The 57,671-nt window shown below is 38.4% G+C and carries 49 protein-coding genes, 2 tRNA genes, 3 rRNA genes and 1 pseudogene (2 of these 55 only partly in view); 38 read left to right on the top strand and 17 right to left on the bottom strand.

Annotated elements, in window-relative coordinates; all coding sequences use genetic code 11:
• Nucleotides 1-709, top strand: partial view of a serine hydrolase domain-containing protein gene (locus ACZ5QH_RS13080; protein WP_303577720.1) — the 3' portion only. It extends 557 nt beyond the left edge of the window; only the last 709 of its 1,266 coding nucleotides appear in the window; its start codon lies off the left edge, out of view; the stop codon is at nucleotides 707-709.
• Nucleotides 710-825: 116 nt separating this feature from the next.
• Here the strand turns inward: ACZ5QH_RS13080 and ACZ5QH_RS13075 are convergent, their stop codons facing one another.
• Nucleotides 826-1,413 (bottom strand): TetR family transcriptional regulator, encoded by a 588-nt coding sequence (locus ACZ5QH_RS13075; RefSeq protein ID WP_303577719.1) that lies wholly within the window; start codon nucleotides 1,411-1,413, stop codon nucleotides 826-828.
• 114 nt (nucleotides 1,414-1,527) lie between these two features.
• On the opposite strand from ACZ5QH_RS13075, the gene ACZ5QH_RS13070 reads away from it, so the two are divergent.
• From ACZ5QH_RS13070 to ACZ5QH_RS13050, 5 genes are all read left to right on the top strand, one after another.
• Nucleotides 1,528-3,015, top strand: a complete 1,488-nt coding sequence (locus ACZ5QH_RS13070; RefSeq protein ID WP_303577718.1) for a SmvA family efflux MFS transporter — start codon at nucleotides 1,528-1,530, stop codon at nucleotides 3,013-3,015.
• Between the two features lie 325 nt (nucleotides 3,016-3,340).
• Nucleotides 3,341-5,560: a DNA polymerase III subunit gamma/tau gene (gene dnaX, locus ACZ5QH_RS13065; RefSeq protein ID WP_303577717.1), complete on the top strand. Its 2,220-nt coding sequence runs from the start codon at nucleotides 3,341-3,343 to the stop codon at nucleotides 5,558-5,560.
• A 525-nt stretch (nucleotides 5,561-6,085) separates the two neighbouring features.
• On the top strand, nucleotides 6,086-6,799 hold the full coding sequence (locus ACZ5QH_RS13060) for a hypothetical protein (protein WP_303577716.1): 714 nt from the start codon (nucleotides 6,086-6,088) through the stop codon (nucleotides 6,797-6,799).
• Between the two features lie 58 nt (nucleotides 6,800-6,857).
• Nucleotides 6,858-9,605: a magnesium-translocating P-type ATPase gene (mgtA, locus tag ACZ5QH_RS13055; RefSeq protein ID WP_303577715.1), complete on the top strand. Its 2,748-nt coding sequence runs from the start codon at nucleotides 6,858-6,860 to the stop codon at nucleotides 9,603-9,605.
• A gap of 12 nt (nucleotides 9,606-9,617) precedes the next feature.
• Nucleotides 9,618-10,337, top strand: coding sequence for an MgtC/SapB family protein (locus ACZ5QH_RS13050; protein ID WP_004719550.1), 720 nt, complete (start codon nucleotides 9,618-9,620; stop codon nucleotides 10,335-10,337).
• Nucleotides 10,338-10,685: 348 nt separating this feature from the next.
• Here the strand turns inward: ACZ5QH_RS13050 and ACZ5QH_RS13045 are convergent, their stop codons facing one another.
• The 3 genes from ACZ5QH_RS13045 to ACZ5QH_RS13035 form a co-directional block, all read right to left on the bottom strand.
• Nucleotides 10,686-11,117 carry an acyl-CoA thioesterase gene (locus tag ACZ5QH_RS13045; protein WP_303577714.1) on the bottom strand — a complete coding sequence of 144 codons (432 nt, stop codon included), beginning with the start codon at nucleotides 11,115-11,117 and terminating at the stop codon, nucleotides 10,686-10,688.
• A 227-nt stretch (nucleotides 11,118-11,344) separates the two neighbouring features.
• Nucleotides 11,345-12,151, bottom strand: a complete 807-nt coding sequence (locus ACZ5QH_RS13040; protein WP_004822265.1) for an OmpW/AlkL family protein — start codon at nucleotides 12,149-12,151, stop codon at nucleotides 11,345-11,347.
• A 629-nt stretch (nucleotides 12,152-12,780) separates the two neighbouring features.
• Nucleotides 12,781-13,935, bottom strand: coding sequence for an iron-containing alcohol dehydrogenase (locus tag ACZ5QH_RS13035; protein WP_004822263.1), 1,155 nt, complete (start codon nucleotides 13,933-13,935; stop codon nucleotides 12,781-12,783).
• Between the two features lie 120 nt (nucleotides 13,936-14,055).
• Between ACZ5QH_RS13035 and ACZ5QH_RS13030 the strand changes: the two genes are divergently transcribed.
• The 12 genes from ACZ5QH_RS13030 to ACZ5QH_RS12975 all read left to right on the top strand — a co-directional run bounded on the left by ACZ5QH_RS13030 (nucleotide 14,056) and on the right by ACZ5QH_RS12975 (nucleotide 26,870).
• Nucleotides 14,056-14,559, top strand: coding sequence for a low molecular weight protein-tyrosine-phosphatase (locus ACZ5QH_RS13030; protein WP_004822261.1), 504 nt, complete (start codon nucleotides 14,056-14,058; stop codon nucleotides 14,557-14,559).
• 40 nt (nucleotides 14,560-14,599) lie between these two features.
• Nucleotides 14,600-15,628, top strand: a complete 1,029-nt coding sequence (murB, locus tag ACZ5QH_RS13025; protein ID WP_303577713.1) for a UDP-N-acetylmuramate dehydrogenase — start codon at nucleotides 14,600-14,602, stop codon at nucleotides 15,626-15,628.
• A gap of 13 nt (nucleotides 15,629-15,641) precedes the next feature.
• Nucleotides 15,642-16,790, top strand: coding sequence for a YdcF family protein (locus ACZ5QH_RS13020; RefSeq protein ID WP_303577712.1), 1,149 nt, complete (start codon nucleotides 15,642-15,644; stop codon nucleotides 16,788-16,790).
• Nucleotides 16,790-17,821 (top strand): alpha/beta hydrolase, encoded by a 1,032-nt coding sequence (locus tag ACZ5QH_RS13015; RefSeq protein WP_004719563.1) that lies wholly within the window; start codon nucleotides 16,790-16,792, stop codon nucleotides 17,819-17,821. The genes ACZ5QH_RS13020 and ACZ5QH_RS13015 overlap by 1 nt, the downstream gene beginning before the upstream one ends.
• Before the next feature lie 410 nt (nucleotides 17,822-18,231).
• Nucleotides 18,232-19,771 (top strand): 16S ribosomal RNA (locus ACZ5QH_RS13010).
• A gap of 59 nt (nucleotides 19,772-19,830) precedes the next feature.
• A tRNA-Ile gene (locus ACZ5QH_RS13005) sits at nucleotides 19,831-19,907 on the top strand.
• A gap of 44 nt (nucleotides 19,908-19,951) precedes the next feature.
• Nucleotides 19,952-20,027: transfer RNA gene (locus ACZ5QH_RS13000), tRNA-Ala, on the top strand.
• A gap of 337 nt (nucleotides 20,028-20,364) precedes the next feature.
• Nucleotides 20,365-23,255, top strand: a 23S ribosomal RNA gene (locus tag ACZ5QH_RS12995).
• A 202-nt stretch (nucleotides 23,256-23,457) separates the two neighbouring features.
• Nucleotides 23,458-23,572, top strand: a 5S ribosomal RNA gene (gene rrf, locus ACZ5QH_RS12990).
• Together the 16S, 23S and 5S rRNA genes with 2 tRNA genes alongside form the textbook arrangement of a ribosomal RNA operon.
• Nucleotides 23,573-23,952: 380 nt before the next feature.
• Nucleotides 23,953-24,345: a putative signal transducing protein gene (locus ACZ5QH_RS12985; protein WP_303576803.1), complete on the top strand. Its 393-nt coding sequence runs from the start codon at nucleotides 23,953-23,955 to the stop codon at nucleotides 24,343-24,345.
• Between the two features lie 466 nt (nucleotides 24,346-24,811).
• On the top strand, nucleotides 24,812-26,011 hold the full coding sequence (locus ACZ5QH_RS12980) for a hypothetical protein (protein ID WP_303576804.1): 1,200 nt from the start codon (nucleotides 24,812-24,814) through the stop codon (nucleotides 26,009-26,011).
• A 295-nt stretch (nucleotides 26,012-26,306) separates the two neighbouring features.
• Nucleotides 26,307-26,870 carry a DUF4256 domain-containing protein gene (locus ACZ5QH_RS12975; protein ID WP_303576805.1) on the top strand — a complete coding sequence of 188 codons (564 nt, stop codon included), beginning with the start codon at nucleotides 26,307-26,309 and terminating at the stop codon, nucleotides 26,868-26,870.
• 341 nt (nucleotides 26,871-27,211) lie between these two features.
• On the opposite strand, the gene ACZ5QH_RS12970 is transcribed toward ACZ5QH_RS12975, so the two are convergent.
• The 5 genes from ACZ5QH_RS12970 to ACZ5QH_RS12950 form a co-directional block, all read right to left on the bottom strand.
• Entirely contained in the window at nucleotides 27,212-28,318 is a 1,107-nt protein-coding gene (locus ACZ5QH_RS12970) for a porin (RefSeq protein ID WP_004822251.1), read from the bottom strand.
• Between the two features lie 221 nt (nucleotides 28,319-28,539).
• Nucleotides 28,540-28,956, bottom strand: coding sequence for an HIT family protein (locus tag ACZ5QH_RS12965; protein WP_004719575.1), 417 nt, complete (start codon nucleotides 28,954-28,956; stop codon nucleotides 28,540-28,542).
• Nucleotides 28,957-28,984: 28 nt separating this feature from the next.
• Nucleotides 28,985-29,251, bottom strand: coding sequence for a YARHG domain-containing protein (locus ACZ5QH_RS12960; RefSeq protein ID WP_004719576.1), 267 nt, complete (start codon nucleotides 29,249-29,251; stop codon nucleotides 28,985-28,987).
• 81 nt (nucleotides 29,252-29,332) lie between these two features.
• Nucleotides 29,333-30,205, bottom strand: coding sequence for an NAD(P)-dependent oxidoreductase (locus ACZ5QH_RS12955; protein ID WP_303576806.1), 873 nt, complete (start codon nucleotides 30,203-30,205; stop codon nucleotides 29,333-29,335).
• Nucleotides 30,206-30,214: 9 nt separating this feature from the next.
• Complete coding sequence (locus ACZ5QH_RS12950) at nucleotides 30,215-31,306, bottom strand: alpha/beta fold hydrolase (RefSeq protein ID WP_303576807.1); 1,092 nt, start codon at nucleotides 31,304-31,306, stop codon at nucleotides 30,215-30,217.
• A gap of 141 nt (nucleotides 31,307-31,447) precedes the next feature.
• On the opposite strand from ACZ5QH_RS12950, the gene ACZ5QH_RS12945 reads away from it, so the two are divergent.
• The 9 genes from ACZ5QH_RS12945 (at nucleotide 31,448) to trpB (ending at nucleotide 39,417) form a co-directional block, all read left to right on the top strand.
• Nucleotides 31,448-32,635, top strand: a complete 1,188-nt coding sequence (locus ACZ5QH_RS12945; protein ID WP_004822243.1) for an O-succinylhomoserine sulfhydrylase — start codon at nucleotides 31,448-31,450, stop codon at nucleotides 32,633-32,635.
• Between the two features lie 112 nt (nucleotides 32,636-32,747).
• On the top strand, nucleotides 32,748-33,077 hold the full coding sequence (locus ACZ5QH_RS12940; RefSeq protein WP_004719585.1) for a YbaB/EbfC family nucleoid-associated protein: 330 nt from the start codon (nucleotides 32,748-32,750) through the stop codon (nucleotides 33,075-33,077).
• Between the two features lie 10 nt (nucleotides 33,078-33,087).
• Nucleotides 33,088-33,684, top strand: a complete 597-nt coding sequence (recR, locus tag ACZ5QH_RS12935) for a recombination mediator RecR (protein WP_004719588.1) — start codon at nucleotides 33,088-33,090, stop codon at nucleotides 33,682-33,684.
• Between the two features lie 347 nt (nucleotides 33,685-34,031).
• The gene (locus ACZ5QH_RS12930; RefSeq protein WP_016539239.1) at nucleotides 34,032-35,174 is read left to right on the top strand and encodes a ribonuclease D; all 1,143 of its coding nucleotides are present in this window, start codon (nucleotides 34,032-34,034) and stop codon (nucleotides 35,172-35,174) included.
• 184 nt (nucleotides 35,175-35,358) lie between these two features.
• Entirely contained in the window at nucleotides 35,359-35,664 is a 306-nt protein-coding gene (locus ACZ5QH_RS12925; RefSeq protein WP_004822235.1) for a YcgL domain-containing protein, read from the top strand.
• Nucleotides 35,657-36,070: a hypothetical protein gene (locus ACZ5QH_RS12920; RefSeq protein WP_016539240.1), complete on the top strand. Its 414-nt coding sequence runs from the start codon at nucleotides 35,657-35,659 to the stop codon at nucleotides 36,068-36,070. Before ACZ5QH_RS12925 ends, ACZ5QH_RS12920 begins: the two co-directional genes overlap by 8 nt.
• Before the next feature lie 20 nt (nucleotides 36,071-36,090).
• On the top strand, nucleotides 36,091-36,942 hold the full coding sequence (locus tag ACZ5QH_RS12915) for an AAA family ATPase (protein ID WP_303576808.1): 852 nt from the start codon (nucleotides 36,091-36,093) through the stop codon (nucleotides 36,940-36,942).
• Between the two features lie 15 nt (nucleotides 36,943-36,957).
• On the top strand, nucleotides 36,958-38,145 hold the full coding sequence (locus tag ACZ5QH_RS12910) for a vWA domain-containing protein (RefSeq protein WP_004822231.1): 1,188 nt from the start codon (nucleotides 36,958-36,960) through the stop codon (nucleotides 38,143-38,145).
• Nucleotides 38,146-38,208: 63 nt separating this feature from the next.
• Nucleotides 38,209-39,417, top strand: coding sequence for a tryptophan synthase subunit beta (trpB, locus tag ACZ5QH_RS12905; protein WP_303576809.1), 1,209 nt, complete (start codon nucleotides 38,209-38,211; stop codon nucleotides 39,415-39,417).
• Nucleotides 39,418-39,675: 258 nt separating this feature from the next.
• Here the strand turns inward: trpB and ACZ5QH_RS12900 are convergent, their stop codons facing one another.
• The 3 genes from ACZ5QH_RS12900 to ACZ5QH_RS12890 form a co-directional block, all read right to left on the bottom strand.
• Entirely contained in the window at nucleotides 39,676-40,107 is a 432-nt protein-coding gene (locus tag ACZ5QH_RS12900) for a CBS domain-containing protein (protein WP_004822228.1), read from the bottom strand.
• Nucleotides 40,108-40,253: 146 nt separating this feature from the next.
• Nucleotides 40,254-40,631, bottom strand: a complete 378-nt coding sequence (locus tag ACZ5QH_RS12895; RefSeq protein WP_004719606.1) for a DUF2750 domain-containing protein — start codon at nucleotides 40,629-40,631, stop codon at nucleotides 40,254-40,256.
• A gap of 179 nt (nucleotides 40,632-40,810) precedes the next feature.
• On the bottom strand, nucleotides 40,811-41,044 hold the full coding sequence (locus ACZ5QH_RS12890; protein WP_004719607.1) for a hypothetical protein: 234 nt from the start codon (nucleotides 41,042-41,044) through the stop codon (nucleotides 40,811-40,813).
• A gap of 222 nt (nucleotides 41,045-41,266) precedes the next feature.
• On the opposite strand from ACZ5QH_RS12890, the gene ACZ5QH_RS12885 reads away from it, so the two are divergent.
• On the top strand, nucleotides 41,267-41,626 hold the full coding sequence (locus ACZ5QH_RS12885) for a hypothetical protein (RefSeq protein ID WP_004822225.1): 360 nt from the start codon (nucleotides 41,267-41,269) through the stop codon (nucleotides 41,624-41,626).
• Between the two features lie 245 nt (nucleotides 41,627-41,871).
• Complete coding sequence (locus ACZ5QH_RS12880) at nucleotides 41,872-42,198, top strand: hypothetical protein (protein ID WP_004822224.1); 327 nt, start codon at nucleotides 41,872-41,874, stop codon at nucleotides 42,196-42,198.
• Between the two features lie 10 nt (nucleotides 42,199-42,208).
• On the opposite strand, the gene ACZ5QH_RS12875 is transcribed toward ACZ5QH_RS12880, so the two are convergent.
• A complete protein-coding gene (locus ACZ5QH_RS12875) occupies nucleotides 42,209-43,819 on the bottom strand; it encodes a M16 family metallopeptidase (RefSeq protein WP_303576810.1) in 1,611 nt (536 codons plus the stop codon).
• A 13-nt stretch (nucleotides 43,820-43,832) separates the two neighbouring features.
• On the bottom strand, nucleotides 43,833-45,227 hold the full coding sequence (locus ACZ5QH_RS12870; protein WP_303576811.1) for a M16 family metallopeptidase: 1,395 nt from the start codon (nucleotides 45,225-45,227) through the stop codon (nucleotides 43,833-43,835).
• A 176-nt stretch (nucleotides 45,228-45,403) separates the two neighbouring features.
• On the opposite strand from ACZ5QH_RS12870, the gene ftsY reads away from it, so the two are divergent.
• The 7 genes and pseudogenes from ftsY to ACZ5QH_RS12835 all read left to right on the top strand — a co-directional run bounded on the left by ftsY (nucleotide 45,404) and on the right by ACZ5QH_RS12835 (nucleotide 52,997).
• On the top strand, nucleotides 45,404-46,510 hold the full coding sequence (ftsY, locus tag ACZ5QH_RS12865; protein ID WP_004719613.1) for a signal recognition particle-docking protein FtsY: 1,107 nt from the start codon (nucleotides 45,404-45,406) through the stop codon (nucleotides 46,508-46,510).
• A gap of 379 nt (nucleotides 46,511-46,889) precedes the next feature.
• Nucleotides 46,890-47,210, top strand: a pseudogene (locus ACZ5QH_RS12860) (type II toxin-antitoxin system RelE/ParE family toxin).
• Nucleotides 47,203-47,475: a NadS family protein gene (nadS, locus tag ACZ5QH_RS12855; RefSeq protein ID WP_096734348.1), complete on the top strand. Its 273-nt coding sequence runs from the start codon at nucleotides 47,203-47,205 to the stop codon at nucleotides 47,473-47,475. The pseudogene ACZ5QH_RS12860 and the gene nadS overlap by 8 nt, the downstream one beginning before the upstream one ends.
• A 495-nt stretch (nucleotides 47,476-47,970) precedes the next feature.
• Nucleotides 47,971-48,564 carry a nitroreductase family protein gene (locus ACZ5QH_RS12850; RefSeq protein WP_004719619.1) on the top strand — a complete coding sequence of 198 codons (594 nt, stop codon included), beginning with the start codon at nucleotides 47,971-47,973 and terminating at the stop codon, nucleotides 48,562-48,564.
• Between the two features lie 639 nt (nucleotides 48,565-49,203).
• On the top strand, nucleotides 49,204-51,366 hold the full coding sequence (locus ACZ5QH_RS12845) for a malate synthase G (protein WP_004719622.1): 2,163 nt from the start codon (nucleotides 49,204-49,206) through the stop codon (nucleotides 51,364-51,366).
• Nucleotides 51,367-51,556: 190 nt separating this feature from the next.
• Nucleotides 51,557-52,177, top strand: coding sequence for a 2OG-Fe(II) oxygenase (locus tag ACZ5QH_RS12840; RefSeq protein WP_303576812.1), 621 nt, complete (start codon nucleotides 51,557-51,559; stop codon nucleotides 52,175-52,177).
• A 148-nt stretch (nucleotides 52,178-52,325) separates the two neighbouring features.
• On the top strand, nucleotides 52,326-52,997 hold the full coding sequence (locus ACZ5QH_RS12835) for an SOS response-associated peptidase (protein ID WP_244012843.1): 672 nt from the start codon (nucleotides 52,326-52,328) through the stop codon (nucleotides 52,995-52,997).
• A 3-nt stretch (nucleotides 52,998-53,000) separates the two neighbouring features.
• Here the strand turns inward: ACZ5QH_RS12835 and ACZ5QH_RS12830 are convergent, their stop codons facing one another.
• Complete coding sequence (locus ACZ5QH_RS12830; RefSeq protein ID WP_004822209.1) at nucleotides 53,001-53,465, bottom strand: MarR family winged helix-turn-helix transcriptional regulator; 465 nt, start codon at nucleotides 53,463-53,465, stop codon at nucleotides 53,001-53,003.
• Between the two features lie 964 nt (nucleotides 53,466-54,429).
• On the opposite strand from ACZ5QH_RS12830, the gene ACZ5QH_RS12825 reads away from it, so the two are divergent.
• Nucleotides 54,430-55,968 carry a TerC family protein gene (locus ACZ5QH_RS12825; RefSeq protein WP_004822208.1) on the top strand — a complete coding sequence of 513 codons (1,539 nt, stop codon included), beginning with the start codon at nucleotides 54,430-54,432 and terminating at the stop codon, nucleotides 55,966-55,968.
• A gap of 130 nt (nucleotides 55,969-56,098) precedes the next feature.
• Here the strand turns inward: ACZ5QH_RS12825 and ACZ5QH_RS12820 are convergent, their stop codons facing one another.
• Nucleotides 56,099-56,956, bottom strand: a complete 858-nt coding sequence (locus ACZ5QH_RS12820; RefSeq protein WP_303576813.1) for an alpha/beta hydrolase family protein — start codon at nucleotides 56,954-56,956, stop codon at nucleotides 56,099-56,101.
• 126 nt (nucleotides 56,957-57,082) lie between these two features.
• Here ACZ5QH_RS12820 and ACZ5QH_RS12815 point away from each other — a divergent pair, with 126 nt between their 5' ends.
• Entirely contained in the window at nucleotides 57,083-57,541 is a 459-nt protein-coding gene (locus ACZ5QH_RS12815; RefSeq protein ID WP_303576814.1) for a hypothetical protein, read from the top strand.
• 53 nt (nucleotides 57,542-57,594) lie between these two features.
• On the opposite strand, the gene ACZ5QH_RS12810 is transcribed toward ACZ5QH_RS12815, so the two are convergent.
• On the bottom strand, nucleotides 57,595-57,671 hold the end of the coding sequence (locus ACZ5QH_RS12810) for a hypothetical protein (RefSeq protein WP_004719635.1). Its footprint extends 160 nt past the window's final position; the window shows 77 of its 237 coding nt (coding positions 161-237); its start codon lies beyond the right edge, outside the window — the gene reads right to left on this strand; its stop codon occupies nucleotides 57,595-57,597.

The raw sequence follows: 57,671 nt of genomic DNA, 5'->3' as shown, positions 1-57,671 counted from the left end.
ACAATCTTTAACACAGTTAATGCAGAAGTATTTGGTTGAACCCCTACAACTTGATGGTGCCTATTTTGGTGTGCCTGAATCTGAGCTAAATCGTGTGGCGCGTTTAATTCAAAAAGCAGCACCTGTACAAAAAACAGAAACAAAATCCAGTAAGAGCAAAGCCAAGAAGCATCATAAAACGTCTTTTTCCGATAAATTGGTTGAATTAACCGGACAAAATCCGCAAGATTTTTTAGATGCTATGGTACCGAAAGGGATGCGTGATTTTAGTTTCTTTAGTGACCAAGGGCTTCAAGCAATTATTCCAGCGGCCAATGGTGTATTTAGCGCCAATAGTCTTGCAAAAGTTTATGCCATGATGGCAAATAAAGGGGTTTGGGAAGGAAAAGTTTTCATTCGTCCTGAAATATTTGCTGAATTAAGTCAAATTCAATCGATTAAACGAGATCGCGTGATGCCAATTCCTATGAAATGGCGTTTAGGCTACCACCGTGTGATTAGTATGGGTAAACGTGCCAAGCAAGGCTTTGGTCACATTGGATATAACGGTTCTGGGGCGTGGTGTGACCCGCAACGAGGGCTTAGTTTTGCCTATACCCATAATTTTGCCATTGGTTCAATCACCGGTGATTATCGTCTTTGGGGACTGACCCAAGAAACATTGCGTTGCTCCGACGGTTTACTTAAGGGAAGTAAAGGCTGGTTCTAAATATTAAGATCAAAGCGATTGAAATTTTATAGTAGATCAGATGGCTGAGTCTTATTTTGCAAAAGAATTAAAAATAAGGACTTTAAACAGCGGTATATAGATTTATCAATATTTTCTTAGGCAAATAACTCCATTTTTAGGATGGTTTCGACATGATGTTTAAACGAGTGTTGGTCTAAACCTTTTAAGCCAAGTTGATAGATTCCTTCTAAACCACAAACAAAAGCAATCAGCCGCCAAGCAATGTCTTGGCTGCTGCTGGCTGTAGCAATTTTAAATTCTTGTTGGTTGACGCCATGTTCAATCGCAGTAACCAAGGCTACATGCCATTGTTCCATCGTAATATTATAAGCTTTTTTAATTTCAGGATCTTGATCGATTAAAATCTCAGCTTCATTCCAAAGTCGTAAATAGGGTTGCGTTAGTTCAATATTTTCAAAGCCTAGCAAGAGAGATAAACGCTCAAAACTACTGTCGGTTTTAATTTGATCTTCTACTTCATTGAGTTGATCCATCAATTCAATAAAAACTTCTGCCTTTAAATGCGAACTTGATTCAAAGTGATGATGTACTTGTCCTGTTGAAACTTGTGCTTCTGCGGCAATACGGCGCACAGTTAATCCATTCAATCCATCTTGTAGTGCAACACGCTTTGCTGCATCCAAAATCATAGTACGACGTTGTTCTCGGTTTAAATAGTTCATCACTTTTAATACAACAAAATTTACAAAACAAATATTAAACAAAGTTGGACGTTTGTTCAAGTCTGGTTATAATAACTAAACTTGAACAAGTGTCCAACTTTAATTAGGTGTGTTATGTACCGCAATTGGGTGATTTTGGCAATCATCGTTTTAATTTATTTACCGGTTTCAATTGATGCAACGGTTTTGCATGTTGCCATCCCAACATTGAGTGCTGCCTTATCACTATCCAGTAATGAAATGCTCTGGGTGATAGATATCTATTCACTGATCATGGCAGGCTTGATTTTACCCATGGGGGCATTGGGGGATCGTATTGGTTTTAAACGGCTGATGCTGATTGGTGCTGGTATTTTTGGTGTGGCTTCTCTCCTGGCTGCTTTTGCGAGTTCAGCCTATATGTTGATTGCTGCCCGAGCATTTCTTGGTGTAGGCGCTGCCATGATTTTACCTGCAACCTTGGCAGGTGTTCGTAATACCTTTTTAGATGAAAAACAACGTAATTATGCTTTAGGTATTTGGGGAACTGTCGGTGGTGGTGGAGCCGCTTTTGGTCCACTTTTGGGTGGCTTTATTCTGGAACATTTTTCATGGGGAACCGTGTTTCTGATTAATGTGCCAATTATTATTTTGGTCTTGGTATTGACCACATGGCTGGTGCCAAAGCAAGCAGTACAAACCAAACAACCTTTAAATCTATTACAAGCGCTCATTTTGGTCACTGCAATCTTAATGCTGATTTATTCGATTAAGACCTCTATCTATGCGTTTAGCCTAGGCATGATTTTGATTTTTGTGCTTGGATTGGGGTTGTTGGTGGGATTTATCCGCCATCAATTGAAAACAACCCAACCGATGATCGATTTTAGTCTGTTTAAGAATCCTGTGATCTCAACCAGTATTGTGATGGCAATGGTGGCAATGATTGCATTAGTTGGTTTTGAGCTACTGCTTTCACAAGAATTACAGTTTGTGTATGGATATAGCCCATTGGAAGCAGGTTTGTTTATTTTACCCTTTATGATTGCAATTAGTATTGGTGGACCCTTTACCAGTATTTTAATGAATCACTATGGTTTGAGACCTGTAGCAACTGTAGGGATGCTGATGTGTGCCTTATGTTTCTTTGGTTTGGCCATGACCAATTTTTACATCGATTATATTCAAGCTTGGGTGTGGATGGTGCTGATGGGGATCAGTGTTGAAATCGCATTATTATCTTCCACGGCAGCTATTATGTCTGCTGTACCTCCACAAAAAGCAACGGCTGCTGGTGCAATCGAAGGCATGGCGTATGAGTTAGGTGCAGGTCTTGGGATTGCGATTTTTGGACTGTTGTTGTCTATATTTTATGCGAATTCGATTATCTTGCCTGATCATTTACCGTTGAATATCGCAGCTCAAGCAAGTTCTTCTATTGGTGAGGCATTATTGCTGAGTAAACAATTAGAACCTGCATTGATGCAACAGGTAAAACAAGCTGCTTTTGAAGCGTTTATTCATTCGCATAGTAAAGTCTTGGGTATTTCGGGTCTGATGTTCCTAGTTTTATCTGTATTTGTTTGGCGTGCTTTACCAGCAAAGAAACAGATCGCTGTCTAGAATATTGCGCATAATTTAAATTATGCGCTTGTTTTTACATTTAGATTTTAAAGTGTGAAAAAATGAGTTTGATGTACCGATTGAAAAACTTTAGCAAGCCCAAATTGTGATTTAATCAACACTGCCACGGCAGTGTTTTTTAAAGTAAAATAGCTACTGTTTGTTTTTAAATCTATTTAAGAGATAGATAAACTTTATGTTGTAGAGCACAGTGTCAAATTAGAAGAAATTGATCGAATTATCTCTAATAAAAAATAACTCTACAGTTCTTCATTCACTAATCAGCAAAAAAACAGTATCCTTAGACCTGTAACTAGGAGCTTCCATGTATCAGGTACTTGCACGTAAATATCGCCCACGTAACTTTAATGAATTGGTCGGACAGAATCACGTTTCACGTGCACTGACCAGTGCTTTAGATCGTGGACGTTTACACCATGCCTATTTATTTACTGGAACGCGTGGGGTAGGGAAAACCACAATTGCTCGAATTTTAGCGAAATGTTTAAATTGTGAAACAGGGGTAACCTCTACACCTTGTGAAGTTTGTGCAACCTGTAAGGCGGTAAATGAAGGGCGCTTTATTGACCTTATTGAAATCGATGCGGCATCACGGACAAAAGTCGAAGATACACGCGAGTTACTGGACAATGTGCCTTATGCACCGACCCAAGGGCGATTTAAGGTATATTTGATCGATGAGGTACATATGCTTTCGACGCATTCATTTAATGCGTTATTGAAAACATTGGAAGAACCGCCTGAACATGTAAAATTTTTATTTGCGACAACTGATCCACAAAAATTACCAATTACGGTGATTTCACGTTGCTTGCAATTTACATTACGTCCATTGGCTGTAGATGAAATTACCCATCACCTTACAGATATTTTAAATAAAGAAGAAATTTCATCAGAGCAAGATGCGATTTGGCAAATTGCTGAATCTGCCCAAGGTTCATTACGTGATGCATTGTCTTTAACTGACCAAGCAATTGCCTATGGTCAAGGTGCAATTCATCATCAAGATGTCAAAGAAATGCTGGGTTTGATTGATAGAACCATCATTTATGATTTGATCTTGGCAATTCATCAAAACCAAAATGCACGTGTCAGCCAATTATTACTACAATTTAGGCAACAGGCTTTAGATGTTTCATTGGTTTTAGATCAGTTTATTTCGACTTTGCATGAGTTGGCAATGTTGCAATATTTGCCTGATTTAAGTCTAAAATACAGTGCTGAAATTAATCAAAAAATTATGCAGTTATCAAAAATTGTCTCTGCACAAGATTTACAGCTTTATTATCAAATTGCCAGTAAAGGTAGAGCGGAGCTACAACTTGCAGTAACACAAGAGCAAGGCTTTGAAATGACAGTATTGCGTTTACTGGCATTTAGACCGATGCAAAGCAATGAAATTGTAGTCTCTCAAGCTCAACAACCACAAAACAATCAGAATATCGATCAAGTTGCTATTTCACAGCAACCGCATCAAGCATCTGTTCAAACGGGGCTTGTGCAACAAGCACAAATTCAGCAAGAGCCAGCTCATCAACAGCAGGCTCAGCAAGTGCCTGTTGAAAAAAACAGTGAACAACAAAATGCTACTTTGAATGTGAGTTCACAACCAGAAACTGACGCGCCATTAGCGGAGACACAGCAAGCGCAGGTTGAGGCCAATTCGCAGCGTGTAGTGAGTGATTTAGATCCAGCTTTTGACCAAGTTGAAGATCAGCAAACTCAACAGCAAAGTGTTGACCATGAACCGAGCAGTGATGACTATTTAGATGACTTTGCTGAGGAAGTACAACAAAGCGCTGTGGTTGAAGCAACGGCTCATAATAATCAAGGTATTGAAGCACAGCAGCCAACTGTTCAAGAGAAAATTGACGTAGAAAATGCAGAACCAAGTTTAACCTTGTTTGGTGCTGAGTTGAGTCAACCGAAAAATACCATGTCTCCGTCTAGCCCAAATCAAGATGTATTCTTTTTAGCACCTGAAAATCAGGATCAAAATGTTGAAATTGATTTGGTTGAGCCTATTCATTCTCAAACAGATACTCCAGCTCAAGTTTCTAATATTATCCCTGAAATAGAACACGGATCTTGTTCTGAGGAACAAACGCCGCAACAGATACTTGCCTTAAAATTACAGGTCTTAGAAGGTGAGTGGACGGTTGATAAATGGGAGTATTGGTTTAGAAATAGCTCACTTTCTCCAGCTGTTCAAGAACTTGCACAGCATGGGTTAATGACAGGGGATGTGAATGGTCAATCTATTTTTCAAATTTCACAAAAATATGAAAAATTATTGAACCAAGCACAACATGATCTTGAGGCGAAATTAAAACAGCAGTGGCCGAGTACTTTGTTTACGGTGCAATATGGTGAAGTTGAGTCGACTACACCTTATATGATGCAAAACGAGCGTAAGCTTCGAGCTTATGATCGTGCCAGTGAAATGCTTCAAGAAGAGCCTTTGGTCAAAAGCTTAATTGAAGCATTGGATGGAAAGTTGGAAAATATTCAGCTCAAAGCCTAATTTTAAAAAACATCTAGATTAAATAACGTTTTAAACAAGCTCAATTTCACTGGAATTGGGCTTGTTTTTATTCCACTGTATTTTGCCGAAATTTATGCATTATTCACAATCCTTTTCTACCTGTGCCAAGGTAAATCATTTTAAAATCTCATCAGGTTCTCAATTTATATAAGAATTTTAATTCCAATTATGATGATCAATCTGGCATTTATAGACGTTGTTATGCTGAAAATCACTTGTTTTAAATATTTTTATGGTTATAATTGCGGCAACTTTAATTAGCGGAGACCCTAAGTGGCAAATTGTTCATCGAGGCGCTGTAGTTTATATACAGCCATTATTCGTATCTGAGCAAGAGAGCACTGCCTTTAGGAGAGCTGTCTTGCAATGAGACAGTTATAATCTGATTTTAAACTACATCCCCATTTTGACGTGAAACAGCTCAATTTTGACTTTAATCAGTTCAATTTTGGCTTGTTTTTGTGCGCACTTAGATTCATACCGCCTCAGCAATGAGGATTACGGATGGTAATCAATCAACTTTGTATGATAGAAACAGTACTGATTACGGGCTGCTTTTTATTACTTATTATTCATAAATCAGCATATGCTGATCCTGTATTAATTACAGATGATGCAACTGTTGCTGATCTGTATACTTGCCATTTTGAAAGTAATATAAACTTTTATAAACATCAGGAGGTTAATTCCAGTTTTTCTCCAGTATGTGGTATCGCCAAAAATTTGGAATTAAGTTTTCAGCTGGATGATCATGTTCAAAATAAGAATCGTCATGATGTGATATCAGGTCAATTCAAACGTAATTTGAAAGCAGTGGAGTCGAATAGTTGGGGCGCTGCCGCATCCTTAACAATAAGCCGAAATATGTATGGTGATGACCACTCTAGTTGGAAAGTGAATCTCCCCGTAACTTATTTATTACTGGATGATCGGTTATTTTTAAATGGCAACATCTCCTATGAACATCAGGGCAATACTCAGTATGTTTTAGCTGCAATTTCAAGCAATTATTGGATCAATGCTAAAACTTCGCTCAGTGCAGAAATCTTTAATCAAGATCATCAGTCTGTATTTTTTCAAACCGCATTTGGTTATGAGTTGATTCAAGATTTTGTCAGGGTCCAAGTGGCTTATGCAGATCGATTTGACCACCATCATGATCGCTGGTTTAGGCTGGGAGCTGAGTTTCTCACCAATTTTAAGCTCATAAAAAAATGATCTAATTCAATTCCTGTTCAATAGGAAGAAGTCTTTATTGCCAAAAAAGGAGAACATTATGCTTCATAATCTATGGCAACGTTTATTTTCTAATTTCATCAAAAAATATCATATTCAACACTTATTTGAACGTCATCGCTCATTTAAAGAATTACATCAAGCCAGTTATGCCAGTGAAATTAGTAAAAAGCTTTCACAAAGTTTGATCAATGCTGCCTATGTAGCTTCAGAGCAATTGCTCAATCATTTAAATACAACAGAGCAAGGCTTGTCAGCAAAGCAGGTTGAACAACGACAAGAACAATTTGGATTAAATGAGCTTGCGCATGAAAAACCACTGCCGTGGTGGAAGCATCTTTGGTATGCCTATCGCAATCCATTTAATATTTTACTTACCATTTTGGCTTTGGTGGCTTTCTTTACCGACGATATAGAAGGCACAATTATTATTACAACCATGGTTGTACTTTCTACGGTGTTGCGCTATTGGCAAGAGTTTAAGTCAAATAAAGCAGCCGCTGCATTAAAAGCAATGGTAAGTAATACGGCTACTGTGATTCGTCAAGTAGATTGGGATGCCCCAGACCTTGAAACCCTGCAATACGAACTAGATCAAGGATCTCAACAGGTTGAACTTGCGATCCAAGATTTGGTCCCTGGTGACATCATTTTATTGTCTGCTGGAGATATGATCCCTGCGGATTGTCGAATTATCTTTGCAAAAGATCTATTTGTTTCACAAGCGTCGATGACAGGTGAATCTATTCCTGTAGAAAAGTTTGCTGATCAAAAAGATCACACCCTGCAAAATGCATTGGAACTGGAAAATATTGTTTTTATGGGAACCAATATTGTGTCTGGTTCTGCAAAAGCGGTGGTGGTGAATACTGGGACACAAACCTATTTTGGGGCATTGGCACACCGAGTATCCCATGTAGATCGTGCAACGACCTCATTTCAAATGGGGGTAAATAAAGTCAGTTGGTTATTGATTCGATTTATGTTGATCATGGCGCCAGTTGTATTATTTATCAATGGCTTTACTAAAGGCGATTGGAGTGAAGCATTGCTGTTTGCTTTATCTGTTGCTGTGGGTTTAACACCTGAAATGTTACCGATGATCGTGACCTCAACATTGGCTAAAGGTGCAGTATTTTTATCTCGTAAAAAAGTTATCGTTAAACGTTTAGATGCGATTCAAAATTTTGGCGCAATGGATGTTTTATGCACAGATAAAACAGGTACCTTGACTGAGGATAAAATTTGTTTATCACAACACGTCGATGTAAATGGTAAGACATCACAACGTGTACTGGTACAGGCTTACTTAAATAGCTATTACCAAAGAGGGCTGAAAAATTTACTGGATGCTGCAATCTTGGACCATGCTGCACAAGACTTACAGGATCTAAATTTTAAATTTAAGAAGCTTGATGAAGTGCCGTTTGATTTTGTGCGTCGACGTATGTCAGTAGTGGTCCGCACCTTACAGGGTAACGCACGCATCATCACTAAAGGTGCGGCAGAGGAAATGCTAAAAGTCTGTTCCCATGTAGAGATAAATGACAAAATTGAGCTATTAACACCAGACCATCTTGAGGCTATTCAAGAAAAAATACGCCAATTTAATCTTGAAGGTTTACGTGTTATTGCCATCGCGTATCGAGATTTTAGTGGTAGATCAGATGACTTTTCTGTCGCAGATGAAAGTAATTTGATTTTAACTGGATATCTGACTTTCTTGGATCCTCCTAAAAAATCCGCTGCACCTGCTTTAGCTCAATTGGCAGCGCATGGCGTCAATGTCAAAGTGCTTACAGGTGATAATGAGTTTGTTACTCAAAAGGTCTGTAAGGAACTTGGGTTGGACTGTGAACATGTTCTTTTAGGTGGGCATGTTGAGAACATGACTGATGAAGAACTAAAATTTGCCGTTGAATATACACAGGTATTTGCCAAATTAAGTCCTGTTCACAAAGAACGTATTGTGATGCAGCTGAAAGAGAATGGGCATGTGGTTGGATTCCTAGGCGATGGAATCAATGATGCGGCTGCGATACGCAGTGCTGATATTGGAATTTCGGTTGATACCGCAGTGGATATTGCCAAAGAGTCAGCAGATTTAATTTTACTTGAAAAAAGTTTAATGGTACTTGAAGAAGGCGTGCTAGAGGGACGACGTACATTTGCCAATATGCTGAAATATATCAAAATGACGGCAAGTTCAAATTTTGGTAATGTTTTTTCGGTATTAGTAGCAAGTGCTTTTATTCCGTTTTTACCCATGCTACCGATTCATTTGCTGGTACAGAACTTACTTTATGATGTATCACAAATCGCCATTCCATTTGACAATGTTGATGATGAGTTGATCGAAAAACCGCAAAGCTGGAAACCAAATGAAATTGGCCGTTTTATGATTTTCTTTGGGCCACTCAGTTCGATCTTTGACATTTTGACCTTTGCTCTGATGTGGTTTGTATTTCATGCAAATTCACCAGAACAGCAAACCTTGTTTCAGTCAGGTTGGTTTGTCGTCGGATTATTAACACAAACGATTATTGTGCATATGATTCGTACAGAAAAAATACCATTTATTCAAAGTCGTGCGGCAATGCCTTTGATGGTCATGACTTTGGTCATTGTGGCTGCTGGTATTTTCTTACCAATGGGGCCTTTTGCTGAGTACTTAAAATTACAAGCTTTACCATTAACTTATTTCTTATTTTTACCTTTCATCTTGCTTGGCTACATGCTGGTTGTGCAACTGATGAAAAAAATTTACATCCGTCGTTACGGGTGGTAATGGAGAACTCCAATGCAACTCCAATTCATGCAACATCTAGAATTAGCGAATATGCTAGATACCTTGATTAGTTTACTTGGCGCTTTTATTTTAGGGGGATTGATCGGGTTTGAGCGACAGTATAGACAGCGTACAGCAGGTTTAAGAACCAATGTATTAGTCGCACTTGGCGCTGCTATATTTGTTGATATTGCCAATAACTTAACAGGTGCTGATGGTTCAGTACGGGTGATTGCTTATGTGGTTTCTGGCATTGGATTTCTTGGCGCAGGGGTAATCATGCGCCAAGAAGGGAATATTCAAGGACTCAATACTGCTGCAACCTTGTGGTGTTCTGCTGCTGTCGGTGCTGCGGCCGGTTGTGACCGTTTGGTGGAAGCAATATTAGCGACGATATTTATTTTGGCAGCCAATACTTTATTACGCCCTATTGGGCATATTATCGACCGTAAACCTTTAAATGTTGATTCGGAAATGCAACATGAAATTTATGTGGTTTGTCAAAAAGAGCACAGTAAATATGTCATGGATGAGCTGAATAAAGCTTTAAAGCGTTATCATTTTCCTGCTAAAGATTTTGATGTAGAACCGTTTGGTGAGCAAGATGTGGAAATTAAGGCGATTTTGATTGCGAATTCTGTTGAGGAAAAAGAAATTCAGCCGATTATTGAAATGTTAAATCAAATGCCTGAAGTGAGTCAGGCTTTTTGGGATCAAAATACCTTGGCTTAAAATGATGTTTATTTTTAGGGTGTCGGAGCTAAATAGTCTTAAGTGTCAATTTTTTAGGCTTAAACTATATAACGTGAGTTCGACTTAACTATATCTTTAACTTATTGAAAAGCAATGATCTTGACGGAGTCTTGCTGAACTGTCATTCAATTTCAGGATCAGCCTGCGGCTCGCCCTACTTTTGTTTCGGCAAAAGTAGGCAAAACCATTGTCATCCGCAAAACTCGTCAACGACCAGAAACGCATTCAATGAATCGCAGAAACAATACTTTATGAATGAAGTCCTGCCTCAGACAGTTGCGGATGACGTTTCCGCGTATCATATTTCATCAAAAACTTATATCGAACTCAGTTTGTATAGTCTTGCAAAGCATCTCGCATTTTTTGTGGAATCGGGGTGCTTTTCTTTGTCTCACGCTCAACAAATACATGCACAAATTGACCTTGTGCTGAAGCTTGAGTTTTACCTTGTTTGAAAATAGCCAGATCATAGCTCAGTGATGAATTACCAATTTTTGCGATGGCGACCCCAACCTCAATAATTTCTGGATAGGTGAGTTCTTCGAGAAAATGACATGAAGAATTTACCACCAAGCCAATGATGGGTGAATGGTGTATATCAAAGTCTGTTTTTTGGATCAGGAGCGCATTTGCCGCAGTGTCAAAATAACTATAATAAGTCACATTATTCACATGACCATAAATATCGTTGTCTGCCCAACGTGTTTGGATAGGGAAGATAAAGGAATATTGGGTACGTAATTTTATTTCTGGTTTCATTTGGATTATTCATTCAAATAGGTAAAAAATTAACAGCGCTTTTTTGTGATCAATCACCAAGTCAATGCTTTTCAAGATTTTATAAACAAGTAACTTTATAGATGAATTTTGCACTTGTTTACAAGTGTTTTAGTTAAACATTTATAATCAAGTGTATGCAATAAAAAAGCTCATTAAGTCTAACCTAATGAGCTTTTGCAATTTAGAACTGATTCAGTCTAAATTGATTAGAAACGATAACCAAGACCTAAATAAGTCACGATTGGTTTAATCTCAATGCTGCTTTGGCCTGAAATTAAAGTAGTTTGTCCAGCTGGCGTTGTACCATTAACATTTAATTTTGCTTTTGTTGTTAAATGCGCATATGAAACAGAAGCAGTTGCATACCAATTTTTGTTGATATTGAAATCTGCGCCAAGGATTGCAACAGGTGCAAACGCGTCATCAACTTTAACTTTACCTAGTTCTGGATTGTATCGACCAAGTAAAGGATTGGCTTTTAATGCATCATTGATTGCTGAATCAGTCTCAACATTTGAGAAATGAGCATACATCAAGCCTGCACCTACATAAGGACGGATCTTGTTGTTGATTGAACCAAAGTGATAACGACCAGAAAGCGTTGGTGTATAAGCATCTGTTGTTGCAGCTTTATCAAATTTATTTAGATCAACGACAGTAACACCATGAACTTTAATGCTACCTTTACCAGCAAGCTCCATTTCAGGAGGAGCGCCTAAAGTTAATTCAAGCGAAACATTGTCATTGACAAAATAATCAAGCATTAAGCCTGCTGTATCCGCATTTTGTACTTCAAAGCCTGCATCTGGGTTATTGGCTTGTATATTCGCCAATGGACCTAAATAAGGACTATTACCAGTTTTACCATTTACGCCTTGTCCTTTACTTTGAGGCATAACATGTAACCAACCAGCAGAAACACCAAAAGTTTTACCATCTGAAGTTGCTGCGTGAGAAACGTTGCTTAATCCAAATGCTGCTAATGGCAGAATTGCTAATGTAAGTTTTTTCATAGAATCATTTTCCAATACTAGTTGTCTTAATTTTCCGATTAAGATCTGTCGCGATTTTAGAGTAATTATTTTAAAAATTAAATAAAAATTAAATAAAAACTAATTACTAGCTAGTCATAAAATAAACGTTTAATGGGTTAATGGTTTGATAATTAATCATTTTTAAATAAAATCTTTAAAAAAACTTTAAGTTCGATTGATTAAAAAATATAACAAAACGAGGCAATAAGATGGTTTTTTTCATATTTTGAGAATAATCAAGTTTAATTTTAATGCTGTATTTTTACAAGATTATAAATTTTGTTCAAAATTTAGGTCGATTTGATCTGATGCAGGCCGCATATTTCAAACACAAATTATAGGTCATATGATAGATATTTTGATACTTTTAAATAAAACACTCAGCGAGTATGTCTCAATTGTACTCCATGTTTATTCAAGATTATTCATAAATTAAAAAATGATCATGTGGTGTGAGTCATATTGGTATTGAAAGTGCCTTCTCCTACTGGAGGAAGGCTAGGATGAGGGCGCTTTTATATTGATTTATGCTTTTAAAAAGGACCTATGAAAGAAGTCTATTTAAAAGTGCATTCAATAAATCAATGCATGATCAATGTTGATAAATTTTAATAAATCGCCTGATAAATTTTTAATGCATCTGCGTGGAGTAGAGGCCTTGGATTATTTTGTAAAAGACGGGTTTGTAGCATTGCATCGGATGCCAATCTATCGAGTTGCTGCTCGTGTACATTTAAATCGCGCAATTTCAAAGTCAAACCACTGTGATCTAAGTGTCTCTGCATATGATCAATAAATAAGTCACATAAGCCTTCTGTACTGCCTTTACTATAAGGATCAAGCCATTGCATTAACTCTGCATAAAGTGCTTTTGCATCAGGCGCATTGAATTTTAACACCTCCAATAAAACTAAAGCATTAGTATGTCCATGTGATAAATGAAAATGACCACCTAAGGGGTATGCTAAAGCGTGTACAGCACCTACAGGAGCGTTGGCAAAAGCCTGCCCTGCAAGCATAGAGCCAACCAGCATATTTTGACGAGCTGCTAAATTTGTACCATCCGCCAAGACCAATTTTAAATTTTTATTTAAAAGTTTAAGGGCTTGTTTAGCAAGCATGTCTGCATAAAAATTCTTTTTAATTTTAGAGGTATAGGCTTCAATGGCATGCACCATCGCATCTATGCCTGTTGCTGCTGTGATATGTGCAGGTAGGCCTGAGGTAAATGTTGCATCTAGAATTGCCACATCGGCATATAAAATGGGGGAAACGATACCTGTTTTGGTAGTTTCACCTGTAGTGACAATTGAAATGGGGGTGACTTCAGAGCCTGTGCCCGCTGTGGTTGGAATAAGAATTAAAGGAAGGCGAGGGCCTTTGACATTATTGACTCCATAGATTTCCTGAATACTTTGTGATTGCTTTGGATTTGCCAAAATCGCGATGAGTTTAGCAACATCCATAGAGCTACCACCACCAAAGCCAATCACCACATCTACTTGATTGTCTTTGGCGAATTGAACTGCCGATAAAACAATCTGCTCTGCTGGGTCTGCCTGTACATCGGCATAAATTTCATAGTCTAAATTGCATTGCGCTAAAATTTTTAATAGCGGCAAATGCAGTGCGTGTTGAATCATGCCTGCATCTGTCACGATTAATGCTTTGTGGTATTGATTGCCTAATACTGTGCTGAGTTCTTGGATTGATCCTAAACCTGAAATAATATTGGCTACAGTTTGGAATTGAAAATGACTCATATGTATTATCCTTAATCTATCATCACAAATTAAACATTATTGTTTTAAGGTTCTATAGGATTCGCCTGCTAAATAACTTAACATAAGACTTTATAAAAGGAATGATCATTTGAGGTTGTTATGTCATCCAAAATGCCATACAAAGTTTTATGTGTGTGCTTAGGAAATATTTGTCGCTCACCCACAGCAGAGGTGGTTTTACGACACTATTGTGATGAAAAACGATTAAATGTAGTTGTGGATTCCGCTGGAACGAGCAATTATCATCCAAATAAATCTCCCGATAGTCGCAGTCAAAAACATGCAATAAAAAGAGGTTATGATCTTTCTGGATTACGTGCTAGACAATTAAAAATACAAGACTTTTTAGAGTTTGATTTGATTCTTGCCATGGATCATCAGAATTTTGCGGATATACAGCATGTGTATAACCAAGCCAGCAGCCAATTTGGTCTTGCTCAAATCAAAGCTAAAATTGCTTTAATGAGTGAGCACGATCGCGTTTATCCACAACAGGCGCTTCCAGATCCTTATTATGGTGAAGCTGATGGATTTGAACGTGTACTTGATCAGTGTGAATCAAGCAGTTTGGCTTGGGTACATGTGTTTCAACAACAGTTTTAATGCAAGTGATTGAAATATTTTTAGGAAATAAATTTAAGTTATGAATATTGAATCACAGGTTCAGCTCAAACCCTTTAATACATTGAGTTTGAACTCGATTGCATCACATTATGTCAAAATACAATCTATCGTAGATCTTCAACAAGCGTTGCAATTTTCTAAAGCACACGATTTAAACGTTTTACTGCTTTCAGGGGGTAGCAATATGATGCTGCCTGAGCATATTCATGCGCTTGTAGTTGCTATAGATATACAAGGTATTGAATTTTTAAGTGAAGATGCCGAAAGTAAAACAATCAAAGTGGGTGCAGGGCAAGTTTGGCATGACTTTGTATTGTGGACGACAACGCAACAGCTTTACGGTTTACAGAACTTGGCTTTGATTCCGGGCTTAGTCGGCGCATCGCCTGTGCAAAATATTGGCGCGTATGGTGTTGAAGTCGGTGAATTTATTCAATCTGTAGAAGTCTACGATCGTCAATCAGCACAGACACTGTCTATTCAAGCACAAGATTGCCATTTTTCTTATCGATACAGTATTTTTAAAGATGACCCAGATCGTTATGTGATTACCCATGTGATTTTTAAATTGCTTAAACAAGCTGATTTAAAAGTAAATTATGGGGATTTAAAAGATGCAATGATGGATGATATGAGTGCTGAAAACTTACAAAAGCAAGTGATTCATATTCGTCAAAGTAAACTCCCAGATCCAAAAGAATATCCAAACGTGGGAAGTTTCTTTAAAAATCCGATTATTAAGCAACAAGAGTTTTCACAATTAATTGCAAAATTCCCTAATATTCCACATTATCCTCAAGCAGGGAATCACGTTAAAATTGCAGCGGGTTGGTTGATTGATCAATCAGGTTGGAAAGGTAAACAGCTTAATCAGGTGGGAATGTTTCATAAACAAGCTTTGGTATTGGTGAATTATGCCGATGCAACATTGACAGATGTACGCGCAACATATCAGGCAGTACAAAAAGATGTTTTTGAGAAGTTTGGTGTGCACTTAGAGCCTGAACCTGTGCTTTATAATGAACTAGGGTTAATCGAAAACCATTAAATTGAGTAAATATATGGTCAAACCGCATTGGATGGTCAGATTTCTACGAATAATTGCCATATTATTTGTATTATTCGGCTGTTTGGTCGTTTTTTGGTACACGCCATTTTATTCGACAATGATGGTTAAAATCCTGAATAGCATTGTTCCAGTTGAAGTGAATCAGGTGGCAGCAAAGAGCCAACAAAATGCTGCACTTTCGGAGGCTGAAAACTTAGAACCTGGTTCTGACTTATGGATTGCTCGACAAGCCTATCTTAAGCTGATGGATGAAGCGATTAAGAGTAAAAATGCTCAGGATTTAATGCTACTCCAGTTACGATATAAAGCCTTGCAAGAAAAAATTGCTGAAGATAAAAAAAATGATGATGAAGAACAAAACAAACCGGTAATTCCATTGGTGTCTGAACATGCTGCATCAGAGGTTGTTGAGAATCAATCGAACGAAGTGGTTAAAAACTTATTGGATTTAAATAGTGAAGACAATAAGGCTTTAATGGATGAATATTTAAAATTCTTAAAAAAACATAAAATTGATGAAAAATTACTTCAAGAAAATTCACACACATTGGCAAATGAATTGTCCAGTTCACAAGTACAAGAAGATCTTGAAAGTTTGCCTACCAAAACCAGTGAACAACCGAAGCCAATCAGTCAACCTTATGCAATTGTAGTCTTGGGCGGTGGTTTAACTTTAGATAAAAATCAAAAAGACATTATTGTGAATGACTATACCAAACTAAGACTTGAAACAACCTTAGCCTTAGAAGAGAAAGTTAAACTTCCTATTGTGCTGAGTGGTGTAGAAGCACCCTATATGCAAAAATGGTTATCTGAGCGCGGTGTTCAAGCAAAACTATTAGAAAATAGAAGCATGAACACCTGTGAAAATACACGCTTCAGCTCATTGCTTTTACAGAAGAAAGGTGGTGCACCTACAGTCTTATTAATTACCGATCGTTACCATATGCCGAGAACGCGTCGTTTATTTGCATTAAATGGGATCGAAACAATTCCTGTCAATGCACCCATGCCAACTCAATTAACAGCATGGCAGCCTAGCAAACAAAATTATGATCATAGTCGTAGAGCCAATTATGAAACTTTAGCAACAATCCGAGATATGTTGTTTGGTTCGAGTGGCTGTAGAGAGGTGCCTTAATGGCAGATATTCCATTTTTAAATCCAACAATTCTAAAGCAACTTGACTTACCTATTCCAAGTCGAGATACAACACCACAACTATTAGAAGCCTTAAACTTAAATCGTGAATATATTCCAAATAAAGAAATAAAATCTTATCAACGTCTTTATGGTTTTGATCAACTGGACTGTGTTCAATGGCAAGGTTTTATTGATATGCCGTTGTTTAAACTCCATGTGCAAGTATTTAAGCCCAATATAGATAAAATAAAAGGTACTGTGTGTTTGTTGCATGGCTATTTAGAACATAGTGGTATTTACCAACCGATTGTGAAAGAAATCCTTGAACAAGGATTTAGTGTGATTACTTATGATTTGCCAGGGCATGGGCTGAGTAATGGTTCTCCTGCAAATATTCAAAATTTTGACCATTACCAACAAGTGTTACATGCGGTCTATCAATATGTAAAAAATGCAGAACAGCTTCCTAAGCCGTGGTTGGGAGTAGGGCAAAGTACAGGTGGTGCAATTTGGATGCATCATTTACTTGAGTATGCACAAAAACGTGAAAATCCAATTGTGGATCGGGTGTTACTGCTTTCACCATTGGTCCGACCTGCAAAAACAGCGTGGTGGCATAATTCTATTGGTCTAGGAATTATTCGCAGAATTAAAAGAGAAGTCCCTCGTCACTTTAAAAGAAATAATCACAATCCTGAGTTTTTAAGATTTGTACGCCTTAAAGACCCGTTACAACCTCGAATGATGGGAATGGATTGGATTTTGGCAATGTCAAAGTGGATGCTGGAAATGGAAGCCTATCCAAAGTGCCGCATTCCGGTTTGGTTGGCACAAGGTGCACAAGACCAAACTGTAGACTGGAAATATAATATTGATTTTGTACGTCGACAATTTAGATTACAGACCTTATTGATTCTTGAAGAAGGCTCGCATCAATTGATTAATGAACGTGCTGATATACGTGCAGCATTAACAGGATTAATTCCTGCGTTTCTACATGCACAATCTTCTGGTGATTATTTTGAATAGATATAGGTTGCTTTTAAGCTGAATTTCTCAAAAATGCCTAAAAAATAGGTGATTTATGCGGTTTTTTGAATATTTAGATTAAAAAATAATCACACGATGCATTTTGTTGAAAATAGGGCTTGCGCTGGTTTAAAATCTGTATAGAATACGCAGCATCCCGACGCGATACAGCAAACGAACTTAGCTTAGAGGGTTAAGTTGTTAAATGTTTATTGCGTCTTATTTATCACTGACGAAGTGATAAATTAATCATTAAGAGAATATGAAGAACAACTTGTGTGGATTTTTACTGATTGATTGATCGAAATATTATCATTGATTGATTGGTTTAAATTACTCGAAGTTTATTTGAGAGAATTTGTCAGTACATTGATGAGCCAGAATTGTGACCTTAAGTCACTAATGATTTTTAACTGAAGAGTTTGATCATGGCTCAGATTGAACGCTGGCGGCAGGCTTAACACATGCAAGTCGAGCGGGGGGAGATTGCTTCGGTAATTGACCTAGCGGCGGACGGGTGAGTAATACTTAGGAATCTGCCTATTAATGGGGGACAACATCTCGAAAGGGATGCTAATACCGCATACGCCCTACGGGGGAAAGCAGGGGATCACTTGTGACCTTGCGTTAATAGATGAGCCTAAGTCGGATTAGCTAGTTGGTGGGGTAAAGGCCTACCAAGGCGACGATCTGTAGCGGGTCTGAGAGGATGATCCGCCACACTGGGACTGAGACACGGCCCAGACTCCTACGGGAGGCAGCAGTGGGGAATATTGGACAATGGGGGGAACCCTGATCCAGCCATGCCGCGTGTGTGAAGAAGGCCTTATGGTTGTAAAGCACTTTAAGCGAGGAGGAGGCTCTTCTAGTTAATACCTAGGATGAGTGGACGTTACTCGCAGAATAAGCACCGGCTAACTCTGTGCCAGCAGCCGCGGTAATACAGAGGGTGCGAGCGTTAATCGGATTTACTGGGCGTAAAGCGTGCGTAGGCGGCTTTTTAAGTCGGATGTGAAATCCCCGAGCTTAACTTGGGAATTGCATTCGATACTGGGAAGCTAGAGTATGGGAGAGGATGGTAGAATTCCAGGTGTAGCGGTGAAATGCGTAGAGATCTGGAGGAATACCGATGGCGAAGGCAGCCATCTGGCCTAATACTGACGCTGAGGTACGAAAGCATGGGGAGCAAACAGGATTAGATACCCTGGTAGTCCATGCCGTAAACGATGTCTACTAGCCGTTGGGGCCTTTGAGGCTTTAGTGGCGCAGCTAACGCGATAAGTAGACCGCCTGGGGAGTACGGTCGCAAGACTAAAACTCAAATGAATTGACGGGGGCCCGCACAAGCGGTGGAGCATGTGGTTTAATTCGATGCAACGCGAAGAACCTTACCTGGTCTTGACATAGTAAGAACTTTCCAGAGATGGATTGGTGCCTTCGGGAACTTACATACAGGTGCTGCATGGCTGTCGTCAGCTCGTGTCGTGAGATGTTGGGTTAAGTCCCGCAACGAGCGCAACCCTTTTCCTTATTTGCCAGCACTTCGGGTGGGAACTTTAAGGATACTGCCAGTGACAAACTGGAGGAAGGCGGGGACGACGTCAAGTCATCATGGCCCTTACGACCAGGGCTACACACGTGCTACAATGGTCGGTACAAAGGGTTGCTACCTAGCGATAGGATGCTAATCTCAAAAAGCCGATCGTAGTCCGGATTGGAGTCTGCAACTCGACTCCATGAAGTCGGAATCGCTAGTAATCGCGGATCAGAATGCCGCGGTGAATACGTTCCCGGGCCTTGTACACACCGCCCGTCACACCATGGGAGTTTGTTGCACCAGAAGTAGGTAGTCTAACCGTAAGGAGGACGCTTACCACGGTGTGGCCGATGACTGGGGTGAAGTCGTAACAAGGTAGCCGTAGGGGAACCTGCGGCTGGATCACCTCCTTAACGAAAGATTGACGATTGGTAAGAATCCACAACAAGTTGTTCTTCATTGATGTATCTGAGGGTCTGTAGCTCAGTTGGTTAGAGCACACGCTTGATAAGCGTGGGGTCACAAGTTCAAGTCTTGTCAGACCCACCAAGTCTACTGAACACAGAAGAGCAGATATATTAAGATCTTAAGCTGGGGACTTAGCTTAGTTGGTAGAGCGCCTGCTTTGCACGCAGGAGGTCAACGGTTCGACTCCGTTAGTCTCCACCACTAATTAAAGACTAAGTGATTACAGAACTTAGTAAGCCGATAGCTTATTAAGTTCTGTGATTTATCACAGTTAACTACTCGCTGACGAGGCGGTAGTGAATCATTAACAGAATATATTTGAGTTGAAATAATTGTTTAAACTCGTTTTAGTTGATGTTAGCAAGTAATTGTTAATGTTGAGTGAAATGAGCACTAGCGATAAAACTGAATCAAGCGTTTTGGTATATGAATTAAATTGAAGCTGTATGGTGATTAAGTTCACAGGCAACAAATAGAAGTGATTAAGTTCACATTGTTGATCCTCCTTGTAGGGATTAACGACTGTTTGGGGTTGTATAGTCAAGTAATTAAGTGCATGTGGTGGATGCCTTGGCAGTCAGAGGCGATGAAAGACGTAATAGCCTGCGATAAGCTTCGGGGAGGCGGCAAATATCCTGTGATCCGGAGATTTCTGAATGGGGAAACCCACTTACCATAAGGTAGGTATCGCATGATGAATACATAGTCATGCGAGGCGAACGAGGGGAAGTGAAACATCTCAGTACCCTTAGGAAAAGAAATCAATTGAGATTCCCTCAGTAGCGGCGAGCGAACGGGGATCAGCCCATTAAGTTATATGTGTTTTAGCGGAAAGCTCTGGGAAGTGCTACCGTAGAGGGTGATAGTCCCGTACACGAAAGGGCACATATAATGATGACGAGTAGGGCGAGGCACGTGAAACCTTGTCTGAATATGGGGGGACCATCCTCCAAGGCTAAATACTCCTGACTGACCGATAGTGAACCAGTACCGTGAGGGAAAGGCGAAAAGAACCCCTGTGAGGGGAGTGAAATAGATCCTGAAACCGCATGCATACAAGCAGTGGGAGCCAACTTGTTTGGTGACTGCGTACCTTTTGTATAATGGGTCAGCGACTTATATTCAGTAGCAAGGTTAACCGTATAGGGGAGCCGTAGAGAAATCGAGTCTTAATAGGGCGTTTAGTTGCTGGGTATAGACCCGAAACCGGGTGATCTATCCATGAGCAGGTTGAAGGTTGGGTAACACTAACTGGAGGACCGAACCCACTGTCGTTGAAAAGCCAGGGGATGACTTGTGGATAGGGGTGAAAGGCTAATCAAACTCGGTGATAGCTGGTTCTCCCCGAAAGCTATTTAGGTAGCGCCTCGGACGAATACCATAGGGGGTAGAGCACTGTTTCGGCTAGGGGGTCATCCCGACTTACCAAACCGATGCAAACTCCGAATACCTATGAGTACTATCCGGGAGACAGACTGCGGGTGCTAACGTCCGTAGTCAAGAGGAAAACAATCCAGACCGCCAGCTAAGGCCCCCAAATTATAGTTAAGTGGGAAACGATGTGGGAAGGCATAGACAGCTAGGAGGTTGGCTTAGAAGCAGCCACCCTTTAAAGAAAGCGTAATAGCTCACTAGTCGAGTCGGCCTGCGCGGAAGATGTAACGGGGCTAAAACTATATGCCGAAGCTGCGGATGTATACTATGTATACGTGGTAGGGGAGCGTTCTGTAAGCCGATGAAGGTGTATTGAGAAGTATGCTGGAGGTATCAGAAGTGCGAATGCTGACGTGAGTAACGACAAAACGGGTGAAAAACCCGTTCGCTGAAAGACCAAGGGTTCCAGTCCAACGTTAATCGGGGCTGGGTGAGTCGACCCCTAAGGCGAGGCCGAGAGGCGTAGTCGATGGGAAATTGGTTAATATTCCAATACTTCTGTGTAATGCGATGAGAGGACGGAGAAAGTTAAGTCAGCCTGGCGTTGGTTGTCCAGGTGAAAGGCAGTAGGCATGCATCTTAGGCAAATCCGGGGTGCTCTATGCTGAGAGCTGATAGCAAGCTAGTTTACTAGCGAAGTGGCTGATACTATGCTTCCAGGAAAAGTCTCTAAGCTTCAGTTACACAGGAATCGTACCCTAAACCGACACAGGTGGTCAGGTCGAGTAGACCAAAGCGCTTGAGAGAACTCTGCTGAAGGAACTAGGCAAAATGGTACCGTAACTTCGGGAGAAGGTACGCTGCTGACGGTGATAGGACTTGCTCCTTGAGCTATTGGCAGCCACAGAAACCAGGCCCCTGCAACTGTTTATTAAAAACATAGCACTCTGCAAACACGAAAGTGGACGTATAGGGTGTGATGCCTGCCCGGTGCTGGAAGGTTAATTGATGGGGTTAGCGTAAGCGAAGCTCTTGATCGAAGCCCCAGTAAACGGCGGCCGTAACTATAACGGTCCTAAGGTAGCGAAATTCCTTGTCGGGTAAGTTCCGACCTGCACGAATGGCATAATGATGGGGGCGCTGTCTCCAGCAGAGGCTCAGTGAAATCGAAATCGCCGTGAAGATGCGGTGTACCCGCGGCTAGACGGAAAGACCCCGTGAACCTTTACTGCAGCTTGACATTGAACTTTGATCTTACTTGTGTAGGATAGGTGGGAGGCTTTGAAGTAGTGACGCCAGTTGCTATGGAGCCATCCTTGAAATACCACCCTGGTAATATTGAGGTTCTAACTCTGTCCCGTTATCCGGGACGAGGACCATGTCTGGTGGGTAGTTTGACTGGGGCGGTCTCCTCCTAAAGAGTAACGGAGGAGTACGAAGGTGCGCTCAGCGTGGTCGGAAATCACGCGTAGAGTATAAAGGCAAAAGCGCGCTTAACTGCGAGACCCACAAGTCGAGCAGGTACGAAAGTAGGTCTTAGTGATCCGGTGGTTCTGTATGGAAGGGCCATCGCTCAACGGATAAAAGGTACTCTGGGGATAACAGGCTGATACCGCCCAAGAGTTCATATCGACGGCGGTGTTTGGCACCTCGATGTCGGCTCATCTCATCCTGGGGCTGAAGCAGGTCCCAAGGGTATGGCTGTTCGCCATTTAAAGAGGTACGCGAGCTGGGTTTAGAACGTCGTGAGACAGTTCGGTCCCTATCTACCGTGGGCGTTGGAAATTTGAGAGGATCTGCTCCTAGTACGAGAGGACCAGAGTGGACGAACCTCTGGTGTACCGGTTGTGACGCCAGTCGCATCGCCGGGTAGCTATGTTCGGAAGGGATAACCGCTGAAAGCATCTAAGCGGGAAGCCTACCTCAAGATAAGATTTCCCTAGGACTTTATGTCCTCTAAAGAGCCGTTGAAGACTACGACGTTGATAGGTTGGATGTGGAAGTGCGGTGACGCATGAAGCTGACCAATACTAATTGCTCGTGAGGCTTGACTATACAACACCCAAGCAGTTGTATATGAAGCATCATTTGATTCATAAAAGATCAAACATACTTGATTTAGTTGTAAAGCTAGTTAAACTATTCAACTCAAATGTTCTGTTTGAGCGAGGGTAAGCAAAGCAACGCTTTGCCCGAGCGCAAGATTTGGTACGAAGTAAGGCATTTAAATAAGACCCGAACAAGTCCATAACAGTTTGCTGGCGACAATAGCAAGAGTGAACCACCTGATCCCTTCCCGAACTCAGAAGTGAAACCTCTTAGCGCTGATGGTAGTGTGGGGTTACCCATGTGAGAGTAAGTCATCGCCAGCTTTTAAATCTAAAACACCCCGATCTCTAGCGAGAGCGGGGTGTTTTTTTATGCGCGGAGAAAAATAATAAATAGTAAGAAAAAGATGTAAATTTTGCTGTTTTACTTCCTCATCAAAATATAGCAAAGTAGGATAGAGTTAAGACTAACTATAGTTATTGGTTGCTTAGGCAGAATAGAAAGAAGAATGACATTTAACGGAAATAGATAAAACGCACTGCTTTAAAACCTAACTATACTTCAACGTATTTCCTTATTCTTATGAAATTTTCTTTCCTTCGTCATAACTTGAAAAATGGAAGCATCAATTGAATAAATTTATGCAATATACAGTTAAATGAATTGAGCTTAAAATCCATTTTTATTTCTGTTAGGTGTTCTTATGCAATGGGTGGTCGCTGAAACATATTCATTTCCTTACGAGGCTCAGATTGCCAAAACGCAATTAGAAGCAGCAGAAATTCCAGCACGTATTGAAAATGAACATACTATTAATATGGATTGGCTTTACTCTAATGCTTTGGGTGGTGTGCGACTGTTAGTTCCTGAAAGCTATGCAGAGGAGGCTAAAGCATTACTTGCCCAAGATTTTAGCCAAGAATTAGAACAACAGTTTGGAGCAAGTGAAAGTTGCCCTCATTGTGGTAGTCGTGATATACAGCCATATACCGAAGGAAAACGTCCCGCTTATTTGGTTTTTCTATTGCTTGGTTTTCCGCTCTTTTTTTATAAAAATGGAACGAAGTGTAGACAGTGCCAACATTTTTTGAGTTAGTGCTCTATTGGAAAATCGGCAAGATATTTTAAATAAGCAAACTTTAGATCAAATAAATTACTTACTAGAAAATATCGTAAAATTTGATCAATAAAAGCAAAACATCATTCAAAAGGATTTTGAAGTTGAAGGGATAGTCAAAGACTATATGGATTTTCATATTAAAGAATTAGGTTATGATTGCTTAGAAAAAATTGGGATTTCTAATCCATCCACTGATTGTGGTCAAAATAGATCATCAAGGTCATTTAGATCATTTAGATCATTTAGATCATTTAAGTATCTAAGTTGGGAAAGTTGAAATATAGAGCTAAATCTAACATGTTCATATTTTGCTAAAATGAAACAAAAACTAAGCTTTAAGCTTGATATATTCTGTGTTGAGTTTATATGCTTATTTGTACAAGTATAAGTAATTAATATTTGCTGAAAGCTGAATCGTACAATTTACAAATAATGGATGGACATGGATAGAAATACTCCCATTTATGTTTCTTTAACAGGTACAAATAGCCATCAGATAAAAATTCCTGCTGGGCAAGGAAGCTTCTCAATTGGTCGAATCGGCATGGACAAGAAAAAGTTTGATGTTCTTGTTGAAGAAAATGCTGTAATCAATTGGGATGCTTTTAATACTTTTTATACGCCAAATGGTCAACAAAATGTGCATTTGCATCCTTATGGAGATTGGCCAAGATTTTTTTATTATTGGGGAAATGATCAGGGGTTTATTGAATGGTCGAAGAAAAGAGTGATAGAAGATTTTTCTTGGCGACCTACGCAAGCGATTTGTCTAGATTTAAGTCATGCTCAAATTCATAACTTTTCAATCAAAGCAGATCAATATCCAATCACATTAGTTTTAAATCATGCTGATGATGAAAATAAGAAGGGGTTATATTCGCTTCATTTGGCTGGTCATATTGAGCAATTTGAAATTATTACCACAGCAGCATATCCCCATTTGAGAATAGAACCAACGACAAACAAAGATCCAATGGTATCGGCATACCATCTTCCTGTTATGAAAAATTTAACGGCAATAACTTCGTTAGATTTAACTGTTAAACCTTTAGGTCAAGCTTTTGATTGTGAAAGCTTATTACAGTTTCCTAATTTAAAAAATCTAAACTTAACTGGGAATATAACCAATACAGCAAGTTTAAAGCAACTTCAGCAACTTGAATGTATTGGAATACGCTATGCTGTAAATTTGGAAGGCTTTCCAGCTTTAAAGACTTGGGAAAACTTAAGGTCCTTCATTGGATGGAATATTGATGAAAAAACAGGGAAAAGGTTAAATGCTGAATTAAAGCATTTAGTTAAAGAAAAACAATTGGATTATTCGTCGGTGTCTAAACTGAGGAGTTCAATATGGTTTACCATTGAATATGGAATTCCATTTGAAAACTGGGAAAGCAATAATGCAAAAATTGCGATCAAAGCATATAAATCTGCTTTAAAAGAAATCTCCAAGGCGAAGACAAAGCAAGATGTGAAAGGGGCAATTATTGAACTTGTTGAGATAATTAATACATTGCCCAATATTGAAACTGTTGAAAGGGAAGATACTGGTCTTGCTGTACTGCAACTGGTTGAAGCTTCAACATTCGATATAGATCAACAAACAATGAATACTTGGTTTGATGAAATACGAGATTTTTAAAATATTTTGTTGTTAAGTAAAAAACGGCAAGATTTCTTACCATTTTTTAAAATTAAGATTAGAAGCTATATCCCGTAACTCACGATCGCCACGACTATTTTTCTGTCGTTGCAAAAATATATTCAGCTTTTAGTTGGATCGGTGTGGAAGAAGTTACGTATGCAGAGAACTCCATTGAATTATCAGTGCTACACTGTTTAATCAATCCACTTCAGTATGCCTAAAAAGCAGATTTGGTTGCACTTAGTGGATAATGCTATGCTAGTCGAGGCTTAAAATTAGGCAGTAAAATAAAATGATAAAACAGCAAGAAAAACTCAGTCCATTGCAAGTTGAAAACCTATTTAAAACCTTAGCACAGCGTTTTCAGCAGCATACAGAACGACATGCACAAATGAGCTGGGATTTTGTCCAAAGACAACTTTTGCTTTGTCCTGAAAAGTTATGGGCTTTACAACAAATGGAAATGACTGGCGGTGAGCCTGATGTGGTTGTTTTACCGAACTCAGAAGGTGTGTATTTTTTTGATTGTGCAGTTGAGTCGCCAAAAGGACGGCGTAGTCTGTGTTATGACCGAGAGGCATTACTCAGTCGCAAGGATCATCCTCCTGAAGATACGGTGATCGACTGGGTAAATAAGCATGCCTTAGCACTAATGACTGAACAACAGTATTATGCTCTACAGCAAATATTCAATTTTGACTTAAAAACATCCAGCTGGGTCGAAACTCCAACGATATTACGTCAGCAAGGCGGGGCGATCTTTTGTGATCAGCGTTATGGGCGTACATTTACCTATCATAATGGTGCTGCCTCATATTATGCGAGCCGTGGGTTTCGAACCTATATCAAACTTTAACTGTTAAAAATTGACAGCGTGAAATCCTAAGATTCTGTCGAGCTTGTTTGTATTTTTGGTGTTTATATATAACTGCTGTTATATCCTACATATTGATATTTAAATTAATGATTTTCAGTTTTGGTTTGGGGAGCTGTATGCCTATCCAAGCACGACATTCATGTTGCTAAACGAAAGATCTGTCATAGATGATGAAATGATATGTACGCTATTTATAAAAGCGCTAAATTTATATGATGGTTACTCAGCTAATGAATATGTATTTTATAAAATGAGCTTTTGAATTATTGAGTCGAAAAAAAACGGCAAGATCACTTGCCGTTTTTTATTAAAGGTTCGGATTAGAAGTTATATTCCATACCTAAGCCAATAACAGTTTTCTTTTTCTCTGGTGTAGATGTAGTTGACCAATCACGCTTTTGTTGACCAACAACACCGTAGAAGCGAGCTTGCTTGTTGATGTTGTAATCAGCGCCAATCCCGTAAAGGTCTTGTTTACGATCATCACGGCCATCTAGTTCTGTCGTTGCAGAAATATATTCAGCTTTTAGCTTAATCGGTGTAGAAGGAATTGCATATGCAGCAGTGATGCCATAAGCATTTTCTTTCAAGCCTTTGAATGATGTTACTGTAGTACCAGAAGTGGTTGCAACAGTATCATCAGACGGTTTAGCAGTTTGCCATAATGCACCAAATACTAAGCCATCAAGACCCGCAGGTTTCAAGTCTACAGAACCTGTAACACGGATTGCGTCAGAGTAGATTGTGTTGCTACCTAATTCAGAGTTATATGCATTATATTTAGATGCAACACCGAAGTTACCTGCAACAGCAGCAGCAAAACCGTAGTCTTTGTTGTCATAAGTAAGTGATGTAGAGATACCATCACCGAAACTATCACGGCTACCTTTTTGACCTTTAGCATCATTTTTTAAAGCAGATGATTCTTCACCTTGCTGGAACATGATGTTGAAAGCTAAACCAGCCAATAATTTTTTATCAGTTTCAAAACCGATCACGTTTTTTAAACGATCTTCACCAACTAAAATCGCAGTCATATCGAGTTCGTTGTGATCGTTGAAGATATCTTGGTTGTTACCAGCAGCATTTTTGAAATATGAATCAAACTGACCAACTTTTAACGTTGCGATACCGTCTGATTTAATCCCCACGAAACGGTTACGGTTAGTGAAAGCATCGCCATCACCATCAGCACTGATTTGCCATTCTGCCAAGTAAACAGCAGACAATTTATCTGTTAATTTCTCTTCGCCTTTAACACCAATACGAGAAGCGTTAGAGTTTACTTTAGTTACGCTTTCGTCTTTAAAGCCATTCTTATCAATTTGATCTAAAGTTACGTTGAATTTACCATACAATGTTGGCGCTGCTTGAGCTGCGCTTATGCTAAGGGTGGCGATTGCTGCAGCGAGTAGCACTTTTTTCATTGAGATTTCTCCAAAACATGTTCAATGGGTTTGCAGTTACTTTTTTTATTCAGTAAGTGTGGGTTTGTGCACTACTTACTAACTTGCATGCAGTATCTGTAAACTTTGTTACATATCAGTGAAGAAAAAATGACAATTTAATGACGCGAATTTAACATTTGTGTAATTTGAATAAAAAAATGAGGCTTGATTAGCCCCATTGATTCTAAAAAGGTTTTTAATTAAGCCAGTGCAGCCTTAATTTTTTCAGCAAACCCTTTAATTTTTTCCTGATCACCCATTTGAATAGCATGACGACCTAATTCATGCACCGAGCTCGGAATCAAATGAAAGTGTACATGAGGTACAGTTTGTCCAGCAGCAGCTCCAGAAAGTTGCATCAATACAATACCTTGAGCATCCAAAGCTGTTTCAATTGCTTGCGCTATTTTTTGCACAATCTTGATTGTATAAGCTGCAATTTCAGGATCTAAGTCGAGCAATGTCACAGCTGGAGTCTTCGGAATAATCAGGGTATGCCCATCGGCTTGCGGCATGATATCCATAAATGCAAGCACATGATCATCTTCATAAACTTTAATTGCAGGAAGTTCACCACGTAAAATTCGTGCAAATATATTCTGATCATCATAAGCCATGTTTATTTCCTTGAAGGTGTGAATGTGATTATTTACAGTTCAATTCTTTCTGACGTTCCTTGATAGAGTCAAGTTTTTGCTGCTCTTTTTCAGAAAATTTAGGCTTACTTGTATAACAATTGTCATTATTATATTTTGCTTTTGCTTCAGGATCTTTAAAACAGAACCCTTTTGATGCATAAATGACATTGTAATCATCTTGCAATTTTTTACATTCTTGGGTGTTATCAGCAAAAGCGTGACTAGCGACTAAAATAGATAAACTAGAAAGTGTAGCAATTACATATTTATTCATGATACGACCTCGAAATTGACATATTTACATGTCACTTAATGTGATTATAAGGTTTAGTTGTGATTATTCAATGACGAAAAATTAATCTAATGTAATTTTGCTCCATGATTCATACATTTTTACCGCGGTAGAAAAATCGCTATCAGGCTCTGAAAGACTATTGGCTGCGGTAATTAAGCTTTGTGTTAAACCAAGAATAGGTGCTGATAATCTTGCATCACGAACTAAATCAATGGCAATACCTGTATCTTTTGCCAATAAGGGTAAAGCAAAGGTCAGTGGAAAGCTACGATTGAGGATACGTTGCGGTAGTGCAGTTTCAGTCACACCACTTTTACCACTGGATGCATTGATACAATCAAGCGCTTCATTTAAATCTACCCCATGTGCTTTCAGGGTGGTAAATCCTTCAGCGGCAGCACATAAATGAACCGCCATCATCATATTATTTACAGCTTTTACAGCAAAGCCTGCACCAGAGTCACCAACACGTTTAATTAATTTACCCATCGCTTGCATTGCAGGTAGGGCAATTTGAAACGCTTCTGCCGCACCGCCGACCATAAAGGTCAGTGTTGCATTTTCAGCGCCAATGGTTTGACCACTTACAGGTGCATCCAAGAAGTGAATATTATTTTTGAGAAGATACTCAGACTGTTTACGCGCAGCATCAGGTACACCACTGGTACAATCGACCCAAATCGCGCCATTTTTGATCTTTAAATTTTGGATTAAATCATCAATATCTTGACTGGTTGGTAAACATGAAAAAATAATATCAGCTTGCACCGCTTGATCGAGTTCGACAGCTTGAGTACCAAACTCAGTTGCATGTTGCTTGGCCTTTGCAATATTTCGATTCCACACATATACGGTATCAAAATGTTTGGGTAAATGTGCTGCCATACGATAGCCCATTGCGCCTAAACCAATAAATGCAACTGTAGTCTTCATATCTATCTCTTAAATTTTTGTCGATCTTTGTTCTAACCATCTGGACAGTGTAGGCCAAAATTCATCTGCACTTTTTTGACTAGACATTAGCCCTAAATGTCCCCCAGGAATAAGAGTAAACGTGACATCACTACTCTTTGTCAATTCGCTTAAAGGCTTAACTGCATCTGCGGTGACCATTTGATCATTTTTTCCAGCCCCAATCATCAATGAACAGTCGATATTGCGAAGTTCAATTTTGTGGTTACTGAGCTGAATTGCCCCATTTTTCAGTGGATTTTGCAGCCAAACATTAAATAACATGTCTTGATTGACACCACCGGGGTAATCCACCATGTGGTTTAAAAAATTTCCAAGGGTAGCGTGTTCATGTAAGAGCTCTTTGTCGTCTAAATTTAGCAACAATTGTTTATGCCCCTCATACCAACCCTTTGGATCTAAAATCTTAAAACCAATGGCATTGAGTAAGCCCGGGGTATGGATCAGTTTTTTCGGTAAACCACCTTTATATAAAGTATCTTTGAGTTTTTGATTCTTTATAATCAGATTATTTATTTTTTGATAAAGTTTACCGATACCACCCGATGCATAACTGTCAATTGGGCTGGCCAGTATAATTAAGTTTTTAACATAATTGGGTTGACGTAATGCCGTGTAAAGTAATACAAAAATGCCGGCCATGCTCCAGCCATGCAATGAGATTTGCTCACTTTGAGCATGTTCTCGAATTTTATTAATGCATAACGGCATAGCTTCATCAATAAAATATAAAAAGTTTAAGTTGCGATCTTGATAACTGAGTTTTCCCCAATCCAATAAATACACATCATAGCCTTGTTCAGTAAAATATTTGATAAGTGAACGATAAGGGTAGAGGTCGTAAATTGCCATATTGATTGACAATGGCGCTGTAAAAACCAAAGGTTCCTTAAATTTTTTTTCAGCAGCTGCGTAGTAACGCACTTTGGTTCGATGATGCTCCGCAATAATTTCATAAGGGGTACTTTGAGATAAAACCAATGACTTACCATTGAAGATACGAGTAGTTAGATTCTTCAATTTGGATTTGCGCTGTTGGAACTTAGCTGATACTTGTGTCATAAGCGGTGATTGTCTCATTTTTATGCAGATTTAAGCGAAGTGTATGTGATAATTTACGATTTTACCTTGACCTTAAATACATAGGGCGCTCAAAATGTTGGCAATATTTTACAAAGGCAGTTTTTGGACTGAGTAGTTGAAATGAGCCAGCACGACGACATTGAATACCAACTTGATACTTTAGCGATTCGTACAGGTCATACACGCAGTTTTGAAGGTGAACATAGTGAGCCAATTTTCCTCACTTCGTCATTTGTGTATGAAAATGCAGCGGAAGCAGCAGCAAAATTCTCTGGTGCTGAACCAGGTAATATTTATTCACGTTTTACCAATCCAACTGTAGCAATGTTTGAAACGCGTTTAGCTGCACTAGAAGGTGGTGAGCGCGCTGTGGCAACAAGTTCAGGTATGGCTGCAATTATGGCCGTTGCAATGTCGTTCTTAAAAGCAGGCGATCATGTGATTTGTTCACGTGCTGTTTTTGGTTCTACAGTTTCATTATTTGAAAAATATGTTGCTAAATTTAATGTCGCAGTGACTTTTGTTGATTTAACTGATTTAACCGCTTGGCAAGACGCGGTCCGTCCTGAAACTCGATTACTATTTGTTGAGTCACCATCAAATCCCTTGGCTGAAGTCGCAGATATTCAAGCATTATCAGATTTAGCACATGCAAATGATGCTTTATTGGCGATTGATAATAGTTTTTGCACACCAATTTTGCAGCGTCCATTACAATTTGGTGCAGATTTAGTGATTTACTCTGCCACCAAATATCTAGATGGACAAGGTCGTGCACTGGGTGGTGCTGTGGTCGGTAGTCACAAATTACTTGAAGAAGTATTTGGTTATGTTCGTACCACTGGCCCATCGATGAGCCCATTCAATGCATGGGTCTTTTTGAAAGGTTTAGAAACCTTAAGACTGCGTATGAAAGCGCATTCTGAAAGTGCACAAAAAATTGCCGAGTGGCTGGTTGCTCATCCAAAAGTGGAAAAGGTTTATTTTGCTGGCTTAGCAGATCATGTTGGGCATGAGTTAGCAGCCAAACAACAAACTGGTTTTGGTGGAATCGTTTCTTTTGAAGTAAAAGGTGAACGAGAAGGTGCTTGGAAAGTTATTGACCATACACAATTTATCTCGATTACAGGTAATCTAGGTGATGCTAAGTCAACAATTACCCATCCAGCAACAACGACTCATGGTAAGCTTTCTCCTGAAGCAAAAGCAGCAGCGGGTATTCGTGAAGGTTTAATCCGTTTGTCTGTTGGCTTAGAAGATGTCGATGATATTATCCGTGACCTTTCTCATGGATTAGATTTAATTTAAGATAAGCAAAATTTGCAAAACAGTTTCTTTCATTTTCTTCTAGGCTTTTAAAAAACTAGTCATGAAAGTGCAAGACAGAGATTTAATTTAGGACTTTTGTTCGGAGTATTTTATGAACATTAATATGCTTATGCAGCAAGCGCAACGTATGCAGAAAGATATGGAAAGCAACGTTAAAAAGGCAAAAGAACAACTTGCCCAAACTGAAGTGAATGCTGAAGCTGGTGGCGGTTTGGTAAAAGTAACAATGACTTGCCGTAATGTTGTTAAGCGTATCGAAATCAGTCCAGATTTGTTACAAGACGATCCAGATATGATTGAAGACTTGATTGCAGCAGCAATGAATGACGCGGCTCGCCAAGCTGAAGTCATTACAGAAGCGAAGATGAAAGAAGCCAATTCAGGTATGGGTTTACCACCAGGTCTTTCAGGTTTGTTCTAAGGAATCATAGGTGTTTAGCGACCGTTTTGATCAACTCGTACAAGCTTTACGAATCTTACCCAGTGTTGGGCCGAAATCGGCTCAACGTATGGCACTCCATCTGATCATGAAAAATAAAGAAGGTGCTATTGGTTTGGCGCATGCGCTAAATGAAGCAACTTCCTATATTCATGAGTGTAGTGTTTGTCATTCTTTAACTGAAAATGAAGTCTGTGATATTTGTTGCTCAAATGATCGGGATGATCAGCTGCTTTGTGTGGTTGAGTCTCCTGCAGATGTAATGGCAATAGAACAGTCTGGTAGCTTTAGAGGCAAATATCATGTATTGGGTGGGCATTTGTCGCCTTTAGATGGTATTGGTCCTGAAGAAATAGGTATTCCATATTTAGTGCAGCGTTTAACCGATGGTAAAATTACTGAAGTAATTTTAGCCACCAATGCGACAGTAGAAGGGCAAGCGACTGCGCATTATCTTGTAGAGGCGACAAAACATTTGTCTTTGCAAATGACACGAATCGCACAAGGTGTTCCACAAGGTGGTGAATTGGAATATGTGGATAGTCATACATTGAGTCAGGCTGTTCATAATCGCATGAGAATGAAATAGCGATCTTAGACTTGGTACCATTTAGAGTTTGTTGAGCTTGGGTGTTTAGCGTAAATGCGATAACGATTAAAAGATCAACAAACTCTGTCTCATTTAAAAATTATTTACATTCAATCTAAATTTTTTAGGTAAACTCAAACTAAAGCAATGATTAGCCATGTTATTTATTACTTTAAAATATACTTTTATTAAGTTGTAAAACCTATATATAAAATAAATATTCACAAGAAACTTTATTGAAAAATAAGGTGTTTACGGAGAATTAGTTTAAAAATATTATATTTAAATTTTATATATTAAGGTAAAATCATATTTCATTTGAATGTAACATTTTGACTTAAACTGACATGTTTCAATTTATTAATCAACAGACCGATCTCGAACATGTGTTGAACTTGATGCAACATACCTCGACTTATGGTCTAGACACTGAATTTATTAAAGTCGACACACTTTGGCCAAAACTCGGTGTATTCCAAATTAATGTCAATGGTCAAGTATTTTTGCTCGACGGCACAACCTTAAATTTAGATCGCTTTTGGTTTCAACTTTTTCAAGCACAGCAAAATATTTTTCATGCTTGTGGAGAAGATATTGATCTCATTTATCATTATGCAGATCAGAAAAATCTGAAAAATGTCTTCGATACCCAAGTGGGGTTGTCTTTTTTAGGACATGGTCTACAAGTCAGTTATCAAAATGCATTGAAATTGGTGTTAGAGATTGATATTGATAAAGATCAAACACGTTCAGATTGGCTGGCTCGACCGTTAACAGATGAACAAATGAATTATGCCGCTAATGATGTTTTATACATTATGCGTCTGGCTGAAAAAGTAAAAGCTGAATTGGTCGAGAAAAGCTTATACTCACATGTGCTTGAAGATTGTCAAAATTTAACCTTTGAAATCGCTTCAGAAACACCAAAAGAAAAATTATATTGTGATATTGGTAATTATCGTCATTCCAGAAAACAATTGATGCAATTGCAACAATTAAGTGTTTGGCGTGAAGAAATGGTCAAAGCACTCAATCAACCACGTAGCTTTATTCTAAAAAATGCCACGATGATTGATTTGGTTGAAGTCAATCCTAAAAATAATTTTCAATTGTCCTCTGTGAAGGGAATACGTCCAAATATTGTGCGTGAACATGGAAAAACAATTTTAGATTTATTGAAGTTTCTGCCTGAAACCGATGAATGGCCACTGCGTATTGCACGACCAATCAAGCATTCTTCTCAGGGAATCACCCTTGAAGTGGATGAGTTAATTTCTCAGGTTTCATTTGAAATGCAAGTACCTAAAGAAGTACTTATGCGTAAAAAATGGTTAAATGCCTTGTATCATCATGTGGTATTTCATGGCAATGAACAGGATTTACCCGGTTATTTGTTGGGGTGGCGCTATGAATTACTTACCCAGCCACTTATCCATCTGTTACAAGAAGATATTAAGTTTTTAAGTATGCAGATGAAGGTCAATGAATAGCGGCTGTTGCTGTTGTTGTTTAGATGAATAATCATCAATAGCCAAGAAAGCTTACTGCGTTATTGTTGATCAAAGATTTAGCAATTGGACATAAATAACGACTGATGCGTTAACTTTCGATAATGTATCCGTCGTTTTTTTCATGTATGCTGTCAACTAAGTTTTACTGAAGCTGTTGTTTAAAATGCATTGTGATATTTATAAATCGAGCAAAAAAGATGAAATGTATCTTTATGTGGCTCGCCCAAATCATCCAAATACAGACGAAAGTGCAGATCCCTTAGCGGCTCTTTCTGAGCCACTACGTGTTGCCTTCGGTCGTGCAACGCATGTAATGCATCTTGAACTGAGCGAAGCTCGACCTTTGGCACGTGTAAATGTGTTACATGTAATCGATTCACTCAATACAAAAGGCTTCTTTATTCAAATGCCGCCAGAAGGTTTAATTAACCCAAATGCGGTTGAACCAGAGGGATTACGTGGTGCTTGATCAGTTATCAGGAATATGGGCAAATTTTTTAGATCTATTTGATGCTATCCCAGAAGATAATATCGCAATAACCGTCTATATTCTTGGGACGCTGTTGATTTTATGGTGCTGGTATTCCATTTCAAAACGATTGCCATCGCCACTTGGCGGTATTACATGGATCATTGTATTTGCCGTTCTTGCAACCCCGACCATTTCTGAAGGACCAAACTCAGCGATTGCGCCAGCAATATTTGGACTGTTATTTGGTATTCTGACCAAGGATTCACCATTGATTTGGTCAAATCTTGCCTTAATTACATTTGTCATGGGTATTGGTTTAGTCATTGGATTTTTTTGGTCTAAATACAAAACCACGAAAAATACCCAAGCAAGCGCTGTAGCAAAAAATATTTCACCACTTTAAATAAAAAATAAAGGTAAGTTATGTCTGTCGATTCTCAACAATTCACAGGTACTGAACAGTATATCGCAACGGATAGTTTAAAACTGGCTGTAAAAGCAGCTCGAGCATTGCAAAAGCCATTATTGGTGAAAGGCGAACCTGGGACAGGTAAAACCTTATTGGCTGAACAAGTTGCTGAGAGTCTAGGTCTTAAATTAATTACTTGGCACATTAAATCTACAACCAAAGCACAGCAAGGTTTGTATGAATATGATGCAGTTTCTCGTTTACGTGATAGCCAGTTGGGTGATGACCGTGTTTACGATATTAAAAACTACATCAAACCAGGTAAGTTGTGGGATGCATTTACCAGCGAAGAACGCTGTGTATTGTTGATTGATGAAATAGACAAAGCAGATATTGAATTTCCAAATGACTTGCTACATGAATTAGACAAAATGTCATTTTTTGTCTATGAAACAGGCAAAACCATTACTGCAACCCAACGTCCAATCGTAATCATTACTTCAAATAATGAAAAAGAACTGCCAGACGCATTTTTACGTCGTTGTTTTTTCCATTATATTGAATTTCCTGATGAAGCAACGATGCGTGAAATTATCGCAGTTCATTTTCCAAATATCTCTGGAACATTGGTTTCAGAAGCATTACAAGTCTTCTTTAAATTACGCCAAGTGCCTGGCTTAAAAAAACCACCTTCAACATCTGAATTGATTGACTGGTTAAGCTTGTTAATGGCAGATGATATGCCAGAAGACATTTTGCGTAATCATGATAAATCAAAAGCGATTCCACCTTTATATGGTGCATTGATTAAAAATGAGCAAGATGTACAGTTGCTTGAACGCTTAGCCTTTATGTCACGTCGTTAATGAGGAGATCGCAACATGTTTGTGCGATTATTTTATACCCTCAGAAAATATGGTGTTCCAGTTTCAACACGAGAACTCATTGATCTCAACCAAGCAATTAGTGAAGGCTTGGTTTTTGCCGATCAAGATGATTTTTATCAACTAGTAAAGACAGTCATGGTCAAAGATGAACGCTTCTTTGACAAATTTGACCGTGCCATGAAAGATTATTTTGAAGGTATTCATACTTTTGATATCGATGATCTGCTCAGCAAAGTTCAAAAACTTCCCAAAGACTGGTTTGATTTAGAGTTACTTGAAAAACATCTCACACCTGAACAACGTGCTGAATTGCTGAAAGCAGGTTCGCTTGAAGAACTGATGAAGATGTTGGAAGAGCGCTTGCGTGAACAACACAAAAAACATCAAGGCGGCAACCGAATGGTCGGTACAGGTGGAACTTCACCGTTTGGTGCTTTTGGTGACCATCCTGAAGGCGTGAGAATTGGCGGCCCGAGTCGTAAAAATTCAGCAGTAAAAGTTTGGGAACAGCGTAAGTATCAAAATTTGGATGATGAACAAATTTTAGGTACTCGACAAATGCAAATGGCTTTACGTCGTTTACGTAAGTTTGCTCGTCAAGGCGCTGCAGAAGAATTAGACATCAACAGTACCATTTATGAAACTGCCAAACAGGGCATTTTAGATGTACAAATGGTGCCTGAACGGCGTAACCGTATTAAAGTCTTGATGTTGTTTGATGTGGGTGGATCGATGGATTCGCACATTGCACAATGTGAAAAATTGTTTAGTGCGGCAAAAACTGAATTTAAAACCTTAGAGTATTTCTATTTCCATAACTGTCTATATGACTATGTATGGAAAGATAATCATCGTCGTTCGTCTACCCGCATGAATACATGGGATTTATTTAATACCTACGGTAAAGACTATCGTGTAATTGTGGTAGGTGATGCAAGTATGGCACCATATGAGCTGAAATCGGTCGGTGGTTCTGTCGAATATATGAATGATGAAGCTGGGGATGTATGGTTACGTCGCTTACGCAATCATTTTGAAAAAACAGCATGGTTAAATCCAGAAGAGCAAGGTTATTGGCATTACACGCAAACTATCGCATTAATTAAACAATTATTTGACGATCATATGTTTCCAATGACCCTGAAAGGCATTGAGGATATGACGAAATATTTATCACGATAGATTATTCTAAAGCAAAGTTGTTATTCATAAATTCAACGGCTGATTTATTAAATAGGGAAAGAAATGGATCATCAAATAAATGGTATTGCATTACCAAATGAACACGGCTTTTTTGGTGAATATGGTGGTCAATTTATTCCACCTCATTTAAAAGAAGCAATGGATGAAATCAATGTTGCATATGAAGAAATTCGTAAAACGCCTGAATTTCAAAATGAATTGGCTGATTTATTTGCCAACTATGTAGGTCGTCCTAGCCCTTTATTTCATGCAAGACGTCTTTCTGATCAATTGGGTGGTGCACAAATCTATTTAAAGCGTGAAGACTTAAATCATACAGGCGCACATAAAATTAACCATTGTTTGGGCGAAGCTTTGCTTGCCAAATATATGGGTAAAACCAAAGTAATTGCAGAAACAGGTGCTGGTCAACATGGCGTTGCACTTGCAACCGCATGTGCTTTGGTTGGTATTCCATGTGAAATTCATATGGGGCAGGTGGATATTGAAAAAGAGCATCCCAATGTCGTGAAAATGAAGATTTTGGGTGCAAAACTGGTTTCAGTCACTCAAGGTACTGCAACACTGAAAGATGCTGTAGATAGCGCATTTAAAGAGTATTTAAAAGACCCTAAAAACTTTATTTATGCGATTGGTTCTGTGGTTGGGCCGCATCCTTTCCCAAAAATGGTACGTGATTTCCAATCTATTATCGGCAATGAAATTAAAGTTCAAACCCAAGATCGCTTTGGCGCACAACCAGATTATGTGGTTGCTTGTGTTGGCGGTGGCTCAAATGCAATTGGCGCATTCACGGCATTTTTAAATGATGCAGAGGTTAAACTGGTTGGTGTGGAACCTGCAGGTCATGGTCTGGATACTCAACAGCATTCAGCAACATTGACTTTAGGAAAGCCAAGTCAGATTCATGGTATGGCTTGTTATGTACTAGAGGATGAACAGGGTGCACCATTGCCTGTGCACTCGATTGCATCTGGTTTGGATTATCCAGGTGTAGGCCCTCAACATAGCTTCTTAAAAGATTTAGGTCGTGTGGAATATTCTACAGCAACAGATCAAGAGTGTTTAGATGCGTTTATGACCCTTTCACGCGTAGAAGGGATTGTTCCTGCATTGGAAAGTTCTCATGCTGTGGCGTGGGCAATTCGTGAAGCGCCTAAATTAGCGAAAGAAATCAAAATTGTTGTAAACCTTTCTGGGCGTGGTGATAAAGATGCCGACTATGTTGCTGAAAAGTTAAATCTAAACTGATAAAAAATTGATTTGATTTAAAAACCTAGCTTTGGCTAGGTTTTTTTATTTTATGGTTAAATTTGAAATTCAGTCTTAGCTTTCGTTTAATGAACTCGATTGTTTATCCCCGTGATAAATGAAGACATGCAACTCAAAGCAGGTGATTATTTCTATTGTCTTGAAATTTAAAATGGTTTTACATGCAAGCTGAGCTGCCAATTTTCTATACGCAATAAAAAACCCTCCACATGGAGGGTTATATTTTTATAATGTCACTTAACCTGAAATATATTGTCTTAACTGTTCAATCAATTTTCGTTGATCTTCCATGGTGGCTTTGACTAAATCACCAATAGAAACAAATCCAACCAGCGTTTCACCTTCAATCACAGGTAAATGGCGTAAGTGTCCGTCAGTCATTAAATTTAAACATTCTTCAACCGTATGGCCACGTGTCACAGAAATCACTCTAGACGTCATAATTTCAGCGACCGTTGTATGGTCAGAGGTACGCTGCATAAGGGCAATTTTACGCGTATAGTCGCGTTCTGAGAGGATTCCGACGACCTTTGTATCTTGAGTGACAACCACAGCACCAATACCTTTGTTTGCCATAAGTGTAATGGCTTCTAATACTGTGGCAGAGGGTGAAATCGTATAAATTTCACGACCAATCTTATCTTGGATTACTTGTGCTACTGTCGTCATAATTATTCTTCCTTTTCTAGGGTGCTTACCAATCTGCACACCTTTAACTTAACTGTATTTTTTAACTTTGCAAATACTTTGCAGTCATAAAATATAAAGTTTATTTTTTACAGCAATTTTAAACCGCTAAAAATATATCTTCGCCTTTAAGCCGGTTGAAATTGAACATGACTATGAAAAAAGAAATGTTCCATTTGAGAGGTTGAGAGTTTAAATTTTCGAGATGAGGAATTAAACAATGCAGGCATGATATTGAGCCGTGTCAACGTAGGTAACAGCGATTCTCTAAAATCTTTAGGTGTTATTCTGCGAGGGGTGTAGTGAGGCCAATGAATCTTTGCATACTGATGGGCTTGAACAGCGTTTAGCCAAAAAGGAAAATAAACTTCATTTGAACCAGACTTCATTGCCCAGCCATCATGGTAAAGTCCCCAAAGTACACCACAATACATGAGTGATTTTAAAATAGAAATTTTAATAAACAATTCATTCGAAATGGGCTGAAGATGAATATACTTTTTCATAATTAACAATCTTATTTAGTACATTGCCTATTGTAGTTGAAATTCTTATAAGAACTGTTGGTGCTTTATGCTCAATCGTAAGCATTTATTAAAACAATAAAAAATGTATTGAAAGCGTAATGATTTATTAAAAAATAAAAAGATAGGGGTTAAAAAAACGCCACCTAGGTGACGTTTTATTATGCTTGCATGGTTGCCATCTTTTGCCAATATTGGGCTTTTAGAGAATCACGTTCAACGCGGAAACCTTGGTAGTAAAGTTCTGCAAGAAACATTGCTGCTTTACCATGACCAGCTTTCGCCGCATCTTCTAATGCTTTTACCGCTTCTACAAAGTTCATTTCACACTGGATTGTATTTACAGCATCTGCATAAACATGTTCTAAGTCTTGGTGAGAGATTTGATGAATCATATATAACTCCTTATTGTAATTATGATCTTTTAACATAGCTCCCCAACGGAGCTTATACTTAACTAATCTAACTTAACTTTATTAAACTAATATTACAATTAGCCTTGTTTGTCAAGCGATTTGAAATCTATGCTTGACGAAGATAAGATTACATGATTAAACATTAATCAGAAATAATATTTATTAAAATCAATATGAGAATTAAGACAAAGGGAGAGCAAAATGACAAACACTATAGATGGCTTTATTTTTGATGTACCCGCTGCTGAGTCTCAGATCGTAGAATTAGCTCAGTATCACCGTAAACAACTGGATGAGGCAATTTATCATCAAGAAATCCATCTTGGGGATTATTGTTTAGCCCAGCGTAAACGCGTGTACGATTATACCCGAAACTTAAATCCAGTGCAAAAAGCAGGCTTTTATCGAATCTATGATGGTGAATTAAGGCGTCTTGCTGATGATGATGATTTGCATCCTGCACATGCAGAGGGGGGAGTGAGTATCTTTGCTGTCAGTATTGCTTTGGCAATAATCGCGATTATTTTATATTTCGCATTCTTACGTGCAACGATCCTTTAATTGGCACGATATAGAAATGATTCACGCGTTATTTAACTTGGCTCAAGCCCTTTTCTTGAATAAGAGAAGAGGGCTTTAAATTTCATATCGACAGGCGATGATATCTGTGGGGAGAATATTTAAGCACTGTCGTTCTCGCAATTTTGATCTTAAAGATCATCTTACAACCGATCTTCAGCTGTCTTGAAGAAAGCCCTATATTTTTATGGTCAGGATGATAAACTATCTGTAATTAGAGGTAGTTCATGCAAAAATTCAAAGATTATTTTCAAAAATTATTCTATTCATTTCCTGTGGAAAAAATCTTGAATTCTTTTGTTGTTGTGATCATCGCACTGATGATTTTTCTTGCAACATTGGCTTTAACACGGCCAATTAATCCAGATCAATACAAATATGTGATGCAATATTCACAACAAGCCGCCAATCCTAAGACGCAAAAAATTGCCAATCAATTGCGCCGCCAAGATCGTATTTATGTGGTTGAATATTTACGCCTACTACGTGCCTATCATTTTGAAAATCAACAAGTAAAACGATATCCTGCGGTGGATAGTAAAGATCCACAATAACTGATAATACTCATTTGGTTGATTCCGCTTGCGGACGAATTGTTTTTTGAATGATCAATGTCGGGACATCTGGCATGGCTTGCGTATCCACTTGCTTGTTTTGATTTGTACTGGATTGATCTGGGTTGGCTAAATCAGCACTTAACATGTCTTTTAATTCATTCTGATCCAGTGTTGGTGCAACAACAACCAAGGTGAGACGATCCGCACGAATATGTTTTTGAATGGCTTTTTGGACTTGCTTGGTGGTGACTTGGCTCAATTGCTTTTGATATTGGGTCAAATAATCCGCAGGAAGTTGATAAAAACCAATCGATGCGATTTGGGCATTGATATTGGCATTGGAACTAAAGGTCATTGGAAATGAACGTAACATACCTTCTTTGGTTTCTTCGAGCTGTTTTCTTTGGATTGGATTTTTTACAAAATCACGTAAGGCTTGATGTGCAACTTTGATACTGTCCATCAATTGATTTTGTTCAGTGGAATAACTCAAACTAAAAAAACCCTGAGCCAATGTGGAGGTCAAATTACTATATGCTCCATAGGTATAACCCCGTTTAACCCGAAGTTCTTTCATTAAAATGGAATTAAATCCGCTTCCGCCAAACATTTGATTGGCAACTTCTAATGCAACACGATCAGGATCGCTGCGCTGAATAGCCAAGTGTCCCATCATCACATTTGCTTGTGTTGAGTTGAATGGAATGTAATGGATATTAAAATCACTTTGATCTTGTGGTTCAGGAAGTGCTTGTGCAGCTTCACCTTGGGTTAGATTTTGACTGATTAAATTGGCCAGTTGGGTTGCATCGGCTGCAGTTAAATTACCAGTAATCGCAATATTCATGTTTTGGGCAACAAGTAGTTTCTGTCGATAAGCCCTAAGTAGTTCTGGGGTAATTTTTTTAAGGCTCCCATTGGTCCCTACAGTGGGTTCGGCATAAGGATGTTGTCCATATAACGCACGATAAAAGCGAATATTCATAATCCGACTTGGATTTTCTTGGATTTGCTTTTGCCCAACCTTGGTATTATTTAGCACAAGATTTAAACCCGATGGATTAAATTGTGCATGATTCAGCACATGCAACATGGTATTGATGGCAGGGTTTAATTTTTCAGGATCTGACAAGACCCGAAGTCGAACCACAAACATATCACGGTACGCGGTAACGCTAAATTGAGCGCCTAATCCTTCAAATGTAGACGCGATTTCTTTTGCTGTATATTGATCTGTACCTTCAGTAATCAGTTTGGCTGCCATATTTGCCATACCATACAAACCTTTTCCTAGTACTTCATCCTGTGAGGAACCTGCATTAAAGGTGAGTTGAATATCCACAATAGGTAGGTCAGTGGCTGAAACAAACAGTGTTCTGACTTTTTGGTTGTTGGAGAGGTCTTGAACAAAGGGCGCTTGGTACTGTTGATGTTTATCTAAATTTTTTAAGCTCTGTAAGGTCGAATTTGCTTTAAGTGCTGAATCATCTATAACCGCATCTGTTTCATCATGATTGTCTAATTCAACCTCCGCATGGTTAAGGGGGGAGTAGAGTAAGCTGATGCACATAAACAGCGGTATTTTTATCGAATAGGTCGAGAATGGATTAAAATTCATGAGAGATCCTTTTTTATTCTTTTGTACTTTCAGGCATTAAATACAAACTACTCAGATTGGCTTTGACAAAATAAATATTGGCAATTCGTTGTAAATCTTGTGGTGTCACTTTGTCATAATGTTTGGGTAACTCATCCATTAAACGAAAACTTAGGCCGTTTACTTCCAAATTCCCAATCATATTGGCTTGCCCACCAATATCATCCTGACTATAGATTAAATTTGAAACGAAGTTGTTTTTGACACGATCGAGTTCTGCTTGATTGACCAATTCTGTTTTAAATAAATTCATCTCTTTTTCAATCGCTTTTTGTGCCTCATCCAGAGAAACATCATCACTTGGGATCGCGGAGATCATAAATAAACTGTCGCCGCGATTATAGGGGTCATAGCTGACACTGATTGCGGTCAGCACTTTTTTATCTCGAATCAGACGGTCTTGTAAGCGTGCGGAGATTCCACCATCCAGTAAGGACTGGATAATGGTTAGTGCGTAAGCATCTTGTGGGTTTTTTGCTGTGGCAATGGATTTGACATTCCAAGCCATAAACAAGTTGGGGACTTGTACTGGCAACTGCACTTCCATGTGCCGATACCCTATTCGATCAAACTCTAAAACATCATTACGGTCAGGAAGTTCCTTTTTGGGAATTGCTGCAAAATATTTTTCAACCTGTTTAAGTGCCTGTTCTGCATTGACATCTCCCACAATGACCAAGGTCGCATTATTGGGGGTGTACCAAGTTTGATACCAATGTTTAAGATCATCCAGACGAATATTCTGTAGGTTTTTCATAAAGCCAATCACTGGTTGACGATGGTGACTGGTTGGATAGGCGATCCATTTAAAACGTTCGTAGGCTAGATTTCGTGGATTATCATCAGTCCGTTGTCGTCTTTCCTCCATCACCACTTTGATTTCAGGATCAAAGTCTTGTTGTTTGAGGACCAGATTTGTCATACGGTCTGCTTCAAGTTCCAAAGCCAATGGAAAATATTTCTTGGGGTAAAGCTGATAATAGTTGGTGTAATTTGTATATGTGGCGGCGTTGGTGCGGCCACCATAAATTCGACTCAAGCGTGCAAACTCATCATCAGGAACTTTTTTGGTTCCTTTAAACATCATATGTTCAAGCACATGTGAAATACCAAGTACATTACCAGACTCATCACTACTTCCCACGCCGTACCAGATTTGGGTCATAACAATTGGTGAACGATGATCTTCACGGATAATCACTTTTAAACCATTTTTCAGTGTGGTTTCAAAGGTGGTCCTAGAAAGTTGGCTTTGAGGCGCTGCCTGAAGTTGCGTATTTACCGTGTTAAAAGATAAAAATAAAAGTGGCGCAAGGATAACTTTGGATTGTCTAAGAAGATTTAAGAATTTAGATTTCAGAATATACACAGATAACCCAAAAATTTATTTTAAATTTAGAACTATTCTTAAAAAATTAATGATTTAAAGCAAGGCTGGAATGTTGCATTTTGGTTTGCTTGTTTTATCGCTGCTTTAACGCTAAAAATGATGCAATCTATGCTAAACTCATTCTTTTTTAACGCTATGCTTTTCAAGGAATCGGCATGCAAGAACAGCAAAATAAATTCTTGATTGATGCGGATATCGGGGATGACGATGTCACATTACCTAGTTTACCAGCCGTCAATGTGCCTATTATTGAAAATAATGTAGAAACACCTAAAACGGAACCTGTTCAAACTGAGAGCCAAGATGCACAGATTGAATCGGCAGACGAAAAGTCTAAAGGTGGCTTTTTTAGCCGCATGAAAGAAGGTTTGACCAAATCACGTAAAAGCCTTGCCGATGGTATGGTCAATATTCTGATTGGTGGTAAAGAAATTGATGATGAGTTGCTCGAAGAAGTAGAAGAGCAACTTTTGGTTGCTGATATCGGGGTAGAGGCGACTAAAACCATTATTGCGAATTTGACTGAGCGTACAGAACGTGGTGATTTGATTTACTCACATTCATTGTATAAAGCGCTACAAGAAGAGCTGGTTGCTTTACTTGCACCTCGGGTAAAACCATTGCATATCGATCCCAATAAAAATCCATTTGTGATTTTGGTGGTGGGTGTAAATGGTGTGGGTAAAACCACCACGATTGGTAAATTAGCCAAACGTTTACAAGGTGAAGGCAAGAAAGTCATGCTTGCGGCAGGAGATACCTTCCGTGCAGCGGCAACTGAGCAACTTCAAATCTGGGGTGAACGTAACAATATTGCTGTCGTGGCTCAAGGCCATGGTGCAGATAGTGCTTCAGTCATTTTTGATGCTTTTGAAAGTGCACGTGCCAAAGGTGTGGACGTTTTAATTGCTGATACAGCAGGGCGTTTGCATAATAAAAGTAACTTGATGTCTGAGTTGACTAAAGTAAAACGTGTGATGCAAAAAATTGATGCAACTGCGCCACATGAAGTGATGTTGGTGGTGGATGCAGGTACTGGTCAAAACGCGATTAACCAAGTTGAAATGTTTGACGAAGCTGTAGGCTTAACAGGTTTAACCATTACCAAATTAGATGGAACAGCAAAGGGTGGTGTGTTGTTTAATATTGCCAGTCGTACTCATGTACCAATTCGATATATTGGTGTGGGTGAGAAGATTGATGATTTACGTCCATTCTCTGCAAAATCATTTGTTGCTGCACTGTTTGAAACAGATAAGTAATTTAGATAACTATTTATCTTAAATGAGACTCCGCTTTATGCGGAGTTTTTTATTTTATTCGTTTCATAAAAGATCTTGCATAAATCAAAAAATGATCATGTTGAGTGAATCAGATTGGTATTGAAAGTCCCTTCTTCCTTTGGAAGAAGGCTAGGATGAGGGGAGATTTTATGTTGAGCTATGGCTTTAAAAAGGACTTATGAAAGAAGTCTATACTTTACGATGTGTACGTCTCATGCTCAATTTTAGCCAACAACGCCAGTCATTTATGAAATGCCAACAGCCCCTAAATTTGCGTTTTATATTCCACTCAATTTATAACTTTTGATTATTCTTTTTTATGGTAGTATTGTATATATGCCATTGACGTATATCGTGTATGTTATTCATTGAAACTAGTATTTTTACTAAACAAATCAAAGAGCTTGTGACTGATGATGAATATCGTCAGCTTCAACAAAATCTATTGGTACAACCTGATAAAGGTGATATTGTTAAAAATGGCGGTGGTATCCGTAAAGTACGCTGTGCTTAAGGTGATAAAGGAAAAAGTGGTGGAATCCGCGTGATCTATTATTGGGTTTCAGAGGATGATCATATTTTCTTTTTAGTCGCATACCCTAAGTCTGTAAAAGATAATTTAACGGATAAAGAAACAGCAATTCTGCGCCAATTAGTGAAGGAGCAACTTCATGGATAACAATTTATTTGATGACCTTGTTTCTTCGATTAAAGAAGCAGGAGAGATTAAACGTCAAGAGATTCAAGCAAGTCGAGTCACTGAACTTGAATTACCTGATATTAAAGCAGTACGTGAGAAAACAGGTTTAAGCCAAAATGAATTTGCTGCACGCTTGCATATTAGTCCTCGCACGCTTCAAAACTGGGAGCAAGGTAGACGTTATCCGACTGGTCCAGCTGCGACTTTAATCCGTATTCTAGATACGCATCCAAGCCTAATTTAAAATTATAGACAATAAAAAGTCCGATATCCTGTCGGACTTTTTCGTCTGAGTTCGATATAAAATTATTGATGAAATATGATACTCGGATATGTTGGTGGTATGTTATTGAAAGAAGACATCATAAGAATGTCATCAAATTGTACTTTAATGCGATGTCTAGAATCATCTGCCCAGATTTGCAATATTTTTACCACAAAACAAGCAATGAAAACTATATAGGATATTTGCCATATTCTTATCGTTGAAAAGCTCAAGGCAATAGGCTGAGTTTAATGGTAAATTTTAATTGAATTGTTTGATTAATAAATACTTTAATTGCAATTTAAAAAGGGGACCACATAAACACGGTAGCATTTAAAAATGCCAGATTTCACATATTGTTCTAAATATAGAACACATTGTTATGTATATAAGCATGACGAAACTAAGAATGATGCAATACACTCAAACCATGTTAAATAACACGACCCATCTGGTCATAGAAGGATTAACACCATGTCATTTTTAAATCAAATCAAACAACGCCGTACAATTTATGCAATTGGTAGAGATTTAAGTTTAGACCAAGCGAAAATTGAAGAAATCATCAAAGATGCAATCAAGCATAGCCCATCTTCATTTAACTCACAGTCTTCTCGTGCTGTGATTTTATTTGGTGATTCACATGTTAAATTCTGGACAATCGTTTTAGAAACTTTACGTAAAATCGTTCCAGCTGAAGCATTTGAAGGAACTTCGGGTAAAATTAACAGCTTTATCGCTGGTGCTGGTTCAGTGTTGTTTTATGAGGATTTAAGCGTGATTAAAGCTCTACAAGAACAATTCCCATTATATGCTGATAATTTCCCAGTATGGTCTGAGCATTCAACAGGTATTGCACAATTTGCAACTTGGACTGCATTGGCTGAAGCGGGTATTGGTGCATCATTACAACATTATAATCCAATCGTGGATGAAGAAGTGGCAGCAACATTTGATGTACCTGCTGACTGGAAACTTCGCGCACAATTAGTATTTGGTTCAATCGAAGCACCAGCGGGCGAAAAAACATTTATTGATGATGCAACACGTTTTAAAACTTTTAACTAAGTGAAGCATTTCGTTTTAAGCTGAGGTCTATTGCTTATTTAGCTTAGACTTAGCTATTCCAGAAACCTGTTTAGAATGAAAATTTTAAACAGGTTTTTTATGTGCAGTGCGTTATCCCTGCTTGTCGCCAGACAATAGGTAGAAGCCGTATGATTAAATAATCTAAAAAAAGCATAAGTGGTTTAAAAAAATTATGTGATTCCACCTTGTTGTTAACGATTCTAATCATCTAAATTGAAACAATAAGATGAGATTTGAACAAACAGAAAAAAATATAAGTAAATCGAACAATTCTTTACACAGAATTATGGATTGGTTTTATCGACATTTAGCGCTATTCATGGCTTAATCTTTGCTCAAGGAATAAAAGTGTATAAAAAAATGGGGAAATTAGGGTTGATTCAGCACTTTGGTCTAATTTAGACATTTTAAAAAATTTATACACTGTTAAAAAGCGATTTAAGTTGATGATTTAGTTGATGGTGTTGCTGTATTTTTGATCATTATTTTTTAAGTTAATGTAGCTATTTTTTTAATTAAAATGATCACTATTTAGCAATGTGATAGTACTATTCAGCATGGTTTAAATCGGTATACTAGAAACTCTTGTTATAAAAAGTAGCAATATCAGGAAAGACAATGACTGCACGTATTCAAAAAGGCAAGTTAGCGATTGCTAAAGAACTTTACGATTTCATCGAAAATGAAGCACTACCAGGTTCTGGTTTAGATAGTGAAACATACTGGAAAAACTTTGAGCAAGTTGTTGTCGATCTTAGCCCTAAGAATAAGGCGCTTTTAGCGAAGCGTGATGAGATTCAGGCTAAAATTGATGAATGGCACCGCAACAATAAATTTGAACTCCAAGCTTATAAAGCTTTCCTAAAAGAAATTGGCTACTTATTACCAGAAGTAGAAGATTTTCAAATCAGTACAGAAAATGTAGATGAAGAAATCGCATTATTGGCTGGTTCGCAATTGGTAGTACCTGTGCGTAATGCACGTTATTGCTTAAATGCGGCAAATGCACGTTGGGGTTCTTTATACGATGCGCTTTACGGTTTTGACGTGATCTCTGAAGAAGGTGGCGCGGAAAAAGGTAAAGGCTATAACCCAGTTCGTGGCGATAAAGTTATCGCATTTGCTAAGAATTTCTTAAATGAAACATTCCCATTGGCAAATGGTTCACATGCAGATGCAACAAAATATGCTGTTGAAGGCAAAAAACTTGTTGTAACCCTTAAAGATGGTTCAACCTCGACTTTGGCGAAAGAATCACAATTTGTTGGTTTTAATGGCGACGAATCTGCACCTGTTGAAATTGTACTTTTAAATAACGGCTTACACGTTGTTATTGAAATTGATGCAAATAGCCCAGTGGGTAAAACTGATGCGGCGGGTGTTAAAGATCTTGTTTTAGAAGCTGCTGTTACCACGATTCAAGATTTGGAAGATTCGATTGCTGCTGTAGATGCAGAGGAGAAAGTAGAAGGCTACCGTAACTGGTTAGGTCTAATGAAAGGTACGCTTGAAGAATCAATTGAGAAGAACGGTAAAACCGTAACGCGTACATTGAATAAAGATCGTACACATAAGAACTTGATCGGTGGTGAAACAACACTTCATGGTCGTTCATTGATGCTTCTTCGTAACGTTGGTCATTTAATGACGAACCCTGCGATCCTTGTAGATGGTGCTGAAATCTACGAAGGTATTATGGATGCTTTAATTACACCATTATTGACTTTCGCAGACATCAAAGGTCAAAACGAAAACAAAAACTCTCGTAAAGGGTCAATGTATATCGTTAAGCCAAAAATGCATGGTCCTGAAGAAGTTGCATTTGCTGTTGAATTGTTTGAACGTTCTGAACAAGCACTAGGCTTACCAGCGAAAACGTTGAAAATCGGGATTATGGATGAAGAACGCCGTACATCTGTAAACTTGAAAAACTGTATTGCACAAGCGAAAGATCGTACTATTTTCATCAATACTGGTTTCATGGACCGTACAGGTGATGAAATTCATACCTTTATGGAAGCAGGTCCTTTCGTCCGTAAAGGCGAAGTGAAAAGCCAAATTTGGTTCCCAGCTTATGAAAACCGTAATGTGATGGTCGGTCTACAAGCAGGTTTACGTGGTAAAGCACAGATTGGTAAAGGCATGTGGCCTAAACCTGACATGCTTTTAGACATGTATAAAACCAAAATTGAACATCCAGAAGCAGGTGCAAGCTGTGCATGGGTTCCTTCACCATCAGGTGCTGTGATTCACGCGATTCATTATCATCAATGTAATGTTTCAGCACGCCAACAAGAGTTATTGAAAACTGAAGCGCTTCCGTTAGATGACTTGTTGACACCACCTTTAGCCACAGATACAAACTGGACTGAAGAAGAGAAGACCAAAGAGCTTGAAAATAACCTTCAAGGTATCTTGGGTTATGTTGTTCGTTGGGTTGATTTAGGTGTGGGTTGTTCTAAAGTGCCAGACATTAACAATGTTGGTTTAATGGAAGATCGCGCGACTTTACGTATTTCTTCTCAACACGTTGCGAACTGGTTACGTCATGGTATTGTGACTAAAGCGCAAGTTGAAGAAGTTATGCAACGTATGGCGAAAATTGTTGATGAACAAAATGCCAACGACCCTGAATATAGCAACATGGCGCCTGGTTTTGACGGTTATGCATATAAAGCTGCTTATGATTTAGTATTTAAAGGTGGTGAACAGCCGTCTGGTTATACTGAGCCATTATTGCATGCGTATCGCTTAAAGTTAAAAGGTTATACAGGCGATTAATTTTATCGTCTAATTTATCCTATTAGCTTATCAATAAAGCCTCTTCGGAGGCTTTATTCTTTTTATGGTTTATTTTAAATGTTGCTTTGCCTGCATATATAAAATTTATAGACGCGAGTTTGAGTTTTCAGCCAATAAGATAAAATCTCTGATACAATTTAATGGAATTAATCATTAAGCTGAATTATAAATGACATCAATTCTGAAATTAGATGCGCTGAAAAATGCTGAAGTTGCGAGTACGCCTTATCCGTATTTTGTGGTTGAACATGCTTTGGCTGATAGTGAAGTCCAGGCCGTAATCCAAGACTTTCCTAAAATTGAACAGGGCGGAAGCTTTAACATCGAAGATGTAGAAATTAAGCCTAATTTTGATCGATTTCTAAAATCATTGGATACACCAGAATTTCGTCAAATTTTAACAGATAAATTTGATGTCAATGTGATGGAACATCCGATGATGATTACTTTACGTGGTTATTCTCGTCAAAAAGATGGGCGGATTCACAGTGATTCAAAAAGCAAATTGTTGACGGTTTTGATCTATTTAAATGAATCTTGGGATGCGCCGAATGGACGTTTACGCATTCTCAATGATGATAAAGACATCAATAACTATGTGACTGAAATCAATGCAGGTCCGGGCTCACTGGTTGCATTTAAAGTAACTGACAATGGTTGGCATGGCTATATTCCTTATGAAGGGCAACGCCAATCTATTCAAATTAACTTTTTGACCAGCGAAAAAGCCAATGCAAAACATAAGTTTTTCCATGGTTTAAGTGCCAAAGTGAAAAAGATTTTTGGATAAAAGTTAAGTGAAGGGGGTAAACTTCGGTTTATCCTCAATTGAAATCGCGAGCTGTCTCAAGTTTTTATCAATGTCTAATATTCTTATCAATGGATAGCGCGATAGATAAATTCAACAATTATAAATCAATATTTTAAATCTTATTATTATGTGTGCCAATTTTAAACCGATCAGCTTATTACAAGTTCAACAGCTTGGCTTACCCGCGATCCCTTTCCTTTATGAAGAAGAAATATTTCCAAGCTTTCAAACGCCGTTGTTATTTAAATCCGATCAAGGGATGGAATGGCGTTTAGTCAACTTTGGTTTAGTGCCAAAATGGGCTGAGGACAAAGATGCTGCAAAACATACTTATAATGCAAGAAATGAAACCCTGATGGAAAAACGCAGTTTTGTCGAGGCTTTTAGCAAGTGCCAATTTGGTGTGATCCCCGTGACAGAATTTTATGAATCCAAGTATATCAATGGTCGACCACAACGGTGGGGTGTGCGACGTAAAGATGGTCAGGCTTTTTATATTGCTGCACTGTATGAGATTACCCGATTAAAAACCGGTGAAGTTGTTCGTTCAGCCACCATGATCAGTATGGATGCCCACACCCACCCGATGATGAGTGAATTTCATGAACCTCGAACAGATAAACGTTCGGTGGTGGTTATTCCACAGCATCGACTTGATGAGTGGTTGGGCTTAAAACAGCCCAATATTTCGAGTTTTATAGAGGGTTTCCCTGTGGCGGAGTTTGAGTGTTTTTATTGCCCCAAAGTATCAAATAACAAAAACTCGCCACAGTTGAACATCTTTGATGAAGAATCTTAACAATTAATGTGCAAGATTCTTAAAGATGATTTTTAAATTTTCCATGGTTTTTTCAATTTGTAGTGGTGTTAAACCGTCAAATGACTGTTCAAGTACAACACTCATTAAATCATTAATTTTATGGGTCATTTGTTGCCCAGATTCTGTTAAATGTACCCGTGTAATACGTGCATCGTTTTCACAAGAGTAGGTATCTACAAAGCCTTCCTCTTTTAAGCGATAAACAATTTTGGTTGTTGTCGACATTTTAGAAACGATCATTTCTGAAAGCTCAGAGACACTTGCATCTGGCTTGGCTTCTAAAGCAACCAATAATCGTCGTCTAGAGTTGTCTACCCCATACTTTTTAAGTACGTGATCTAAATTTAAAACATACTGAGAATGAACTTGAGTGATCCAGTAGTATGGGAAATTTTCGATGTTAAAATTTTCAGCAGCGGGTAAAAATTTTGCATATTTTTTAGTCATTTAGAGGTCCCTGTTTTTTGTAATTATTGCCATATATTAAGCGCTAATCATATTTTACTTTGAATACTTGAATCAATATGTGATAGATCACTTAATGAAAAAAACAAGTAAAATCGACGAAATGTAAATTTTGCTTGAACTAAACTTAAGTTAAAGTATTCAGTAAAGGCATTGTATAACTGTCTTAAATTAGATAAAAAGTAGTAATACCTTGCGTAAATTTAGTCGCTTCTTCATGCAATTTGGAATGAACAGAGTTCATTCTCTAGTTGTTGGTGTGGAATCGAAATTTTCAAAACAACCGCAAAGGTTATTTTTATTGAAAGTCAATGAATGTCCTTGTGTCATAATGGTTCATCCTATGTATTTCAGCTTGCTCAAGTATGAAAATTACCAAGAAGATGTTGTGAAAAGCAAGCTTATTAGTTAAAAAAATTAACATCTGATGTTATTTTAACTGAAAAATAAGAAAAATCAACTTGGCTTTACTGTTAATAATTTCCTTTGATTACGTCATCATGGCGATAAATCTAAATATTTCCTCTCTAAATGCCCATATATCCGATTGAAAATTATTAATTAAATTAAAGCGATTTATACCTTTAAAAGGTAAGTAGCATTTAATAACTATAGTTATACACAATTTATATTGAAAAAATCCAATGACATTTTTGTAAGATTGAGTGAAAAATAATTTGAATAAGATGAATCGGCATCTGTAAAGCATTGAGTTGATCATACGAGAGCAGGGATGAACTGCAATTCGCCCGTATGGTGAGGTTATCCATAAGAAAAATCTTAAATAAATGTAAAATTTTTGTGAAAAATAATTACAACCGCAAGATATTGTGCATAATTAAGCTAATTTAGTTGAAAAGGTTTCATTCATGGATCCGTCGTCGTGTAGGTCAAATTTATTTTTCTCCACTTTATATATTGATAATAATAAGCAGGAGCTCTAATAATGGAATTTTTATTAGACCCTGGAATTTGGGTTGGTCTTTTAACCCTGATTGTTTTAGAAATTGTACTGGGTATTGATAACCTCGTCTTTATCGCCATTCTTGCAGATAAACTTCCTCCAGAACAACGAGACAAAGCACGTATTATTGGCTTATCTTTAGCCTTAATTATGCGTTTAGGCTTGCTGTCTATCATTTCGTGGCTGGTCACATTAACCAAGCCTTTAATCGCATTTGGCGGGTTGTCTTTCTCAGGTCGAGACTTAATCTTATTATTCGGTGGACTATTCCTCGTCTATAAAGCCGTCACTGAACTACATGAAAAAATGGAAGGCAAACCTGAGGTTAAAAGTTCAGGTGCGGTTGTCTATGCAAGCTTCTGGGCAGTTGTAGCGCAAATCATCGTTTTAGACGCTGTATTCTCTCTTGATTCGGTGATTACCGCGATCGGTATGGTCGACAATATCTACGTGATGATGGCCGCTGTAACGATTGCTGTGGTTGTGATGTTGATTGCGTCTAAGCCGTTAACCGCTTTTGTCAATAAGCATCCGACTGTCGTGATTCTATGTTTGAGTTTCCTATTGTTGATTGGTGTGAGCTTAATCGCGGAAGGTTTTGGTTTCCATATTCCGAAAGGCTATATCTATTCGGGTATTGGCGTAGCAATTTTAATTGAAGCCTTTAACCAATTTTCTAGCCGTAATGTTGAAAAGCATCAGTCGAAAACGCCTTTGCGTCATCGTACCGCAGACTCAATTTTAAAATTGATGGGAAGCAAGCTGGATGCAGATTTATTACAAAGCCCTGAAGCTTTAGCCGCTCAAAAAGCCTTTGGTGATGAAGAACGTTATATGGTTGGTGGTGTACTGACCCTTGCTGAACGTTCAGTTGCTTCAATTATGACGCCAAGAAATCAAATTTCGTGGATCGATCTTGAAGATGATGCGGAGAGTATTCGTCAGCAAATTTTGGCTGTACCACATAGTTTATTCCCTGTATGTCGTGGACAACTAGATAAAGTGGTTACGGTTGTCCGTGCTAAAGAGTTAATTGATGTACTGGATGAACCAGAGCAATTACAAGCCTTGCTTAAACGTAGTCGTCCAATTTTTATTTTTGAAAAAATGAAAGTGATTGACGCAATCCATACCTTAAGAACGTCTAAAGGTTCTTTGGTCTTGGTGAGTAATGAATTTGGCAATATCCAAGGTTTGATTTCTCCATTGGATGTGTTTGAGGCAATTGCGGGTGAATTTCCTGATGCAGATGAACAGCTAGAGTTGATCAAACTGAATGATACAACGTGGAAGGCATCAGGCATGCTTGACTTGTATCAACTTGAGTTGGAACTTGGTATGTTAGATCTAGTTCAAGAAGACTCAGGTTACTTTAGCGTAGCAGGTTTGATTTTAGACAAAACTCAAGGCGAAGCAAAAGTAGGTACTCAGATTGAACAAGAGGGCATTTGGTTTGAAGTCATCGAAATGGATGAAAATCGAATCAAGACGGTAAAAATTACCCGTCCAGAGCAATTTTGATCACTATTTTGCGATTAAATCGCAAGCAGATATAAAAAACTAAGAAAAAATGCCTCATTGATGAGGCATTTTTTTTGAATAAAAAGAGCACTTAGATAGGATTACTTATCTAAGTACTTAAAACTAAAAATTAATTAAAAATATTTTGTGTCATTGTTGGCCATAAATTTTGATGTGACTTCTTAAACATTAACATATGACCAATGGCTTTATGACCTGTATCTTTCGGTTTAAGCTCTATCATTTCTGTGTTGGCTTTTGGATATAGGCGAAGTAAGTCTTTGACATTGGCTTCAGTAGCGATCTCATCATCCGATGACCAATACACCGTAATTGGGCATTGAATGTCGTTGTGATAGTCCTCGAAAATCGTTTTACCTATAGCGTTCATTACATAACCGGGTTTACTGCAAAATTCAGCCCATTGTTTTGCAACATTTTTGGGTAAATTTTCTCCCATGCCTAAAAACTTGGTTGCGCCATAACCTTTGACTAAGCTCGAAACAGGAAAGATCATCTTAAACATGACTGGCGCCATACGTTTGGTTCGCCCTTTAAGTCCTTTGACATGTCCTGTAGAGCCTGAAATTGCAATCACTTGTGCCACTTTCTTGTAGTTAGAAACAATGCCTAATAATTGTCCGCCAGCACTATGACCTAAAAGTATAACTTGTTGTTTTCCTGTCTTATTCAACAAAGTTTCAATGGCTGCAGGAATATCCAGTTGACCCCAGTCTTGGATGCTTGCTTTGGACTGACGAAGAGGACCATGTAAGGATTCACCTATACCACGGAAATCGAAGACCAATACATCTGAACCTTGTTGAGCAAGCCACTCTATAAAATGATGATAAAAACCTTGGGTAATCCCTGTTGCAGGGCAAACCAAAATAGGCAATCGATGGGTTGATTGTTTTGCCGGATAAAAACGTGCAGTTAAGCTATAGCTATCTGCACAAGTTATGGTTAAATTTTCAAATGTATTCATAACAATTCAATGAGTATGCTTTGATGATTACTTTATATAAGTTCCAAAAAGAAACTTGATCAAAGTATGACTTATGAGTCAAAGCTAATCTAAATATTTTAAGCTGTTGGAATTAGGGTGTTTTAAATGGATTTTGTGGATTTAGGTTTGTCAGTAAAGTTAGCTTTAATATTCAGCGGGATTTTTCTATGGGTAGGTATGCTGACAGGGGTTTGGAAATACTATCAAATTAGCCGATCAGAAATGGCCCGAGCGCATTATTATGTCGATATCGCACATCGCAGCAGCTTGCTTTATGCTCCAGCCACTTTGATTTTGGCGGTAATGGCCTATTGTTCAAGCTGGACAGAAACCACAAATTTGATATTTGTCTTGATCAATTTATTCTTTTTTAGCTTTTCAATCGCCAGTTATGTTTTGCATGGTTTTTTAAAAGATACGACCAATCAATTCAAACAACCGCACCAATTAGGAACCATGCAATTACCGAAAATATTGTTACGTATAGCAATGCTGTTATTGGTACTTGGGGAGATTGTTGCGACGGGAGGATTATTACTAGGAATGTTGAATACTTTGTTTTAATACTTAAATTTTTATAATTTTCTTATTTAAGATGGATGCATGGCATCCATCTTTTATTCTGTAATCTTCGCGAGTTTACGAGATTTATGGTCGACTACATCCCAAACATAGAAGGCAGCAGAAACGACTA

It is taken from the genome of Acinetobacter sp. Ac8, from assembly GCF_055392545.1.
The sequence above is the reverse complement of the archived record's forward strand: the minus strand, read 5'-3'. Positions and strand labels throughout refer to the sequence as shown.

Coding starts and splice junctions, on each gene's coding strand:
- ACZ5QH_RS12845 (WP_004719622.1), top strand. CDS start 49,204: ATGACTGCACGTATTCAAAAAGGCAAGTTAGCGATTGCTAAAGAACTT.
- ACZ5QH_RS12930 (WP_016539239.1), top strand. CDS start 34,032: ATGTTTCAATTTATTAATCAACAGACCGATCTCGAACATGTGTTGAAC.
- ACZ5QH_RS12940 (WP_004719585.1), top strand. CDS start 32,748: ATGAACATTAATATGCTTATGCAGCAAGCGCAACGTATGCAGAAAGAT.
- ftsY (WP_004719613.1), top strand. CDS start 45,404: ATGCAAGAACAGCAAAATAAATTCTTGATTGATGCGGATATCGGGGAT.
- ACZ5QH_RS13040 (WP_004822265.1), bottom strand. CDS start 12,151: ATGAAAAAACTTACATTAGCAATTCTGCCATTAGCAGCATTTGGATTA.
- ACZ5QH_RS12985 (WP_303576803.1), top strand. CDS start 23,953: ATGCAATGGGTGGTCGCTGAAACATATTCATTTCCTTACGAGGCTCAG.
- ACZ5QH_RS13035 (WP_004822263.1), bottom strand. CDS start 13,935: ATGAGTCATTTTCAATTCCAAACTGTAGCCAATATTATTTCAGGTTTA.
- mgtA (WP_303577715.1), top strand. CDS start 6,858: ATGCTTCATAATCTATGGCAACGTTTATTTTCTAATTTCATCAAAAAA.
- ACZ5QH_RS12825 (WP_004822208.1), top strand. CDS start 54,430: ATGGAATTTTTATTAGACCCTGGAATTTGGGTTGGTCTTTTAACCCTG.
- ACZ5QH_RS12960 (WP_004719576.1), bottom strand. CDS start 29,251: ATGAATAAATATGTAATTGCTACACTTTCTAGTTTATCTATTTTAGTC.
- murB (WP_303577713.1), top strand. CDS start 14,600: ATGAATATTGAATCACAGGTTCAGCTCAAACCCTTTAATACATTGAGT.
- ACZ5QH_RS12880 (WP_004822224.1), top strand. CDS start 41,872: ATGCAAAAATTCAAAGATTATTTTCAAAAATTATTCTATTCATTTCCT.
- ACZ5QH_RS13015 (WP_004719563.1), top strand. CDS start 16,790: ATGGCAGATATTCCATTTTTAAATCCAACAATTCTAAAGCAACTTGAC.
- ACZ5QH_RS13030 (WP_004822261.1), top strand. CDS start 14,056: ATGTCATCCAAAATGCCATACAAAGTTTTATGTGTGTGCTTAGGAAAT.
- ACZ5QH_RS12890 (WP_004719607.1), bottom strand. CDS start 41,044: ATGATTCATCAAATCTCTCACCAAGACTTAGAACATGTTTATGCAGAT.
- ACZ5QH_RS12975 (WP_303576805.1), top strand. CDS start 26,307: ATGATAAAACAGCAAGAAAAACTCAGTCCATTGCAAGTTGAAAACCTA.
- ACZ5QH_RS12915 (WP_303576808.1), top strand. CDS start 36,091: ATGTCTGTCGATTCTCAACAATTCACAGGTACTGAACAGTATATCGCA.
- ACZ5QH_RS13075 (WP_303577719.1), bottom strand. CDS start 1,413: ATGAACTATTTAAACCGAGAACAACGTCGTACTATGATTTTGGATGCA.
- ACZ5QH_RS12820 (WP_303576813.1), bottom strand. CDS start 56,956: ATGAATACATTTGAAAATTTAACCATAACTTGTGCAGATAGCTATAGC.
- trpB (WP_303576809.1), top strand. CDS start 38,209: ATGGATCATCAAATAAATGGTATTGCATTACCAAATGAACACGGCTTT.
- ACZ5QH_RS13050 (WP_004719550.1), top strand. CDS start 9,618: ATGCAACTCCAATTCATGCAACATCTAGAATTAGCGAATATGCTAGAT.
- ACZ5QH_RS13020 (WP_303577712.1), top strand. CDS start 15,642: ATGGTCAAACCGCATTGGATGGTCAGATTTCTACGAATAATTGCCATA.
- ACZ5QH_RS12830 (WP_004822209.1), bottom strand. CDS start 53,465: ATGACTAAAAAATATGCAAAATTTTTACCCGCTGCTGAAAATTTTAAC.
- dnaX (WP_303577717.1), top strand. CDS start 3,341: ATGTATCAGGTACTTGCACGTAAATATCGCCCACGTAACTTTAATGAA.
- ACZ5QH_RS12950 (WP_303576807.1), bottom strand. CDS start 31,306: ATGACACAAGTATCAGCTAAGTTCCAACAGCGCAAATCCAAATTGAAG.
- ACZ5QH_RS12925 (WP_004822235.1), top strand. CDS start 35,359: ATGCATTGTGATATTTATAAATCGAGCAAAAAAGATGAAATGTATCTT.
- ACZ5QH_RS12850 (WP_004719619.1), top strand. CDS start 47,971: ATGTCATTTTTAAATCAAATCAAACAACGCCGTACAATTTATGCAATT.
- ACZ5QH_RS12835 (WP_244012843.1), top strand. CDS start 52,326: ATGTGTGCCAATTTTAAACCGATCAGCTTATTACAAGTTCAACAGCTT.
- ACZ5QH_RS12840 (WP_303576812.1), top strand. CDS start 51,557: ATGACATCAATTCTGAAATTAGATGCGCTGAAAAATGCTGAAGTTGCG.
- ACZ5QH_RS12980 (WP_303576804.1), top strand. CDS start 24,812: ATGGATAGAAATACTCCCATTTATGTTTCTTTAACAGGTACAAATAGC.
- nadS (WP_096734348.1), top strand. CDS start 47,203: ATGGATAACAATTTATTTGATGACCTTGTTTCTTCGATTAAAGAAGCA.
- ACZ5QH_RS12955 (WP_303576806.1), bottom strand. CDS start 30,205: ATGAAGACTACAGTTGCATTTATTGGTTTAGGCGCAATGGGCTATCGT.
- ACZ5QH_RS12965 (WP_004719575.1), bottom strand. CDS start 28,956: ATGGCTTATGATGATCAGAATATATTTGCACGAATTTTACGTGGTGAA.
- ACZ5QH_RS12815 (WP_303576814.1), top strand. CDS start 57,083: ATGGATTTTGTGGATTTAGGTTTGTCAGTAAAGTTAGCTTTAATATTC.
- ACZ5QH_RS12885 (WP_004822225.1), top strand. CDS start 41,267: ATGACAAACACTATAGATGGCTTTATTTTTGATGTACCCGCTGCTGAG.
- ACZ5QH_RS12875 (WP_303576810.1), bottom strand. CDS start 43,819: ATGAATTTTAATCCATTCTCGACCTATTCGATAAAAATACCGCTGTTT.
- ACZ5QH_RS12910 (WP_004822231.1), top strand. CDS start 36,958: ATGTTTGTGCGATTATTTTATACCCTCAGAAAATATGGTGTTCCAGTT.
- ACZ5QH_RS12895 (WP_004719606.1), bottom strand. CDS start 40,631: ATGAAAAAGTATATTCATCTTCAGCCCATTTCGAATGAATTGTTTATT.
- ACZ5QH_RS13060 (WP_303577716.1), top strand. CDS start 6,086: ATGGTAATCAATCAACTTTGTATGATAGAAACAGTACTGATTACGGGC.
- ACZ5QH_RS13045 (WP_303577714.1), bottom strand. CDS start 11,117: ATGAAACCAGAAATAAAATTACGTACCCAATATTCCTTTATCTTCCCT.
- ACZ5QH_RS12970 (WP_004822251.1), bottom strand. CDS start 28,318: ATGAAAAAAGTGCTACTCGCTGCAGCAATCGCCACCCTTAGCATAAGC.
- ACZ5QH_RS12945 (WP_004822243.1), top strand. CDS start 31,448: ATGAGCCAGCACGACGACATTGAATACCAACTTGATACTTTAGCGATT.
- ACZ5QH_RS12900 (WP_004822228.1), bottom strand. CDS start 40,107: ATGACGACAGTAGCACAAGTAATCCAAGATAAGATTGGTCGTGAAATT.
- ACZ5QH_RS13070 (WP_303577718.1), top strand. CDS start 1,528: ATGTACCGCAATTGGGTGATTTTGGCAATCATCGTTTTAATTTATTTA.